Source organism: Vibrio sp. ZF57 (assembly GCF_001691235.1).
GTDB lineage: Bacteria > Pseudomonadota > Gammaproteobacteria > Enterobacterales > Vibrionaceae > Vibrio > Vibrio crassostreae_C.
In genome coordinates this window covers 57,672-107,053 of the sequence record NZ_MAKD01000137.1, presented here as the reverse complement: position 1 = coordinate 107,053, position 49,382 = coordinate 57,672, and the positions used below count along the sequence as shown (strand labels likewise).

Genomic DNA, 49,382 nt, shown 5'->3' with positions numbered 1-49,382 from the left:
CCCGCCGCAACGTCAACGGCTGGCTTAGGCTTTACCACTTGTGGCTGTGGTGCTTTTTCGACGACTTTTTCCACAACTTTTGGCGGCTGCTTTTCTGTTGGCGCAGGCTCTAGCTTGGCAACCTCTTTTGATACTTCAACCTTTTCAGCTGGCTTTACGATCTCAACTTCTGGCTCTGGTCGTTTAACCTCAATACCATGTTTGGCACGCATTTCGTCATACAGCTTGGTTTGCGCCGCAATACGTTCCTGAGCTTTTGCCAGTAGTGCCATTTTCTTGTTATGAGCACGCTGGTAAATGAAAGAGTCTGGAATACCAGTATCAGATAAAATCAATCGCTCGGCTTGCACATCCAACTCATTCATCTGGCTTTGCGTCTGCTGGATAACGAAGTTTTTCTCTTCTTGCTCTTTCTCCAAAGAGTAAAGCACCGCGTGGTCTTCTGCTTTTAGCTCCGCTAGCTCAACGTTTTGACCAGCAACCTCAACCGGAATGTTTTTAACAAGCGCTTTGATCTCTTCTGGGCTGCTATCTTCATCCACCAATACAGATACTGTTGCAGTATTGGTTTCGTAATCGACTGAAGTTTTCACCTGATCGTCTTGAGAGTAATCCACCTGCTTGGTTTGAGATGAAACCTCACCCTCACCCCATGTCTTGATTAGATCGGTTCTTCGCTCATCGAGGTTGTTAGTATATTCATCACGCCAAGCTTCGTACTCATCCAGATAAGCATTAACGTAAGCATGAAACTCTTTGATCTTGTCTTCTTGAGACTGGCTTGCTTTGGCAACAGCATTGTTTAGCTGCTGCTTTTGTTCTTCTGACACAGCAAATGCCTGAGAACTAATAGCTGCCGAAATAACTGCAGCTAACACGGTCTTATTGATCATTTTGTACATAGTTCACTCCCAGAGTGTATAGAGACAAAAGGCCACTCAACTGGCGGCCTTTTTCACTAATACTAATCGCGGTTCCGTTCGCGGTTATTTTTTCAATGCGTCGAACGCCGCCGCAAGGTCTGCTGCCGCTTTCTCATTGTTGAATTGGTCCCACAAAGCAGAATCTTCACCACCAACTTCATCAATTACTTTGTTCATATTCGCATCGTATGCAGCTTGGTCCATACCGACTAGAACGTACAGGCCACCCGTTGGGCTTGCTTGGCTTACGATAATGCGGCTGTTAGTAAGCGTTTTATTCACGACTGTCTTAGTGATGTTCTCGAATGTCTCTTGAACATCTTCAGTCACTAGCGTTACACCCTCTGCTGCCGATGTAGAAATCACACCTTCAGTAGCCGCTTGGAATAGGTTGCTCACGTCAGTTTCAAACTCAGCTGCAAGGTTTACACGAGCATCATTGACTGCAACTTTTCGCATAACGCTCATACCAGCTGCACTCTTCTTGGAGTAGCCTTTTGCCGCTGCAGCGATATCGCTTGGTATCACGTCACAAATCCAACCAGGCGCAGATACGGTAGGTGCATCTGGGAAAGTACATGGAGCGAAGTTTTGCGCTTCCTTAACCGTCGCGTTGTTGCTCTGACAGCCAGCTAGAACTGCTACTAGTGAAGTTGCAATAAGTAGTTTTTTCATTTTTTAATTACCTGACTATTTAAGCGTGCATTCTATATCTGCCCAGTGACAGCCTTCTGGCACCATTTTGCCTAAAGAGCCTTTTTGAACTTTAAGAGCTGTTTCTTCGTCAATCGACACCCAAGAATAATTTGGTGTCACTGCGTTGTGTTCATTGTTTACAACATGGCCGGTACCAATAGGGAATATTTCCGTATCGCCTTCCATTGACTTCATTGCTTTTGAAAACAATACCTCAGCCCCTGGTGTGACCTTTTTATTCTTACCCATATTTAACTTCACCATGCTGCCGTGTTGGCACTGACGAAGCTCGGATACATGAGCACTTGCTGCCAACATTTGCTTTAAGTCATAGGTATGTTCAACCGCTTCCATAGCCGCTTTGCTAGCTAGGCTTTGATATTGTCCAATTGTGATTGGACAATCAGAACTGCGCTCTTCTACTGTAATTTGCTCATCACCTTCCATTTCAAAGCGTTTAAGCAATGTCATACTTGGGACTGAAACCACTTTCGTGACTGCTTTAACATCAACCTCGAATCTACATTCAGCTGGGTAATATTTCACTTCACCATCATCCTTAGTTTTCTTACGAGCTTCTTTGTACTTGTAAGTAAGGTCTGATGCCGTTATTTCAGTAATGATTGCAATATCTGCTACCGACGCTCCTTTGGTGTTGTATCGGCCACTTTGCTCGGCGAACATTAGCTCTTTCTTAAGCTTATTAGCTAAAGTACGATCGACCAATTCTGCACCGGAGCTGGAAATCTGACTTTCAAGCTCATTTCGCATTGAAGAAATCAGCTTTGTTCGCGCTTCATCTTGAAAAGAAATATCTGGCGAAAGTACGATAACTTTAACGTCTTCTGTTGATGGGATAGTTACGTCAGCTTGCTCAATTTCGACGCGAGTATCAGGTGTGCAAACCTCTACAGGCGTACTCGAACAACCAGTCAAGATAGTAAGTACCGCACTAGCCATTAACGTTTTCTTTAACATATATTCTCTCCCGAATATGTTTATTTTATTTTTCTAGGACTAGAGGTTCGCTATTTAATTAAGCCCAGCGCAGTCCAAATCCCTTTCTCTTTTATTTGCTCATCAAAGTGGCGAGCAGCCCCTTCGTCGGCATATTTGTAGCTAGTTACAGAATTTCCTGTAGAGATAATTTCACTACGTGACACTGTTTTAGATTTCTTATTTATAATTTTGACATTAGAGACCAAGGTTGAAATATACGCGTCTCCGACTTTGTTTCTTCGACGCTCAGAATCCACTTTCAACACATGAGTTTGGTTTTTGTTCTTTGAAGTTGAGGTCGCGATATTGAACTCTGATAACTGGTTCCCCAGCAGTTCAATTGCTTTTCTTGACTCTCTATCTGAAGAGAGACGGATGTTAATTTGGCTGCTTAGTTTTTGGTGTATAATAGTCAGCAGTTCGATTGCGCTGATGTCAGCTTTATAACTAGGCTTCAGAGATGAAAGCATTGCGATACGCACAGAAGCATCGTGTTCAGTTTGATAAACACTGCGATTGTCTAACCACCAAAGTAATTTATCTTCGTGAGAAAGCGCATCAAGTTCGATTTGAGATTTACGGTTTAGATCTTTTATTTCGCGAATCAACTGTTGAGTCACGAGTGACTTTTTCACTCTTACTTCGACAAACGCACCAAGATCATTCTCTTCCATTTGTACATATTCGATACCATTTAAGGTCAAGGATTCAGTCTTAGTATTAACTTTGTTATCAACTAGACTATTTGAAAAACCCTTACCATTGGTTTCTCGAACGGTGTCTCTCATGTAAAAAGACGACTCGACTTGAGTCCATAACTTTTCGTTGATGTTGTTTACAGCAATTTTTTTAGCATGAGACAGAGTTAGCGCTTGAGAAACTGCATAAATGTACTCGTCACTGTCTACTTTAGGCTTTAGATACCATTCAGGTTTTGTAGATTGACAGCCAGAAAGAACAAGCAACGCGAATAGCGCTATGAAAAAGCGAACTATTTTTTTATTTGAAGACATTTGGAACCAACATCGAAAAAGTTTGTCGCAATCTTATATCCTCAAAATTAAACATTCAAACGACCAAATTTATAGTTTGATTCATTTTTGAGCCAAATATATTTATTTTCTATTGATCTCACACATCAAATTCATACAAAACCTCCGTTAATTAACAAAAAAGACAATACAAAGCCTTGATTTTTAGGCAATTAATGTAAATTATAAATTACACAATAACTCTTTATTTTCCATTGATAAAAACGTGAACAAAGTCTTAAAAAAACCGAATTTCGGTTCAAAAAATACACATAACTTTGATTAAAAAAGTGATATTCATTCAATAAAAGTGAGATACTGATCTCAATGACAAATTTGATATTAACAGCAGATTTTAGTCTCTACCCTAAATAAAGATACCAGACAGACACTCGAAAAAATGAAATTCCGTTAATCACAACAATGTTAATAAATCACTATCGCGCGGGATTTACAGAAATGAGCTGTCTATTTCTCATGCCAATACTGATAAAAATGAAAATAAGGTCTAATTAAATGGATATCAGAAATATAGGCCATTAGCGGATAAATAAAGATGGGAAGTAGATCTTGTGGGAAGATAAATTATTTTTAGTTTCTATTTAAATCGAACCAAGAAACCAAATAAAACACCAACAGACAATGAATCCTTATTAAAAATAACCTTCATAGACAGAAAGTACAGATACCACCTTAAGGGTAGTTTCACTTTTATCTATGAAGGGTTTGAGCATGTCTTTCTGACTATTTTAGCGCGAGTAACTTGTCCGTAAACTCGGCAAAACCATATCCGCCAGGTTGAGTCATCACAACGACTGGATGGTGTTCAAGGCGTTGCCAATAGTGCTGAATGTTAGATACCCCAACGCTATTTGATAAGGCTTCAAACATATATTGGTCGTTCATCGAGTCACCGACATAGCAACTACGCTCAAGTATCTCTTGGTCAGATAACCCCTTCTCTTTAAGAAAAGCGGTCGATGTCGCTTTCTTAGAGTGCTCACCATACCAAGCATTGATGTGAATAGAGCTTGCTGTCGCATGTGCACCTAACGCGTGAATCTTAGAGACTATCTCTTCGATAATGGCATCGTCGACTTTAGGACGGTTTTGACCGATATCGATTGCCACCTCACACAGGCGGTAAGACTGATCCAGCGTTAAACTGAGCTCTGGGTAATCGCCCAAAATAGCCAATACTTGTTCTTTCAGCTTACTCTGATTGGCACTGACTTCTGGCAAAGGGATATCAGAGCGCAATGTCAGATAACCGTTTTTCTTTTCCATAATGAACGCGCCGTTCTCGCCGAGAACCGCATCAACAGGCCACAACTGAGCAATGTGATCACACCACCCTGCACATGCGCCCGTTACCGCAACTACTTTTTTCCCTGAATCACGTAGCTTGCTTAACGCAATCAAGGTTTCAGGAGGCAATTGACCTTGCCACGTTAAGGTGTCATCCACATCGGTTAACACCCAATCTATCTTTTTCCAATTTTGGTTCAATTCATTCGATACCGAATTCATTTCTACACCTCTAAACAATCAATCACTAAACAGTGTTAAAGCAAATTCGGTAAAAACATCACTAAGCTTTCAGAGAAAGTCAGCAACATCAGAACCGTAAGTAGTGCTAGCAACAACGGAGCCACTTCTCTTACGAAGTCGACAATACGAACTTTTAAAATCGAGCAAACCGTAAACATCATCGAACCAAATGGCGGAGTCACACCACCAATCATGATATTCACAATCACAATAATGCCGAAGTGAACCGGGTTAACGCCTAGGTTAAGCACAGCTGGCAATAGTAATGGCGTGAGTATGATCATCGCAGCACCGCCTTCGATGAACATGCCAACCACTAACAGCAGTACGTTAATCAACAACAGCAAGACGAGCTTGTTGTCGGTAAGTTCAATCAACGCAGACGCAACATTGTGTGGGATCTGCTCTAGCGTCATGTAGTAACCAAAGACCATGGCACCGATAATGATGAACATGACACTACTGGTGCCTTGCACTGTTTCACGCATGATCAGCGGGATATGGCGGAAGCCCAGTTGACGATAGACAAAGATGCCAATAATCGCGCAGAGTAATACAGCAATCGCACCCGCTTCAGTAGGCGTGAACAAGCCAAAACGCATGCCTAAAATAATGCCAAATGGGATCAACAGTGCCGGAATCGCTTTCAGGAAATAATGAAAGCGCTCTTTGGCAGAAGCTGGCTCAGAACGCGACGGTTTGTAACGACGTTTGCGAGCGATGAACGCGATCGTCACCATCAGCGACAGCGCCATCAAAAATGCCGGAACGTAACCCGCAATAAACATTTGATGGACCGACACATTCGCTAATAAAGCAAAGATGATTAGGTTGATACCCGGTGGAATCACAGGGCTGATACTTGATGAAGCAGCTGTTACAGCGGCCGTGAATGGTAAGTCGTAACCACGCTTGGTCATCTCAGGAGCAAGAATCTTAGACTGCATCGCCGCATCCGCATTGGCAGATCCAGAGATACCGCCCATCAGAGTACTCAATGCTACATTCACTTGAGCAAGGCCACCGGTTTTGTGACCAATCATAGAATCAGCAAAGGCAAGTAAGCTCTTACTGATCCCCGCATAGTTCATCACCGAACCCACCATGATAAAGAACGGAATAGCCAACAACGGAAAAGACTCAGCAGAGCTAATAAAGCGCTGCATAACCAAGCTCACCGGAATAGAGTCATTGATAAAAAGAAAGTAAACCATCGCTGATGCGATCAGAGAAAACGCGATGGGGATATTCAATAGAAATAGAACGAACAGAATAAGGATTGGAAGATAGCTTTCCATAAATCGTACCTACTTAGAAGAGCGCTTTAGAGAAGCGACATCGCTCGCGATAAATCGAACGGTGTGGATCGCCATCAATGAGAAACAAAGCAACAACACGCCATTGATAACAAAATATGATACGCCCATGACTGGCGTTACCTTGTTAGATAACATGAGATATTGATAACTCAGAACTGCCATTAAGAGGTTCAGAGCCAGTAGGAAAACGGAAACACATAGCCTAAATGGGATTTTTGCTTTTTCTGGCAACATGGCAACCACCACGTCCACACCCATGTGAAGCTTGTGTTTGTAACAGGAGCTAATCCCTAAGTAGACAGCCCAAATGAAGCAAATAACCGACAACTCTTCGCTCCACGGGACAACAAAGCCAAATCCATAACGCAGGACGACGTTAACGATAACAACCAAAACGGTGATCGATATAGCGATAGAAGCGAGGATTTCTTCAATATTTTTCAATAAAAACAAAAGACTTCTCCAGCGAAATACCGAATACAACGTGGGTATTTCAGGAATAAAACGGCCTAAGAATAGTTAGGCCGTAATCATTAACTAATTAATTGACGTATGCAGGATTACTGTGCAGCTCGGATCGTTTCTAGCTCTTTCATGATCGTCGCGTGTATACCTTCACTCCAGCTTGGGAACTGGTTGTACACATCTGCCGTCAACTGGTTGAACTCTTCAGAATTCACTTCATTGAAGGTAACGCCTAGCTCTTCAAGTTTCTGAGTGTATTCAACATCCAATTTAACTAGCTCAGCAGTGTTAGATTCAGCGCCAGCCTCTAGCTCTTCGTTGATGATCTGTTGTTGCTCTGGCGTAAATTTGTCCCAAAGCGTTGGTGAAATGTAGATACCCACTGTGCCAAGGAAGTGCTTAGTCAAAGACATGTTCTTAGCCACTTCGTAGATCTTGGTTGAGTACATTGTCAGGATAGAACCTTCAAGACCGTCAACAACGCCTTGTTGAACACCTGCATAGGTCTCAGGGAATGGAAGAGAAGCTGGAGCTGCGCCCATTGCTGAAAGTGTGCTAATGAACAGCTGACTTTGTGGAACACGAATACGCATGCCTTTCATGTCATCAGAGTTAACGATCTCTTTATTGGTGATCATGTGGCGGAATCCAAACATGTAGTCTGCATTCAGTACTTTGATGCCTTTCTCTTCCGCTTTAGTCTTAAGGCCAGCGACGAAATCAGTGTCCATCATCGCTAAGTATTCATTGTAGGTGTTGTACAGCATTGGACCTGCAAGTGCAGCAAAGTCAGGCACGTAATCACCTAGATAAGTCAAATCCTCTACGGCAATCCAGTTGGCACCGTTAACCACTTGTTCCAAGTTATCTTTGTAAACAGGCAATTGGCCACCAGGGAAAACTTTAATGTTTACCGAGCCATCGGTTCTTTCTCGAATTTTGTCGGTCGCTTTGATTAGCTCTTGTGTAAGCAGCTCATTTTGAGTGAACACAAGGCTCATGTTGATCTTGATCGGCTCGTCTTTAGCTTCAGAACCAGCCTTGTCAGCTTCACCACAACCAACAAGCAGCGTTGCCGCCATAATTACTGTACCTAATAGCTTTTTCATTTTTTATCACCTTTATGTGGCTATCGTTTTCTAAATATAGAGGGGGTTATTAAGTTTTCGTAGAGTATGTGAGTGAATTATTACATTCATATGAACATTAATCTTACCGACTTGAACATTGTGAGTATAAGGTCTCACTATTGTATAAACTCTGTACAACACCTTTTAGCTAGCTCTCATTTAAAATAAGTAGATATAGCGGATAGATAATAAATCTGTAATAAAGTAGAGCTACTGTTTCCTGAGTTTTCAAATGAACATCGAGATTGAATTATGATCACAGGCCACCGCGGTGCCGCGTCTTTAGCACCTGAAAATACGTTAGTGAGTATTGAACAAGCAGCGAAAGCTGGTGCTAAATGGATTGAAATTGATACCCAGTTGAGCGCTGATGGCATCCCTATGCTTTTTCATGACAAGACAGTCAATCGTTGTACTAACGGAACGGGCAATATCGCCGATTTAAACTTAACCACACTCAAGACCTTAGATGCTGGCAGTTGGTTTGGTAGCGAATTCGCGGGGACAACGATTCCTACTTTGAGTGAAGCGTTCGACAAATGCCTAGAACTTGATGTAACTCTGAACCTTGAGATCAAAATTTACGACGATAAGGCTATTCAGCCTCTAGTTGAAACAGTGATCGCACTGATTGAGCAAAAGCAGTTCCCTATTGAAAAACTGCTCATCTCAAGCTTCAAAAAAGAGGCGCTAAGTCTTTGCCAACAGATGATGCCAGAGGTTAAACGTGGTTTTATCTGCGAAGTGTGGAACGATTTCAGCCTAGAATCCCTTCAATCACTTGATCTTTACAGCATTCATATCGATCACCGCATTCTTGATGAGAAAATAGCAAAAGCAATCAAAGCTTCAGGCGCGGTTCTGAAAATATGGACACTGAACGATCCTCAATTGGCGGCTAAATATTTCAACCTTGGTGTCGATAACATCATCACCGACGTACCAAACCAATTTTAGTGAGCTTCTATGGAACTGAACCATCGTCAGAAAGAAATACTCGCAACGCTTAAGGCTAATCAAGATATACAGATCGACCACTTAGCCGAGCTTTTTTCTGTTACCACTCAAACCATTCGTCGTGATGTAAACCACCTGTGCGAGCAAGGCCTAGCACGAAGAGTGCACGGAGGCGTTAGCTTACCCACAACGCTCACCAACACGAGCTACCGATTCCGTGCTGGTGTTGAGTCAGAGACAAAGGACAGTATTGCGATGGCGGTTGCCGACGCGATACCTGAAGGTTCAACCGTCATGATGGGCATTGGTACGACCGTCACTCGAATTGCGCAGTATTTGTTGGCAAAGCCCGCGTTACGAGTGATCACCAATAACCTACAAGTGGCCCGTATCTTAGAAGCAAACGAGCAAATTGAAGTGTATTTGGCCGGTGGTTTGTTCAGACGAGAACACCAAGACATGGTGGGCAGTAGCGTGGTCCACTTCTTTTCCGATTTTGAAGCTGACATTGGCATCTGTGGGTGTGGCTCAGTAACAGACAGTCATTTCGCTATGGAACATGAGCAAGTTGAGGCTGACCTATCCAAATCAATCATAAAGAACAGCCGTGAAAGCTGGCTTGTCGCGGATGCCAGTAAATGGGGACGCTTTGCCGCTCTAAAGGTAGCGTCACTGAATGACTTTGACCGCATATACACCAATAGCAGCCAATTACCTTCGGAGCTAAACATACACTTAGTAGAAGAGAATGCTCATACTTGAATACAACAAAGCCTAGCATCACAGCTAGGCTTTTTTTGCTTAAGACAATTGCTCTTAATTAGCGCTACAGACCAACAAAGAAACTGATCACCAATGCGTTGATCAAATCAACAAAGAAACCACATACTAATGGCACCACAATGAATGCTTGTGGGCTTGCGCCATATCGATGAGTTACTGCCGTCATGTTCACAATTGCTGTTGCGGTCGAGCCTAGAGTGATACCACCGAAGCCTGAACATATCACCACAGAATCGTAGTTTCTTCCCATCAAGTAATAAACGACAAACACAGTAAACAACAGGGAAAGCAAGATCTGGATACTCATGACAACAGAGATATAGCCAAACAGTCCATCGAGATCCCAGATACGCAACCCCATCAATGCCATGGTCAAGAACATGCCTAAACAAATATCAGAGATCATCGCTAAGCCTTTGCGGCCTTGAGCGATTTTCTCTTGTGTACGACGTTTCTTAAACAGTGCGCGACCAACGTTTCCGATTAGGATACCTGCGATCAAACAGCTAACGAATAACGGCAGTTTTAGGCCCATCGAGTCGATAACTTCACTCAAGCTGTAACCCAGCATTAGTGTTAAGTTAAGAATCAACCACGCCCACAGAACGCCGTAGTGGCTAAGCTCTGTTTTTGTTTCACTCTCTTGGAATGCACCAACCGTAACCTCTTCTTCATTAGAAGGGCTTACTTTGTGTTTATTGAGCAGGTAGTTCGCAATCGGACCACCAATCACACACGCTGCAATTAAACCAACCGTGTTTGAAGCGACACCAAGTTCGAGCGCGTTAGCAATACCAAACTCTTCCACAAACATTGGCGCCCAAGCTAACGTTGTGCCTACGCCGCCTATCAAGCTAACAGACCCAGATAGCAAGCCTGCTTTCGCATCCATTCCAAAGCCAGAAGCGACTGCCATTCCGACTACGTTTTGCAACACGATAAAAATGGCAGCAAGACACAGTAGGATGAACAACGGTCGCCCGCCTTTAATCAGTGTTTTAATATCCGCTTGGAGCCCGATGCCAGCAAAAAAGTAGAGAAGCAAAAAGTCTCTGACATCTAGGCTAAAAGTGATTTGGATTTCAAAAATATAGTAAAGCGCCGCTACGGTCGCTGCGCAGACAAAGCCACCAATCACAGGCTCTGGCAGTGAATACTTTCTTAATACTTCAGATCGCTCGATCAAACCTTTACCGATAAACAGTAATGAAATCGCGATCGTAAAAGAGAGCATTGGAGAAACTAGGGTTTCTGTCATGAGGTTATGGATTCCTAATAGTTAGATTATTCATAATATTGCGTACTATTAATAATCTAGGTTCACGCCAAAAAATCAAGCGATTGTCTATGATAAAAACACCTAATATGGTTAATTCTGCGACGGTATTAATAGAGATTATAACTATAAAGCAATGATTAAAGGAACGGATATTAGGGAGGTATACAGATGAGGTGGGATATAGAGGCTCTAAAACGAGAAAACCCCAGCATTTCTGCTAGGGTTTTGAATAGTGGTGGAAGGATGGGGATTTGAACCCCAGATACGCTATAAACGTATACTCGCTTTCCAGGCGAGCGCCTTAAGCCACTCAGCCATCCTTCCACAAATTGTGTGTTGAGCATGTCACTCAACGAGGCGCTACTTTATTGATTCTGCTTGCTTTGGTCAAGGGGCATTCTCAAAAAAAGTGCCTTTTTCGGTTTGTTCGATTACAAATTAACTCATTAGATCAAAAACAAACCAAATTTCATTCTTTCGCTGCACTTACGCTTGTTGCTTTTCTTAAGCTTGTTGATAGTAGCCAGGAACTCGAAACCATTTACGACACATATCGAGGAAGTAGCCGTAAAGTACGCCCATACCGCACGAGATAACTGCATTACTGGTGACAGCCGTAACGATCTGGTCGCCTGAAGCACCCACTGCCAACAAAATACCCGCATACACTGGAGACTGGAATAACACGTATGCCATCAAATCAGACAAGTTTTTCATCAATGAGCTTTCTGAAAGTTTTGCACCATTGCGTAAGAACCAATCACGAAAAACGCCATAAGGCCAAGCGATAGCAATGTTTACAGGAATAGATAACGTTCGAGAAGCAAGAGATTGCTCAAACGTCATACCAGAAATAAACACTTCTACGATCATGCCAGAAATAAAACAGAAAACGACCATAGCAAATGTATCCGCAGCTGCGTTTCGAATACAAAATGGACCACGAGACTTCATTGACGACAAACCTAAAATATATCACTGCTTAATTAGTGATTTAGTAACATATAAACAAGGCACATTTGCACCTCACCAGATAATGTCGCTATTAAATCACAAGATTAGTAGTCATACACTCCAAATTAAAAATCAAGTTGTAAATTAACAACCAAAAACCACTTTAAAAGCAGTCACTTTCACCAAAAAATCCAACCAAGGTCAAATATTGGACAGTTCGTCATTTACTAACCGTAATTAAACAACATTTAAGCCATAGGTAGATTTACAGTAATGATATTAATGACATCTTGTGTAGGTGGTGATCCTAAAGCAACCTGCTCTAACGCTTTATCGACTTGTTCAGTAAGTTCCGCGTTGTTCATAGCTTCAACGTGGACACGTAGGCTCTCTAGTGCAAATTGAATCAGTTCTAGGTTGTTGTCTTCTAGCGCCACATACAACGTCACTAACAGCTCTTCAGTGTTATCTTTGTTGCGAAGATCAGGTTTAGGCAGTGACTCGCTTTTACTTTTCGAATCGTGTGGTTTTACGTCTTGGCTTTCGAGCTCATCCGCTTTTACTTCATGGTATTGATAAAGCTTATTTGAATAGCGGAACAAGGCATCATCCAGTTCACGCTCGTCAATCGGCTTAGCAATAATATAATCCACACCTGCCCCCAACATACGCTCACGAGTCTCTTTAAAGACATCAGCCGTACAACCAAACACCAATACCGATGACACATCGCCTATCAAAGCACGAATAGCAGTGGTTGATTCAACGCCATCCATCACAGGCATATGGTTATCCATGAGCACCAAATCAAAGCGCTCAGCAACCACGGCTTGTATCGCAAGTTCACCGTTTTCGACGCTCTTACAGGTAAAGCCTTTACTGCTCATGAAGGCTTCAATGATCACCGTATTCGTTCGGTTGTCCTCGACGATCAGTACCTTTAAGCCAGAGTAGTCCAACTTCTTATGTGGCAAACTCTCGATTTCTCCTGGCTGACATGGCTGAATCTTCAAGCGAACATCAAAACTCGTGCCTATCCCTTCTTCACTGGTGACGGTAATACTGCCATCCATCAACTGGGCAATTTTCTTCACAATCGCGAGGCCAAGGCCAGTACCGCCAAAACGCCTTGTGGTCGAAGACTCCGCTTGTTCAAACGGTTTAAAAATACGCTTCTGAGCTTCTTTAGAAATACCAATTCCGGTATCACGAACTCGAATGCTCAGATAGGTGTCACTCCCCTCTACAACTTCTTTCAGGTACACCTCAACAAAGCCTCTGGAGGTGAACTTCACCGCGTTGTTCAATAGATTAAACAAAATTTGGCGAAGGCGAGCTTTATCTGAGAAGTACCAACGACCCGAAGTCACCTCAGAGTACACTTTGAATTGAAGCCCTTTCTCGGAAGACAATGTGTAGTAAACACTGTTAATACTGCCGATGATCGAATCAAGCGGGAAACGCGTTTCATCAAGATCCAACCTGCCCTGCTCGATCTTCGAGAAGTCTAAGATCTCGTTGAGTAGAGTCATCATATGATCGCCGGACTCATACAAGCTCTTAAGATGCTTCTCTTGTTCAGAATTTAGAGGCGTTTTTAATAGGATTTGAGCGGTACCCAATACCCCATTCATCGGAGTGCGAATTTCATGTGACAAGGTCGCAAGGAAAGCGGTTTTTGCATTGGTGGATGCTTGAGCTTTAACCTTTTCCGCTTCGAGATAAATGGTCTTTTCGTTGAAGGTTTTAATCAAATGGCCGATTTCGTCATTACTCGGGTAATCCACATCAATGATTTCGCCGGCTTTCGAGCTATCAACCTGTGCTGCAATCCTTGTGATTGGACTAATCAAATAACGGTTCAATAAGTAATACCCCGCCATGACACAAAGTAGCAATAGCGGAACAATACCGCCTTCAATGCTCATCACCTGACGAAACACTTCGTCTTCTACTCGTGATTTGGAGTTCACCACATCCACTTGCCAGCCGAAATCACCAAATTGATTGCTACTGATGTAAATGCCTTCAACGAGATTAAAGTTATGCGAAACCAACACTTGGTTAAGCTTATCTCTGAGCGTAATGCCAAGGTTGTATTCTTCGGCGTGGTTCTTGATAAAACCAAGCAGCTCTTCGAGCGAGAGATCCACCGTGGCAACACCGGCAAAAGTACCGTCGTAATAATAAGGGGAAGACGCCGTAATCATTCGAACGTGTGTGTATGGGTCGATATACACATCGCTCCAAGAGATCGTTCCTTGTTTTTTGTTGACGACAGAGGTGTACCAATACTCTTCTTGATAAGGGGCATTTTTGGGGTTGTTGTAAGAATATATCTGATCGATTCTTCCATCGTCGGCTTTATTAAAAAAGTAACTGTTGAGAAGCTTTTTAGAATCGAGCGCATAAGGTTCAGGCCAAATACCGGCACTGACAATTGTATCGTCGCTCGCCGCCAACATGGACTTAAATAGCGGAATAACATCATCACCGTTACGATGCGCTTGAACAAACCCAACGAGACTGTCTACGAAGCCTCGAGAACTACTGAGTGGCTCTGTAATCAATGCGGATAACAGTTGCGTACGCAAGTCGAGGTTTTGTTGTAATTTGGCGCGCACAGGGGATTCTACGACGTAATACGTCACACTACCGACAATGGCAATAAACATCGCAAGGTATAATCCAAGCGCTACCATGCTTTTTTTCTTTAAAGACGACCGTATCTGCATAATTCTTTTATTGTTTTCTTTTCTGTTAAACCTAGTGTTTATCATCCATGACATCAAGCCTTTTTAGATTGAAGCTTGATTGGCACAAGTTCATTGGTACTATAAGCGCAAATATGTTCCCTTTTACGGTACCTCACTTTGACTTTACAAGATATTCTTGCGCTTCCAGAGTTGGAAGGAAAGCTAATCACAGAACACAAAACAATGGGCTTTGTCACTGCAATGGCAGCGGCACCGAATGTGTTAACCCCGCATGAGTGGCTACCGTTCTTATGGGGTGGCGAAGAAGTCGCACCTTTTACGGATGGTGAACAGCTAGAAAGCTACATTGAAGTTATCATCGAGCTTTGGAATAAAACCCGCCCAGAACTGATTGAAGGGACTTGGGTTTGGCCTGAAGCTTGTCAATTAGACGAAGAAGAAGTGGTGAACACTGCCGCTCGTGATTTTTGTGAAGGCTTGCTTCAAGGCTGGCAGATTGCTCGCGACGATTGGGAAACACTAATGCCTGAAGAGAGCGAAGATAACGCACTCGTTGGCGGTGTCCTGCTGTCACTGAGCATGCTTTACGATCCAGAAACGTCAATTGCTACGCTTGCAGAGCAAGGCATCGAAGGCCTAGAGCAGTTCGAAGAGATCTTTAACGCTGTTCCTGTGATGCTTTGCGGACTAACGCAGCGTGGCATTGCACTGGCTGAAGCTCAATAACAGTTAGCTTTATACAAGCCAAAAGGCCTCATTATGAGGCCTTTTTTAGTTTTCAGACGAAATAAAATAGTCGCTTTAGAAGCCTTTCCAATCGAAGTCATCAATTCGCTCATCAGCAATATAAAACAGCTTAGTGCCACTGCTGACCACTTGATCTAACTCTGGGTTGAGTTCAATACCGCTCCCCGTATCAATGGCGATCAGAGTTGCTTGATACTTCTCTTTAAACACTGAGAAAATAGGCGCGACGGTGACAGACTCAGCGTCTTCAGGGAAATACGTTGAATACTGTGTCATGCCTCTTGTTGAGCTCAATAATTCTTGGTGAAGCGCACTGGAACCTGGGTCTACCGCAGCCTTTGCTAGCATCTCAGCACCCACCGCTGGAATACATTCTGAGTTAGGGCAATGCTTGTGTAACAAATCGCTCAGCGCTTCATCTTTAAAGTAAACAAGAAGGTGCGCTTTAGGGTTTCGGTTGGCACAGTAAAGCGCCGCAGATAACGTAATGTCGTCTTCTGGGTTATCAATCAGGATGCAACTTGCAGACTCAATGCCCGTTTTCTCCATCTCTTTGCCATCGGTGTAGCTGTTTACTTTGACGAAATTGATTTCACCGGGTAACGGGTTCTCGATATCTGAACGCGTACATAGCACGATTGGTCGTTTACCCGTTTCTTCGTGTTGTAGCATGCGGATGAGATGAATGGTTCTTTGCTCATTCCACCCCAACATCAAAATGTGGTTGTCCACTCTAACTCTCCTTTTTCCTAGCAAGCCCGCTCGCCAATATTCAACACCTTCTGTCGCCACTTTACCGAGCAACGCGGCAAAAAGGCTCAACCCGCCTGGAATCACAAATAGAATAACGATCCACTGCCCCGCTACCGTGGTCGGTGATAAATCACCATAACCAACCGTAGAAGCCGTCACCACCAAGTAGTAAGCGAATACGGTAACCGAACTGGTTAAATCTGTTTCACCCGCCAAATACAGCATCGACCACGATAAAGCGATGTAGCCAAGAAAAGTGAACAGTAAGTTTTTGCCATTCAAAACAAAGATGTTTGCTTTGATCCAGCGTTTGAGTTGTAACCAGATTATCATTCGAGCCTCTAATCTTTTCCTCTTACTTACATGCTAGAAAAAATACGCGATATCAACAAGATGTATCATCAGAAAAAGATACATGACCACAAGATTGATATTGGCGGCCTATACGCAGATGCAAAAAAACCAGCACTATTGGCTGGTTTTTTTATTGGTTAGATAAAAGAACGACTTACGCGTTACCTTTTACCTGCACATTTAACTGCTCTGCAAAATCTAGCATGCGGTTCAATGGAATAAGAGACTTCACGCGTAATTCGTCAGAAACGAAGATTTCGTGTTGCTCACCACCATTCTCAAGCGCGTTTTCAATCGCTTCAAGGCCGTTCATTGCCATCCAAGGACAGTGTGCGCAGCTACGACACGTTGCACCAGCACCCGCTGTCGGCGCTTCAATCAGCTCTTTTTCAGGAACCAATTGCTGCATCTTGAAGAAGATGCCTTTGTCTGTCGCAACAATCATCTGTGGATGAGGCAGCTCTTTTGCTTTCTTGATCAGTTGGCTTGTTGAGCCTACAGCATCAGCCAGTTCAACCACGCTTGCTGGTGATTCTGGGTGAACCAAGATAGCCGCTTCTGGGTATACCGATTTCATTTTCTTCAAAGCATCAGCTGAGAACTCATCATGAACGATACACTCACCTTGCCAAAGCAACATGTCAGCGCCAGTTTGATTTGCGATGTAAGAACCTAGGTGACGGTCTGGCCCCCAAATAATGGATTTGCCTTCAGCGTCTAGGCTTTCAACGATTTCTAAAGCGATGCTCGACGTAACTACCCAGTCTGCACGAGCTTTAACAGCTGCAGAGGTGTTCGCGTATACAACCACAGTGTGGTCAGGGTGAGCATCACAAAATTCTGTAAATTTGTCAGCTGGGCAGCCAAGATCAAGCGAACATTCAGCTTCAAGTGTTGGCATTAAAATGCGTTTTTCAGGAGTAAGAATCTTTGCAGACTCACCCATGAAACGAACACCAGCGATGATCAAAGTGCTTGCTGAGTGACGGTTACCGAACTTAGCCATCTCTAATGAATCGCCAACGAAACCACCAGTTTCTTCTGCCAGAGCCTGAATTTCAGGATCGGTGTAGTAGTGTGCAATTAGAACTGCATCTTTTTCTTGAAGTAGTTTTTTGATGTTTGCGATGTGGGCCTGTTTCTGAGCGTCGCTCAATGGAACTGGCTTAGGCGGAAACGGGTAAACTGTATCGATTTTATCTAGTATATGACTCATTGCTCTTGCTCTACGCAACTTCTTCCGAGAATCCGAGTATTCTACACAGGACAGCGATTGGGATCAAAAAGGATTGGTTGCAAGCGGTGACTAGCTAATGCTTAAAACGCATAAACAAGGCGATGTGTTGTCATCACTAGCAAGAGAAGTAAACACTAAACGGAAGTGAACAGGTATAAAAAAGAGGCGCCTAAGCACCCCTATTTTGGTTATAAGTGGGTTTTGGCCACTTTAGCCGAAGCACTGTTTGGGTGCTCGGTTACGACTTGTTGGTAATATTTCTTAGCTTGCGTCGCGTTGTTGTTGCGCGCTGCTATGTCACCAAGCTTAACCAGTGCATCTGCTCGCTTATTTGAGTCTTTGTAAGATACAACAGCGGCAAAACTTTTCACGGCTTCTTTATCTTGCTTCTTAGCAAAATAAAGCTGACCTAACCAGTAATGAGAATTAGGCGTGAAGGTAGAATCTGGGAAGTCTTTTTGAAACTTTTGGAATGCAGCGATAGCACCCGTGTAGTCTCGTTGCTTTAGAATCATATCTACAGCATTTTGATAAGCAGTTTGCTCATCCACATCAGTACTGAACGTACCAGAAGCGTCTTTAGAGCCTTCGCTCGCCGCCACTGCTACCGTTGCTGTTCCTGCTGCTTTCACCTCGCCTCTTACGCGATCCAGTTCAATGAACAGTTCACGCTGACGCTCTAGCATTTGCTTCATATCGTAGCTGTTTCGTTCCAGCTCACCACGAAGTTCACTGATCTCCAGTGCCATGTCGTCGATTTGCTGTTGCATTTGAAGCTGAACGAGATTGCGATTTTGAAGCAGGCGCTCTAAACGCTCAATATCTGATTCGTTAGATGCTGATCGAGAGGAAGATGATGAATTGGTTGCGGTGCTATTGAGATCGGATACTGGAGCTGGTGCAGCGAACGCGGTGTTCGCTGCACTTGCCAGTAACGAAAGCAAAATGACTCGCTTTGTGTTACTGAACATGAGGCAATTCCTCAATTATATAGTCTACTAAAATTAGTAAACTAGTACTGCGCGACGGTTTTTAGCGTACACATCTTCAGATTGACCTAGAAGAAGTGGCTTCTCTTCACCGTAGCTTACGATAGAGATTTGGTCAGCTTGAACACCTAGAGCTTGTAGGTATTTCGCTACAGCTTGTGCACGACGCTCGCCAAGTGCGATGTTGTACTCAGGAGTACCGCGCTCATCAGCGTGACCTTCGATAGTAACGTTCATGTCAACGTTCTTAACTAGGTATGCTGCGTGAGCTGCTAGCATTTCTTCGTAATCGCCAGCGATAGTAGAGTTATCGAATGCGAAGTAGATTGTTTGAGTTTCACGTAGCGCTTGCTCTTTAAGCTCTTGCTCAGACAGTTGACCGCTAGCGTCAATTGGCGTTACAACAGTTGTGTCTACATTGCCTTCTGAACCTGAAGTTGTTTGGTTGCTTTCAGTACCAGATGTTGCAGATGTTGCTTCATCAGTTGAGCTACATGCCGTTACTGCCATCACTGGTAGTGCAATCATCAAGCCTTTAAGAACTTTGTTAAGTTGCATCTTTTTTTCCTTACGTTATCAAACTTAGTTTCTACAGCGACTAAGAGTGCTATAGATAGTTAAATGCCACAATAGTTAACACTATCAATAGCTAAAAGAATATGTAATTTTCCCTAGAGGAACGGTGACCATGCAGGCGCTCTTACGCGTCCGTTAGTTGCCGGTAATCTAGCTTTAAAACGTCCATCGATAGAAACCATCGATAGTACATTTGTTTTGTTGTAAATAGAGCTATAGATAACCATACCTCCATTCGGTGCAATACTTGGAGACTCATCTAACAATGTTTTTGTTAGTACCTGAACCGCACCGGTTTCCAAATCTTGCTTAGCCAAGTTAAAACCTGAGTTGCTGCGATTCACCATGATCATGAATCGACCATCAGGAGTGATCTGGCCACCTAAGTTTTGGCTACCTTGCCAAGTAATACGAGAAGTCGAATTATTGGACAAATTTACATTATAAATCTGTGGTTTACCACCACGATCCGATGTGAAAATAAGAGACTTGCCATCTGGGTGCCAGAATGGTTCAGTATTATTCGAACGGCCGCGGGTAATTTGAGTCAGCTTACGGCTAGCAAGGTCAAGTGTGTACACCTGAAGGCTGCCCGTTTTCGACAATACCAATGCCAATGTTTTACCATCTGGCGAGAATCTTGGCGCACCATTGTGACGAGGGTATGACGTCACTTTCTCACGTTCACCCGTGTAAATATTCATGATGAATATTTCAGCTTGGCCATTCTGGAAGCTCACATAAGCTAGCTTTTTGCCGTCTGGTGACCATGCTGGAGACATGAGAGGCTGCTTAGAACGAAGTACTAAACGCTCGTTAAAGCCATCGTAGTCAGCAACACGAAGTTGATACGGGTACTTGTCTTTATCGTTCACTACCACGTAAGAGATACGAGTTAAGAACGCGCCTTTCTCACCAGTTAGCTCTTCATACACTAGGTCTGAGATACGGTGTGCGTACTCTCTCAAGCGATTACCAGGAACCGTAGCCTTCTTATTGAATAGAACGTGATCTTTAGAAAGCACTAATTGGCCTTCATCACTCAGCGCACGACTTTGTCCTTTGGTCAGTTGACCACGAACAATATCGATCAATTGGTAATTCACCACATACTGCCCTTCGGCATTTTTAGTGATACTACCGGTAAGCAATGAGTCAACACCTAGGTTAGTCCAAGCATCAAAGTTAACCTCAGTTTCGCTGTAAGGCGTTTGAGGCATTTTGCTTGTCGCAACTGGGCTGAATTTACCACTGCGCTGTAAGTCAGAAGCGATAACCGCTGATACATCGTGTGGCAATGGCTCTGAGCCTTCCCAACGGAAAGGTACAATAGCGATAGGTCTTGCAGAGTTAATACCGTCTGTAATAACCAGCTCCAGCGCTGCATGTGCAAACTGGCTGCTTGTAGCTATTAAGAAAACAAAACTCAGTAATAGTTTCTTTAACACAAGTTCGTCCTTTTACTCTGGTGATACAGTTAAGTTAATGTCTTTCAGTGAGTTCACAATGTCTGGGTCTTTAGGCAACGGGTAAGATTGTACTTGTGCCACCGCACGCTTGGTTGCTGCACATAAACGGCTATCGCCATCTAAGATACTCAAACTACCCAATATCGCGTTAGAGCCCGTTGGAATCAGCTTAAGGTTCACTCGACATGAGCGTCCTCGATAGCTGTCTTCTAACAACAGGTTCTGTTGAATCAGTTGGGTATAGATAGCCCCGTAACGTTGCGCTTCATCAGTGATAAATTGTTGTCTTGCTGAAGAGTTTTGAGTCGCTTCAGTTTCAAGCCCAGCAAAGATATCGTTCAATGCGGCTTCTTGTTGTTTACGCTCTTTTTCTGCTTTTGCTGCAGCTTCTTTTGCCTTACGGGCTTTCTCTGCTGCGGCTGCCGCTTCTTTCTCTTTCGCTATGCGTTGCTTTTCCGCGAGTTCAGCGGCTTCTTTCTCTTTACGAGCTTTGTCTGCTGCCTCTTTCGCTGCTTTTTCTTTTGCCACGCGTTCTTGTTCAGCTTTTGCGATTGCCGCTTCTTTGGCTTTACGCTCGTTCTCGGCTTTCACTAACGCAGCTTCTTTTAGCTTACGGTCAGCTTCGGCTTTAGCGGCTTTCTTTTGCTCTTGCTGTAAACGCGCTTCTTCAGCTTTGCGTTGTTTCTCTTTCTCAACTCGACGCTTTTCAGCTTCACGAGTTGCTTTAGCTTCTTTCGCTTGCTGTTCTTTTAGCTTGCGAATATTTTCTTCTTCAGCTTTACGATTCTTTTCAAGTCGTTCGCTTTCACGTCTTAGTTTGTCAAGACGCTCTTGCTCTTTCTTGCTTGCCGCTTCTCTTTGTTGACGAATCTGTTGAGCTTGCTGGCGAACCAACTGAGGATCAATCACCACAGCTTGAACCATCTGCCCTGTAGGCTTTGGCTCTGACATCGTGAAATCCGCCCCCCAAATGAGCGCAACGAATAAAATGACGTGCAGCCCAAGAGAAATAAGAAGCGGTGATCTGAAATTATTGGATTTTTTATTATTCGCTTTCATGAATGCTACGGAGCTATTCCCTTATATCCGTTAAAAGGCCAACCTTTGGCACACCTGCACGGCTTAATTCATCAAGTAATAAAACCACTTCAGCGTATGGCGTTGCGGCATCACCACCAACCGCCACTGGAGAGTTTGGCTTCAGAGACAACTCGGCTTTCACACGGACGATAATATCTTCCATTGATAAGCCACGCTGTACTTCTTCGTCATTCACGCTCAAGCCAAGTTCACCGTCTTTGTTCACTTCAACGATGATGAAACTTGCATTGTCGTCACCCAGTAGGTCTTGTGCCGATTTAGCCGTTGAAGCCTGAGGCAATTCAACGTCAACGCCTTGAGTAACAAACGGCGAAGTCACCATAAAAATGATCAGCAAAACAAGCATAACGTCGATGTAAGGTACAACGTTAATCTCTGCTGTCATTTTGCGTTTTTTAGGTTGGTATCCAGCCATCTATTATTCCCTGCCAGCCATCGCTTGACGGTGAAGAATACTGTGAAACTCTTCAGAGAAAGTCGCGTAGTTGTGTTCTAGCTTGCCTACTCGGCTGCTGAAGCGGTTGTACGCCATTACCGCTGGAATCGCAGCGAATAGACCCATTGCTGTTGCGATCAGTGCTTCTGCAATACCAGGAGCAACCATTGCGAGCGTCGCTTGCTTCACTTCACCTAATGCGATGAATGAGTGCATGATGCCCCAAACCGTACCAAATAGGCCGATGTATGGGCTGATAGAGCCAACGGTCGCCAAGAAAGGTAAGTTAGTTTCTAGTTCATCAACCTCACGAGCAACGGCAACGCGCATCGCACGGCCAGTGCCTTCCATAATGAAGTCAGGTGATGTTGCATTCGATTTACGAAGGCGAGCGAACTCAGTAAAGCCTGCGTAGAAAATTTCTTCAGTACCAGAAAGCTCGTCTTTGCGTTTGTTGCTCTCTTGGTACAGTTTTGCAAGATCAACGCCTGACCAAAATTTGTCTTCAAACACTTCTGTTTGTTTAGAAGCTTGAGATAACACTTTACTTCTTTTTATGATCATCGCCCAAGAAACAACAGACATGCCCATAAGAGTCAGCATGACCATCTTAACTAGTAAACTAGCTTCTAAAATTAGGCCTAAGATTGAGATTTCAGCAGTCACTATTCGTTAGCTCCGTGAGAATAAATGTTGGCATTGCTTTGGGTTTCATTTTTTGATTATCGATACATGCTACCTTAACCATTGCTTTACACAATGCCTTGCCATCAGGATTTACGATCTCTTGACAGAAGACCAAGGTAGCTCGCTTCAACTCGTAAATATTTGTAATGACTTGTAAAGAATCATCAAGACGCGCGCCTTGAATAAAATCAATGTCCATATGTCGGACTACAAAACCGATGTTTTGTTCTAACAATACTTGCTGAGAAACGCCAATTGAGCGCAACATCTCAGTTCGAGCGCGTTCGAAAAACTTAAGATAGTTTGAATGGTATACAACGCCACCCGCATCGGTGTCTTCGTAATACACAGTCACTGGCCACGTAAATAGCTTAGATAATCCCTGCAATTTGCTACCACAATCCAAAACGATAAAGATCTCACTATAACCTAACTCCTTATCATTAATAGTATATCGCTGTGAATTTTTTGATTTGAGAGACGAAAAAAAAGGCCATCTGTATAAGATGACCTCTTTTTGGCTAAAAACCCAACAAGTATAAAGGCTCACGTTGTTATGAACCTAAATCCTTTGCCTTTTATAGAAGGCGCAGCACCGTTAGGTAGAGCAAAATTGTGAGTGAAACATATGGGCTAAACAGTAGCTGCCACATCCAAGCTCTTGGCTTAAATCCGATACCGTAAACCATGCTTGAGCATACTGCCCAAATAAACATTGGTCCGATGATCGCGTTAAAGCCACCGATGCTTGTCGCATACGCTTCAGGATCCCACATCACTAAACCCACATGCATGAAACCCAATACTAGGGCTAAGGCTCTAAGCAGAGTCTTATCCATTGGTTGATGCAGCTTAGCGATTTGCTCTGCGAGATTACTCACTGTCTTTGTCCATCATTTCTGAATGCTCTAGCCATAGAGCATTGATGATGCCGAATGCACATGCTAGAAGTACACCCAAAATCCATGCGAAATACCACATAAAATTTCTCCTAAGTTATTTCACTTCTAGCTTAGTAAGCTGAAACGTCGTTATCTTCGATGTGTTTCTTATCTAGACGACCGAACATTTTGTAGTATGTCCAAGTTGTGTAGCCAAGAATCACAGGAACCATTACCGCCGCAACGACAGTCATAAGACCAAGCGTTAGCTCACTCGCTGTTGAATCCCACATAGTCAAGCTTTGGTTAGGGTTCAGGCTTGATGGCATTACGAATGGGAACATTGCAAAACCAGCCGTTAGAATAACACCAGCGTTCGATAGGCTTGAGAACAAGAATGCGAAACCACCACGCTCAAAGCGAGATGCAATCACAGCAAGCAGTGGCATTGCTACACCAAGGATCGGCGCAGCCCACATTGCTGGATAAGTTTCGAAGTTTGTCATCCAAGCACCCACTTGAAGTGATACTTCTTTGTTTAGTGGGTTTGAGTCAGCAAACGTATCGATAGTGCTCGTAATTACATAGCCTTCGATAGATTGAACCCAGAAACCACCAATAACGAATAGAGCAATAGCAATTAGGCCAGTGATCTGAGCAACGTTACGAGCACGAGCGTGCAGCGCTTCTGTTGTCTTCATTTGAAGCCATGTTGCACCTTGCATCACGAACAACATCAGAGCCAACACACCACAAAGCAATGCAAATGGGTTAAGCAGAGCGAAGAACGTACCATGGTACTTAGACATCATAAATTCGTTCAGTTCAAATGGAACACCTTGTAGTAGGTTACCAAATGCCACACCGAAAATGATTGGTGGTACTGCGCCACTAAAGCAAAGTGCATAGTCCCAAGTTTTGCGCCATTTTGGATCTTCGATCTTAGAGCGGTAGTCAAGTGCAAGTGGACGTAACCAAAGCGCTGCTAACGTCGCGTACATTGCGAAGTAGAAGCCAGAAAACGACGTTGCGTAAACCAGTGGCCATGCAGCAAACAATGCACCACCCGCAGTGATAAGCCAAACTTGGTTACCATCCCAGTGAGGGGCAATCGTGTTTAGCATAATACGACGTTCAGTGTCGCTCTTACCGATAACAGGTGACAGAGCGGCAACACCCATATCAAAGCCATCAGTTACGGCGAAACCAACCAGTAGAACACCGATCAATACCCACCAAATAAGTCGTAAGCTTTCGTAATCAAACATAATATTCCCTCACTTATACTTCAACTGAACGGCTAACTTTGTCTTCAACAGAGTTATCGTTTTGTTCGAAGTGGTAACGGCCTGTCTTCAAGCTACTTGGACCTTTACGTGCGAATTTCAGCATTAGGTAAACTTCAGCAATCAAGAACACTGTGTAAAGTGCCAGGATAGCGAATAGAGAAGTCCAAAGCTGTTCAATAGTCAGTGCTGATGCAGCAACGTTAACCGGTAGGATTTCACCAACCGCCCATGGTTGACGACCAAACTCAGCAACGAACCAACCTGCTTCAATCGCAATCCAAGGAAGTGGGATTGAGAATAGCGCAGCTTTAAGTACCCATGGTTTCTGTTCGATTTTCTGACGACACGTTTGAACAAACGCAGCACCGAATACAAACAGCATGATGAAGCCACAAGCAACCATCAGACGGAATGACCAGAATAGAGGCCAAACTGTTGGGATAGAATCATCCGCAGCCATTTGGATTTGGTCTTCAGTTGCATCAACAACGTCGTCTGTGTAGCGCTTAAGAAGCAAGCCGTAACCTAGGTCACCTTTCACTTCGTCGAACGCAGCCATGTTTTCTTCAGACTTATCGCCTGCACGTAGCTTTTCAAGCAGCTCGTACGCGTACATACCAGTACGGATACGATCAACGTGGTCATCACGTAGGTCACGTAGGCCCGTTACTTCAGTATCAAGCGAACGCGTTGCGATGATACCCATTACGTAAGGAATTTTAATTGCGTAGTCAGTATTCATTGTCTCTTGGTTTGGAATACCAAAAACAGTAAATGCGGCTGGTGCTTCTTCAGTGTGCCATTCCGCTTCTACAGCAGCGAGCTTCACTTTTTGAACTTCACCAAGCTCGTAACCAGATTCATCACCTAGTACGATTACTGACAAGATCGCCGCCATACCGAAAGATGCTGCAATCGCAAAAGAACGACGAGCAAAGGCAAGGTCACGACCTTTAAGAATGTAGTATGAGCTGATACCAAGGATGAACATTGCACCCGTAGTGTAACCAGACGCTACTGTGTGTACGAATTTAACCTGCGCTACTGGGTTTAGGACAACTTCAGCGAAGCTCACCATTTCCATACGCATGGTTTCAAAGTTAAATTCCGCACCCACTGGGTTTTGCATCCAGCCGTTCGCTACCAAGATCCAAAGCGCTGAGAAGTTAGAGCCAAGAGCTACTAACCACGTTACCGCTAAGTGCTGACGCTTCGACAATCTGTCCCAACCGAAGAAGAAAAGACCAACAAAAGTAGACTCTAGGAAGAATGCAACAAGCGCTTCGATAGCCAGCGGAGCACCAAAGATGTCGCCAACATAGTGAGAATAGTAAGACCAGTTAGTACCGAACTGGAACTCCATGGTTAAGCCTGTCGCTACACCAAGAGCAAAGTTAATACCAAACAATTTACCCCAGAACTTAGTCATGTCCTTGTAAATTTGCTTGCCAGTCATTACATAAACTGACTCCATAATGGCAAGTAGAAATGCCATACCTAAAGTCAGTGGAACAAATAGGAAGTGATACATCGCTGTAAATGCAAATTGCAATCGCGACAGATCAACAACATCAATCATGGTAACTCCTTTGTGTCGGCTGAATGACACTTGTGTGATTATTCACCGCAAAAATCCATGTTAAAACAATTTGTGTAATTGTTATTACAAATTGAAATTTGTAGCAAAAACGTACCGTTATAGTTAGATTATTGTTAAGCATGAGCTAATATAGCTGGCGCTAATATTACTGGTAAAATCAGTATGTTTCAAAAGGTTTATAGGAGAACCTTGCGTTGATTTGTATCAATTTTATTCGAGCAAATTAGAGTTATTTTTGTACAATCATGATTAAAATCACACCAATTTAGCCTCTGTTAATAACAGCGCATGATATCTGTGACAAAAGCTCAGCACCACTTCAACATACGAATTACAACTACCTATAAAGTATTAACAAAAAATATGACAACTTATTTCATTTTTTGCTAGCTAAATCAAACCTGCAATCAAAGTTTTCATTTTTGACAGAGGCTATTCAGCCTTTTTATCGAATCGCTCAAAGAGTTGTTATTCAATAAAAAGCAAAAAATCCCAGCGCTTATGCAACTGGGATCTTTGAAAATGAATAATTTAACGATTAGACGGTTTATCTATTCCAAAGTGTAAATACGCTCTGTCGGTCGCGATTCGACCTCTTGGCGTTCTTTGTAAGTAACCTTGCTGAATCAAGTAAGGTTCCAACACATCTTCAATGGTGTCTCTCTCTTCACCAATCGCAGCTGCCATGTTGTCGATACCAACCGGACCACCACCAAACTTCTCCATTATCGCAAGCAGAAGCTTTCTATCCATGTAGTCAAAGCCTTTGGCGTCAACGTCCAGCATGTTGAGTGCTTTATCTGCAACGTCTGGGCAAATATGTCCATCGCCTTTCACTTCCGCATAGTCACGAACACGACGTAGTAGACGGTTAGCAATACGTGGCGTACCACGAGCTCGGCGAGCAACTTCTAGCGCCCCTTCGGACTCCATAGAAAGACCAAGGCAATCTGCACTGCGCTGAACGATGTTTTGTAGATCTTCAACCTTGTAGTACTCAAGACGCTGAGTAATACCAAAACGGTCACGTAACGGCGATGTCAGTGAGCCAGCACGAGTGGTTGCGCCAATCAAAGTAAAAGGAGGAAGGTCAATCTTGATAGAGCGTGCCGCTGGGCCTTCACCAATCATGATATCTAATTGGTAGTCTTCCATTGCAGGGTACAACACCTCTTCAACCACAGGGCTTAAACGGTGAATCTCATCAATGAACAGGACATCATTTTCTTCGAGATTGGTCAGTAACGCCGCTAGGTCGCCTGCTTTTTCTAGAACAGGGCCTGAAGTCGTACGAATGTTGACATCCATCTCATTGGCAACAATGTTCGCCAACGTGGTTTTACCCAAGCCTGGAGGGCCAAATATCAACAGATGGTCGAGCGCCTCGTTACGCAGTTGTGCCGCTTTGATGAAAATCTCCATCTGGCCACGAACGTGATCCTGACCTTGATAGTCAGCCAGTGCTTTAGGGCGTATTGCACGATCAATGACATCTTCATCTTTGAATACTGGGTTATCCGGTGCAATAAGGCGATCGGCTTCAATCATAAATTCTGCTATTCCTAACTATGCTCTTGTTGACTCTGCGCTTCTTGACTCTGTGTAAAGGCAAAGTGAATGAGTCTATTTTGTCGAACAAGTATATTGGGTATTAAACCATCGATTTCAGAGCTTCGCGAATCAACTGTTCGCTGGTCATGCCATCTTTAGCCACTTGAGAAACCACCTTGGAAGCTTGAGTCGGCTTGTAGCCTAATGCAAGTAGCGCACTTACCGCTTCTTCTTCCGCGTCGTGAACGGTTGGCATAGAATCAATCGGAGCTGCATCTGTCGCTGGAGTAAACAAGTCACCCGCGCCCCACCCTTTCAGGCGGTCTTTCATTTCAACAACCAGACGTTCAGCGGTTTTCTTACCCACACCCGGAAGTTTAACCAGCGTCGAGATGTCTTCACGTTCAACACTTTGAACAAACTGGCTAGCCGTCATGCCTGAAAGAATGCCAAGGCCTAGCTTAGGGCCCACACCGTTCGCTTTGATCACTTCACGGAACAGCGCACGCTCTTTAACCGTGTTAAAACCATAAAGTAGCTGCGCATCTTCACGTACAACAAAGTGCGTGTAGATGATTGCCTCTTCGCCCACGTTTGGTAATTCGTAAAAACAGCTCATTGGCATTTGAACTTCATAGCCAACGCCACTCACTTCGATTAGTAATTCTGGTGGCTGTTTTTCTATTAATGTACCGCGTAGACGTCCGATCACAATTCACTCTCTTGATGGAATATAATTTGAGGGACAGAATATAAAAGAACTGGATGCTTATCCAGTTCTTTGTGTTTATTAGGATGATTTATTTAAGCTTGCTTAGCTTAAGAAACCGAATGATTCTGTCTTCAGAAACGCCATAGCCTATGGTTATCGGTAACGCCCTTTTCTTGCACCTGTTGCTTTACCCGCAAGCGCTATCAAAGTTTTATTGGTGTTGGCGTGAGTGATCGCTACGCCTAGAGCATCGGCAGCATCGGCCTGTGGTTTAGCGGGTAACTTAAGCATGCTCATCACCATGTTCTGAACCATAGACTTGTCCGCACCACCATTACCCGTCACCGCTTGCTTAATTAAACGAGCCGCGTATTCATGAACAGGCAAATCCGCATTTACAGCCGCTACGATCGCGCTGCCCCTAGCTTGCCCAAGCTTAAGCGCTGAGTCTGCATTCTTAGCCATGAAGACCTGCTCTATCGCAAACACATCCGGTTGGAACTGAGTAATAATTTCGCTCACACCTGCATAGATCTGCTTGAGTCGACCCGGCAACTCTTTTTCTGAGGTGCGAATGCAACCACTCCCTAAGTAATATAGGTGGCGGCCATTTTGACGAATAACACCGTAACCGGTAATGCGTGAGCCAGGGTCAATCCCTAAGATAATAGACATAACTTCAAATACTGATTATTTATACATGCTTTATGAGCTTAGTATATCGAACGCAAAAAAAAATGCCCGTCAAATTAACGGGCATTTTATTGTTCTACTACAAAATTTAGCTCTATCGAAAACTCAAAGCTTCAGTAGAAAGTTAGGCTAATCGCTTGATTAGTCTTCTTTCTTCGCTAGTTTAACTGCGATTGCTAGCTCTTCCAGTGATGCTGGGTTCGCTAGGCTTGGCGCGTCTGTCAGTAGACATGCTGCAGCTGTTGTTTTCGGAAATGCGATAACGTCACGGATGTTCTCAGTACCACAAAGCAGCATTGCTAGACGGTCAAGACCGAATGCTAGACCAGCGTGCGGTGGCGTGCCGTACTTAAGCGCTTCAAGTAGGAAGCCGAACTTCTCTTGTTGCTCTTGTGCTTCGATACCTAGGATACCAAATACCGCTGTTTGCATTTCTGCGTTGTGGATACGTACAGAACCGCCGCCTACTTCGTAGCCGTTGATTACCATGTCGTATGCATCAGAATTTGCTGCTGCTGGGTTCGCTTTTAGCTCTTCCGCGTTCACACCTAGTGGTGATGTGAATGGGTGGTGCATTGCGTGTAGGTTACCTTCGCCGTCTTCTTCGAACATTGGGAAGTCAACAACCCACAGTGGAGCCCATGCAGATGTGTCTGTTAGCTCTAGATCCGTACCTAGTTTAAGACGAAGTGCGCCCATTGCTTCAGCAACGATGCCCGCTTTGTCTGCGCCGAACAGAATGATATCGCCAGATTCAGCTTGAGTACGATCTAGAATACCGTTGATTACGTCTTCGCTTAGGAATTTAGCAACTGGAGATTGAATACCTTCCATGCCTGCAGCACGGTCGTTAACCTTCATCCAAGCTAGGCCTTTCGCGCCGTAGATGTTTACGTGTTCAGCGTAGCCGTCGATTTGCTTACGAGTTAGCTTAGCACCACCTGGAACACGGATAACTGCTACGCGACCTTTTTCGTCGTTAGCTGGGCCAGAGAATACCTTGAATTCAACATCTTTAACCAAGTCAGCAACGTCCACTAGCTCTAGTGGGTTACGTAGATCTGGCTTATCAGAACCGAAACGACGAATCGCTTCAGAGAAAGGCATTACTGGGAATTGACCTAGTTCAACATCTAGAAGTTCTTTCCACATATCGTGAACAAGCTTCTCAGTCACGTTACGTACTTCTTGAGAAGTCATGAAAGATGTTTCGATATCGATTTGAGTAAATTCAGGCTGACGGTCAGCACGTAAATCTTCATCACGGAAACATTTAACGATTTGGTAGTAACGGTCAAAACCAGACATCATCAGCAGTTGCTTGAAAAGCTGAGGAGATTGAGGAAGTGCGTAGAAGCTACCTTTGTGAACACGGCTTGGTACTAGGTAGTCACGAGCACCTTCTGGTGTCGCTTTCGTTAGTACTGGCGTTTCGATGTCTAGGAATAAGTTCTCATCTAGGAAACGACGAACGAAGCTAGAAGCACGTGCACGAAGCTTAATACGGTCGCTCATTTCTGGACGACGAAGATCGATGTAACGGTACTTAAGACGCTGCTCTTCAGAGTTCGTTTGGTTGAAGTCTAGTGGAAGCGCTTCTGAACGGTTAATGATCTCTAGACCCGTCGCGTAAAGTTCTACTTCACCAGTAGCCATGTCTTTATTTACTTGGCTGTCCGGACGAACTCGTACTTCACCAGTAAACTTGATACAGAATTCATTACGCAGTTGGTTAGCGATCGGGAAGATATCTTTCATATCTGGATCGACAACAACCTGAACGATGCCTTCACGATCACGCATATCAATAAAGATAAGACCGCCTAAATCACGGCGACGGTTTACCCAGCCGCACAATTCTACAGTTTGTCCCGCCAGGGACTTGTTCAGGTTACCACAGTAATGGGTACGCATAATGAATTTCCCAATCTCTTAATTATTTACTAATTTCCAAGCTGTCAGTGGTCATTCCACACAACAGAGCAAAGGAACATTTATACGCGGAAACTCGCTTAAAATCGACCTTCCACATTCGAATTTATTGTGTTTTATCTGGCTTTGCTGCTTTTTAGCCCATCAAGTGCGCAAAGATTCATCAAAACCGAAAAATTGCGATAATTATATCTCGAAAGTACCTTAATCAGCAAAACTCTCGTAAAGTAGATTTTCGTTTCAACCCAAAAACTTTTTGTAATGACTGATGGCGTGATGGATAACGGTGTAATAGATGGATAATCGTGTAATAACAACAGAAACTTTACCTCTAAGACTTGGATTAACTATGTGGTCTCATTCTGAGTGGCAAAGTCAGTTCTACGGTAAAGGCACCAAGCCTGCCGAACGCTTGGAAAAATACACCCAAGTTTTCCATACCGTTGAGGGCAACACCACCTTTTACGCTACGCCAAGTATGTCTACCGTTCACAATTGGAAAGCCGCCAGTCACGATGATTTCAAGTTCACCTTCAAATTGCCCAAATTCATCACCCACCAGCAACAACTGAGACACTGCCAAGCCGAACTCAAAGAGTTCTTGATGACGATGTCGCCGCTGCATGACCGTATTGGTCAATGGACGATTCAGCTGCCGCACAGTTTTGAGCCCAGCATGCTGCCTGCCCTACAAAAGTTTTGCACCTTATTCCCAAAAGATATGCAGCTTGGCGTCGAAGTTCGACACTTAGGTTTCTTTGATAAGGGCGATGCGGAAAAACGCTTCAACCAATGGCTGGTTGAGGAAGGCATCAATCGCATCATTATGGACAGCCGCCCCGTTTTCTCTGCGCCACCCACCACAGAAGCGGTGATCGATGCGCATCAGAAAAAACCGCGTGTTCCTGTTCATGCAATTGCTACCGCCAATAACCCGATGATTCGATTTATTGGTCACCCAGACCAAGAACCTAATATTGAGTTTTTTAAGCCTTGGTTTGCCAAAATCCCAAACTGGCTTAATGAAGGCAAGCAGCCCTATTTAATGATCCACACCCCAGACAATAACCACGCACCTGAACTTGCGATTGCTATTTATAAGAGGCTACAAAAGCAAGTCTCTGAAAATACATCATTATTACTGCCCGAACTGGCTCAGTTTCCAGCTCAAAAAGGCAATCACCAAATCTCGATGTTTTAACCTCTCACTTGTAAGTAGCTTCGAACCTTGAGCTAAATCTCAGTTTTCGTGACAGTGGCGTTTTTTTTACGTAAAATACGCCCCCTTTTATTTGGTACGAATTTTGTGCCAATTACGCTGACTGTCGAGAGAAAATGCTATGAGCAACACAGACAATATCTTTTCCGCTCCTATTGATAAAATTGGAGACTTCACCTTTGATGCAAGGGTTGCTGAAGTATTTCCGGATATGATTCAACGTTCGGTGCCTGGCTATAGCAATATCATCTCTGCAATCGGCATGCTGGCTGAGCGCTTTGTAAAGCCACACTCAAATATTTACGACCTTGGCTGCTCGCTTGGTGCTGCGACACTTTCTATGCGTCGTCACATTCAGCAAGAAGGCTGCACGATTTTCGCGATCGATAATTCAGAAGCCATGGTTGAGCGCTGCAAATTGCACGTTAATGCTTACCGCAGTGACACACCGGTAGAAGTGATTGAAGCCGACATCCGTGAAGTGGAAATCAAAGACGCTTCTGTTGTGGTGCTTAACTTTACGCTGCAATTTCTTTCTCCAGACGATCGATACGCTCTGCTTGAGAAAATTCATGCTGGCTTGCGCCCAGGCGGGATCTTAATCCTGTCAGAAAAATACGTATTCGAAGATGAAAGCTCAAATGAACTGCTTATCGACCTGCACCATGATTTCAAACGTGCTAACGGGTACAGCGAGCTAGAAGTAAGTCAGAAACGTAGCGCAATTGAAAACGTGATGCGCCCGGATTCGATCCCTGTTCACAGAGAGCGATTTGATAAGATTGGCTTCTCAAGCAGCGAAGTCTGGTTCCAATGTTTCAACTTTGGTTCAATGTTCGCGATAAAGTAAACATTTTAGATTACGTAACCGTCGCGACACCGTTAGCACGTACTAAAATGTCATCCTCAAGAGCGAGGAACAAACGAATTGGGGATCTCTTATCAAACACGATAAACGAGATTCCCTAGCATGTTTGTCCACACTCTTAATGGAGTGACAAATTTAATTTCTACACCACCAACTCAGTGAAAACCTATGTTTAATTTTGCCAATTTTTATCAACTTATTGCCCAAGATACTCGCCTTCAGCCGTGGCTAAATGTTCTTCCTCAACAGCTGACGGATTGGCAAAATGCAGAGCACGGTGACTTCGACCGCTGGTTACGTGCATTGAACAAGATTCCACAAGGTGTGCCTGACCAAGTTGATCTGAAAAACTCAGTGACCATTGGCAGCTCTACACCGTTCCACACGGGTGAACTTAAAAAGTTAGAAAGCTTGCTAAAGACTTTCCACCCTTGGAGAAAAGGTCCTTACACGGTTCACGACATTCATATCGATACAGAATGGCGCAGTGACTGGAAATGGGATCGTGTGCTTCCACATATCTCACCACTTAAAAACCGTTCTGTGCTCGATGTAGGTTGTGGCAATGGTTACCACATGTGGCGCATGCTTGGCGAAGGCGCTCGTCTTACAGTAGGTATCGACCCTTCTCACCTTTTCTTGGTTCAGTTTGAAGCGATCCGTAAGTTGATGGGCGATGACCAACGTGCGCACCTTTTACCTCTAGGTATTGAACAACTACCAAAACTGGAAGCGTACGACACTGTATTCAGCATGGGCGTGCTATACCACCGTCGCTCTCCGCTTGATCACTTGATTCAACTGAAAGACCAATTGGTGTCTGGCGGTGAATTAGTGCTTGAAACCTTAGTGATTGAAGGCGATGAAAATGCAGTTCTGGTTCCTGTTGACCGTTACGCGCAGATGAGAAACGTGTACTTCTTCCCCTCTGCTCGAGCTCTGAAACGCTGGCTTGAACAGGTCGGCTTTGAAGACGTGCGCATCGTGGATGAGAATGTCACGACAATCGGCGAGCAACGCACGACAGAATGGATGACACACAACTCTCTACCAGATTACTTAGACCCGAATGATCCAAGTAAAACGGTTGAAGGTCACCCAGCACCAAGACGTGCCATTCTTGTGGCGACCAAGCCATAAATGTGATGCCCGAAAGCCATTATTTAGCCGATAACAGAGTAATGGCTTTTTGGTGGCTACAGCGCCACCTTTTGCTTCGCTGTGAGCTTTCACAAAAATGCGCGCAAATTGAACAAAAATTGACTTATGCTTAATAAGTGAGCTATTTAAAATTACAATAATTGGCGTAGCGCTCACATTGCGATTCAATATGACCAGACTCTTACAATAGGATGCTTCACGCATCCTTTTTTGTGGGCTAAACTTCTAAATAGTCTGAACTATTCTCTAATTTCCAAAGGTTTTTTTATGTTTAAGCGATTATCGCCTATTGTGGCGGTTGGTTTGCTCTCTGGTTGTACCCTTACTAACGGTGCTGCCTACCACCAAGAAACTCTCGATGCTATTGCCCGCTCAGAGACAAACATCGCAAATAAGGTTCAAAATCTTGAACTACAAGTCAGTAATCAAAGTGATTACATTGAAAGCTTAGAAGACGAAATCATCACCCTTTCAAATCAGTTAGATGTTCATCTAACAAGCATGGAACACAAAGTCATTGAAGAGCTAGAGGAAGAAGAACCCGTGGCAGTTGCAGCGGCTCCTATCGCTCCTACCTCACAACCGACTATCCTTGGCGGAATCGAAAAAGTGTCTATCGACTCAATCAAACAAAGCTTTGATGCGCGAGTGGATACCGGCGCAACAACCTCTTCTTTGAATGCCGTCGATATTAAAGAATTCGAACGAAATGGTAAGAACTGGGTTAAGTTCCACCTAGAAGACCAAGGACAAGCGGCAGAAGACCAAAAATGGATTGAAGCGCCTGTTGTACGTTATGTGAAAATCCGCCAATCAACGAATGATCAGACAGAACGTCGAGCTGTGATTGAATTATGGGTTAAAGTTGGAAAAATCCATGAAAAAGCGCAATTTACATTGGCGGATCGCTCTCAAATGAGTCACCCTGTATTACTAGGGCGCGAATTTATCAAAGACATAGCGCTAGTAGATGTAAGTAAAAAGTACGTACAAACGGAAGTTAAATAACAATAGTAGGGTAAGCTATGACGTCAAGAATTCCATTTTATATCTCTATATTCCTGCTTATCGTGGCAGGCATAACACTGAGTATGTTCAGACATACGACCTACGGTGTACCTTGGACTCCAGGGGAAACCAGGCAGGTTTGGGACGTTGAAGCTCGTATTGAGTTCAACGCAGTAGGCAAAGAAGCAAAAGTTTCCTTAGCGGCTCCTCATACTCAGTCTAACTACACACTTATCGGCGAATCGGCTTCATCACCAGGTTACGGTATTTCTTACTTAAATACTGAGTCAGGTCGTCGTGCAGAGTGGTCTATTCGTTACGCAGATGGCCCTCAAACCATCTACTACAAGACACAATTCCTAGTCGACAACCAAGCTAAAGTGAACGACACACCACCAGAAGGTGAAGTGGTTCAACCAAGCTTCGACGGCCCGGAAGAAGCGGCGTCTCTAGCTCTTATTGACAGAGCAACAAAGCGTTCTGCAGACAATCTAACGTTCACTCGTGAGCTCATCAAAACACTTAATGATCCAGACAGTCAAAACTCTGCGCTGATTCTGAACAACATGACCAAAGTGGAAGCGACACACAAGCTACTTTCAGCAGCGAAAATACACAACAAAGTGGTTGGTGTTATCGAGCTAGAAGATGGCCGTCGTCGTCAATCAATTCAGAACATGATTCAGATTTGGGATAACGATGAGTGGATCCTATTCTCTCCTGAATCAAGCGAACAACAAGTCCAACCAAACCTACTCATCTGGGACGAATCAAACGTTTCTCTACTGGATGTTGTTGGCGGTCAGAACAGTAAAGTTCACTTCTCTATGATTGCTCAAGAGGTTTCACCAACGGAAGCAACCAATAGTAAAGTCTCTGCTGATCAACTGTTAAACCTTTCAATTCACAGCCTACCGTTAGAAGAGCAAGCGATGTTTAAAACCATCATGCTGATTCCTATCGGTGCTCTGATTGTTGTGTTCCTACGTGTCATCATCGGCCTGAAAACGTCTGGTACCTTCATGCCAGTACTGATTGCGGTAGCCTTTGTACAAACACAACTGGTAACGGGTATTGTTGGCTTCCTGCTTATTGTAGGTACGGGTCTGATTATTCGAAGTTACTTGTCCAAACTCAACTTGCTCTTGGTAGCCAGGATATCCGCCGTAATCATCACGGTAATCATGATTATCTCTGTGTTTACTGTAGTCGCGTTTAAAGTGGGTCTGACTGAAGGTCTATCTATTACGTTCTTCCCTATGATTATCCTATCTTGGACTATCGAACGTATGTCTATCCTATGGGAAGAAGAAGGCGCGAAAGAAGTAATGCTGCAAGGTGGTGGTTCTCTATTCACTGCGGTTCTTGTTTACTTAGGCATGACTAACCCGTTCATTCAGCACTTAACGTTTAACTTTATTGGTTTACAACTTGTTATTCTAGCGACCATCTTGCTACTAGGTAACTACACAGGATACCGTCTAACCGAGCTTCGTCGCTTTAAACCGCTAGCGGAGGACTAAGTTATGTTTGATCAGTTTACTTCACCGTTTAGGTTGAAAGACAAAGGCATAATGGGAATGAACAAGCGTAACCATAGTTATATTGGTCGCTACAATGATCGTTCCAAGTATCCACTCGTTGATGACAAGCTTAAGACGAAGATCATTGCTGAACAGGCTGGTGCTACTGTACCAAAACTGATTGGCGTGATTGGTCATCAAGCTGAAGTAAAAACAATCCACAAGATGGTAAAAGAGTGGCCGGGTTTCGTAATCAAGCCAGCTCAAGGCAGTGGTGGTAAAGGTATCCTTGTTGTGACTTCTCACAAGGACGGCGTTTACACCAAGCCATCGGGTTCGACTATCAATGAAGAAGACGTAGAGCGCCACATCAGTAACGCTCTCGCGGGTCTTTTCTCACTCGGTGGTAAGAACGATGTTGCTGTAGTTGAAAACCTCATCAAGTTTGACGAGTGTTTTGACGGCTTCAGTTACGAGGGTGTACCAGATGTACGAATCATTGTATTCAAGGGCTACCCTGTAATGGCGATGATGCGTCTATCGACTTCGGCTTCTGATGGTAAAGCTAACTTGCACCAAGGTGCTGTGGGCGTAGGTATTTGTATCGCTACGGGTAAAGCCGTTCGTGCGGTTCAATTTGACCACCCAGTGACTCACCACCCAGATACGGGTAAAGAGTTGGCGCTACTACAAGTACCCCATTGGGAAAAGCTGCTGACACTTGCATCAAGTGCTTGGGAAATGACAGGCCTTGGTTACATGGGTACGGACATGGTTTTAGACCAAGAAGAAGGCCCGATGGTACTGGAGCTAAACGCTCGCCCTGGATTAGCAATACAGATTGCAAACGGCGCAGGTTTATTACCTCGCTTGCATCATATTGAAAACCTGGGCACACCGGCTGAATACCCAAAACCAGCAGAGCGCGTTGCCTACGCTGCTAAGCAATTTGGTGTTCACGGTAGCGAAATTGTTCAAAACTAAGCTCATCTAAATTAAAGCGAAACGACTCAGTTATTGATACTGAATCTAGCTCGATAAAAAGGCCGCATAACTCTGAGAGTTACGCGGCTTTTTAATGCCAGCCGTCTTCACCGAGCTAATATGATTAAGCCTATGTTACTTCACTCTCAGGCTCACGAATAGGATCAATACGCACAGCCGCCACCTTAAATTCAGGGATCTTCGCGTGTGGATCAGTCGCTGTGGTAGTCAAACGGTTAACTGGTGATTCAACAAAATGGAATGGAATAAATACCACACCCTTTTGCATTCGTTTAGTCACAAAGGCCGCGATTTCGATTTCACCACGACGTGTTGAGACCTTAAGCATCTGACCATTCGAGATACCTAGCGCTTCAGCATCATGAACACTCACCATGGCACGCGGCCCTGCTAAGTTATCCAACCCTTTTGTTTTACGTGTCATGGTTCCGGTGTGGAACTGTTCTAGAATACGGCCTGTCGTTAATACTAACGGGTATTCCGCATCCGGTAGCTCAGCAGCGTATCTAAACGGAATCGCCTCCATTTGACCACGCCCACGCGTAAATTGGGTCTGGTGCATGATACGTGTGCCATCAGGGTTGTTCTTATTACTTGGCCATTGCACGCCGTTCACCGTAATGTTCTCCCAACGTAAACCACCATACTGTGGCGTGACACGCGCTATCTCATTGGTGATATCAGCAACCGAGTCATATTCCCAATTGCCGCCCATCGCATTAGCCAACATTTGGATAATCACCCAATCTTCTTTCGCTTCACCTGGAGGCAATACCGCCGGGTTAATACGCTGAACACGACGCTCGGTATTAGTAAAATGACCAGACTTCTCAGCAAACGAGCAAGACGGTAGCACCACATCGGCATATTGAGCGGTTTCGGTTAAGAAAATATCTTGAACCACGAGGAAATCTAACGCTTCAAGACCTTCAATCACATGCGCTTGGTTCGGGTCACTCAGCACTGGGTTCTCGCCCATTACGTACAGACCACGAACATCTCGATGACACGCTCCATCAATAATTTCGGTCAACGTTAAGCCTGTTTCAGCCGGTAGGTCAGAAACACCCCACTCCATCGCGAATTTTTGACGAACCATTGGGTTGTACACTTTCTGATAACCCGGAAGGTTATTTGGCAATGCGCCCATGTCACACGCACCCTGAACATTGGATTGACCACGTAATGGGTTGATACCGCCGCCTTCAATTCCGATATTGCCACACAAGAGCTGTAGGTTAGCGATTGATCGAACGTTATCGTGACCAGTGGTATGTTGCGTAATGCCCATCGAGTAGTACACCGCTGTACGCTCTGCAGTACCAATCAATCGCGCCATTGCGAAGATGTCTTCCGCTTTAACGCCAGTTACCAGCTCCACTTTGTCTAGTGAATAACTTGGTGACATTACCTCTTGAAGCAAGGTATCAAAGCCATCCACACGGTCTTCGATATACTCTTGGTCGTACCAACCGTGTTTGATGATTTGCTGCATCACACCATTGATCAACATTACATCAGTACCCGGTCGGTGCGCTAAATAAAGTTCAGCATGGTCAGCAATATCGATTCGTTTTGGATCGGCAACGATCAATCTCGCTCCACCATGTCTCACAGCTTGCTTGATATGCGAGCCAATAATTGGGTGTGCTGACGTGGTGTCGGAGCCAATAATAAAGATCACATCTGAGTGCTTGATGCTTGGAATATCATTGGTCATCGCCCCGCTACCTAGCGAAGCCTCTAAACCAGTAACAGTAGATGCGTGACAAAGGCGCGCACAGTGATCGACGTTATTGGTACCGAGTTCACGACGTATGAATTTTTGGAAGGCATAGTTATCTTCATTGGTGGTTTTCGCCGACGAGAACCCCGCTAAAGCGTTACTGCCAAAGCCTTGCTTAATCGCAGTAAACTTCTCGGCAATAAGCTTAACTGCCTCATCCCAACTTGCAGGTTGCAACCAGCCATCTTTACGAATTAATGGTGTGGTTAAACGCGCATCGCTGCCCACAAAATCGAAGCCAAATCGTCCCTTAACACACAACATGCCTTCATTAACCGGAGAGTCTCCGCCTTCGATATAGCGAATTTTGTTTTTCTGCTCATCGATATGCATGGTTAACTTACAACCCACACCGCAATAAGTGCAGATGGTATCGACTTTCTTGAGTACGTCTGTGTCTCCCTGCTTTCTGTCGCGAGCATCGACCATTGCACCGGTTGGACACGCCTGAATACACGATCCGCATTGAACGCAGTTTGAGTCGCCCATTAAGGTCTTGTCCGCCCCAAAGTTAGGACGACATTCTGGTCTTGATGCAGGTTTGCCATCCGATTGGTTCATGAAGCTTAGAACGCCATGAACATTCTGTTCTCGACACGCTTGGATACACTGGCCACAACTAATACAGCGGTTAGCGTCAAAGATAATGAACTCAGAACTGTCATCGACCGAAAATTTTTGTCTTGTTAACCCGACCTTCGCTTCTTCAGCACGAATCGCCTGCCAACTCTCATTCGAAGCCACATCGATTTTGTATTCAGGATGGGTTTGCGTTGCTTTGTATTCAGTCGAGTAGTCTCGTAGGTCGCAATCTGTATTAGCTTGGCAGCCACACTCTAAACATCTTGCAGCTTCAGCGATTGCATCGGCATTATCAAACCCTGTTTCTACTTCATCGAAGCTTTGTTCACGCTGTTCGGGCGTTAGCTCAGGCATGATCTTGCGCGCCATGCGTTGTATAGATTTGTATTGCTCAGGATCCACCGCTTTGAGCTGTTTGTGCTTTCTTGAGTTAAACGGTTTAGCCGGAATATTTTCCATATCACCATGGAAGAAGCGATCGATCGCTTGTGCAGCAATACGCCCATCCCCAACCGCTTCGACTGCAGTTGCAGGGCCGCGTCGGAAATCACCAATACTGAAAATATTTCCGGTTCCGGTATGCATGGTTTGTGGATCAGCATCTGCGGTATTCCAACGAGTAAGAGGAATATCAATTGCTTCATTGTCCATAAAACTCAGATCAGGCTTTTGTGACACGGCAGCAATAACCGTATCAAACGCTTCAACAAAGAACTCGCCCGTTGGTTTAGGGCTGCGACGACCTGAAGCATCAGCCGGACCCAAAGCCATACGCTCTAATCGTATTTCTGATACATGACCATTTTCATCGGCTATGTTTGCTGCCGGGTTGGTTAAGAAATGGAACTTCACACCTTCATGCTCAGCTTCTTCGATTTCGTAATCTTCTGCAGGCATCTCATCTCGAGTACGACGATAAATCAGCGTAGTATCCGCGCCATCACGCACCGCTGTTCGAGCGCAGTCAATCGCGGTATTACCGCCACCAATTACTGCGACCTTTTTACCTGTGACATACTGCTGATCGGTCACGTAATCTTTCAGATAATCGACACCCAAATAACAACCGCCGAGTTCACTACCCGGGTAATTCATTTCAACCGCTTGTGATGCGCCAACGGCTAAACAAACCGCATCAAAATCGTTACTTAAATCAGACAGTGTAAAATCAACACCGAGTTTTTTACCGCACTCAACCACCATTCCGTTGCGACACATCAACTCGATTTCTTTATCTAGAATCGACTTAGGTAAGCGATATTCAGGGATACCGTAACGCAGCCAACCACCCGCTTTGGGCATCGACTCATAGACACTGACTTCATAGCCTTCGTTAGATAGGTAATAACCCGCCGTAAGCCCACCGGGGCCACTACCAACAATAGCAATGCTCTTGCCTTTATTTGGTTTCTTCGCTGGCATGTAGCTCTCTTGAGCCGCTAGATCCGCATCGGCAGCGTGTCGTTTGAGTTGGCGAATCGCAATGGATTCATCGACCAAGTTACGACGACATTCGGTTTCACAGAAAGCAGGACACACACGACCAATTGAAAGCGGCATTGGCAATGTCTTTTTGATCACTTCAATCGCTTTAATGTGATCATTTTGAGCAATATGGTGCAGGTAAGATTGGATGTCGACCCCAGCAGGACAGGCTGTTTGGCATGGCGCCTCACAGTCAGCGTAGTGATCGGTCATGATGCGATTCAACGCTTCTTGTCGATGATTCGTTAACTGTTTTGACTGAGTGGTAATATTCAGCCCATTAGACACTTCAAGCTCACAAGAGCGAGTAACACCAACGCCATCAACTTCCACAACACACAAATCACACGGCACTTTATCCGCTGTTTTATTCAAACCACATAAAGATGGGATTTCCAAACCACATGTTTTTGCCGCTTCAAGAACGGTTTGTCCTTGCTCGACGATTCGATATTTCCCATCAATAACGATTTGAATCATACCTAAGTCCTACCTTTACCTTTCGCACACGCGAGTTATCAACAATTAAAATTTAAGTAATACAATATTATTAATATTATTAAATCTATGTCATTACCATACATTATTTGTGGTTTTGTGCGTGTGACCTCAAACAAGTTCCATTGATAATAACCACAAGGTATGAGTGGTCTTATCAGTATCGATAAAAGAATTAGGCGAGAGGAGTTCAGTTGAGGAAATTAGATTCAAGATACAAAAAAGCCCCTATTGATTAGGGGCTTTGTACAAATATCATTGAGTCGCTTTCGAGCTTATAACTCAGTTATCAAGCTTATTGCTCGGCTATCAAGGTTATTGCTCAGCTTCTTCAATAAGCTCTTGAACTGGGGATGCCGGTTTGTTTTGAGCAAAACCGCGCAGGCCAACAACATGTACGTGCTCGTGGTCTTTGAAGACCTTACGAACCAGTTTGTAGGTTGTACCTTTCTCTGGGCTAATGTTTTCAGGTGCTGCAATCAGAAGTTGCATACCCAAACGGTCACACAGTTCAAACAGCGTAGAGATCGACTTAGAATCCAAACGTGCTGCTTCATCAAGGAACAACAAACGACATGGAACGATGTCTTTACTGCGAAGTCGACGAGATTCCTCTTCCCAGCTCTGAATAACCATCAATAGGATTGACTGACCCGTACCGATCGCCTCACCCGTAGACAATGCGCCCGATTCAGCTTGTAACCAACCATCTGAACCACGGTTAACTTCAACACTCAGCTCTAGGTAGTTACGGTAATCCAGTAGCTCTTCACCAAGAACCTGTGGAGAACGTTGACCCATATCGATATGCGGGTTCACTCGTTGGAACAACTTCGCCATCGCTTCTGAGAAGGTAAAGCGCGTTGATTCAAACAAGTCTTTATGCTGCTCTTGTTGAGTCGCTAGACCTGATAGCAAGATCTCGTGGCTTTCACGGATCTTAACGTTCAAACGAACGCCCTTAACCTGACCAAAGTAAATGTTCGACAGACCTTGGTTGAGCATACGAATACGGTTCTGCTCGCGCTGAATCGTTTTCTTGATGATGCTTGCTACGGACTCAGAGCTGATTGCCAGGCGATTTTCACGCTGCGTCAACTCTTCTGTTAGTCGAGCTAGCTCCACTTCCATCTCTTCGATTGCTTCAACCGGATCATCCGTGTGAATAATATCTTGGCGAATACGCTCACGAAGGTGTTGGTAAACCGCAATGTAGAACAGAACTTTACGCTCTGGATGCGCGTTGTCTTCAGATAAACGCAGCGAATCACGCAGGTCGTCATTGTCGGCTACCGCCAGACGTAGCGCACCCAGTGATTTATCCGACATAGAGCGAAGCTCGCCTGCCGTTAGATAAGCCAGTTCACGTTTATGCAGACGACGTTCAACATCATTCTCACGCGCTAAACGAAGTACTGAACACCAACCCGCTTTCGCTGCAACAACGAAAGTACGAAGCTCGGTGTACTCTTTTTGAACTTTCTTAAGACGCTTAGCCAGTGCTTTCATCTCAAGTTCAGTTGACGTAATCGTACGCTCGTATTCACTCTTACGGCTGCGAGATGTGTGCAGACGCTCTTGAAGCTCGTCACGACGACGTACAGCACGCTCTTCAGCGCCTTCGTCAGCGTTTACGCCGAACTCTTGTAGCTCTTGTTTGAACTCTTGAACCGTTTCTTGCTTCGCTTGATGTGAGCTCTTCAGTGCCGCCAATACTTGGTTGTATTGGTTCATCTGTTCGCGAGCTTGCTTCAAGCCATCGCGGCCTTTGGTTCTTGCTTGTTCAGCTTGAACCAACTTCGCTTTCAGTTGCTCGCTCAGTTCACTGCTCTTATTAAGCAAATCAACAGAATCCGCGTAAGCAAAGTAATGACGACGCTCAATCAGATCAGACAGTGCGAACACTTTGCCTTTTAGCGTTTGTAGCGCGTTGTCTGCTTGACGGTACTCTGCTTCCAAAGCTTCGAATTGCTCTGGGTCAGCGTCTAGTGCAGATACGAACTGTTCTAGAGAAGTAAGCGCCTTGCCGTGCGTATTCAAGTAAGATTTCGCTTCACTTAAACGCTCTAGTTGCGCTTCTAATTCAGCTAAACGCTCAGCCAATGTTTCGTCTTCTAAAATACGAACCATTGGTGCTAATTTATCTAGCGCACCAAGTGCCTGCTTGCTTTGTAGAAGCTGACTGCGTTGCTGCTGCTCTTTAGAGTTAAGCTCAGCCAGAGAACGAACAATTTGATTACGCTTATCACGAATCGCAGCAAGTGCTTGCTCTGGGTCTGCGTTAAACGCAACGTGCAGGTGCTTCGCAACAAAGCTGTTGAATGCTTGGTATAGGCGATTCAGTTTTTGAGAGTCAAACGCTGCCTTCGCGTGGTTTTCAACCACAACGTCACGCTCTTCGCGCAATTTCTCTAGACGTTGTTCACGAGCCGCACGGCCAAACAGTGGGATCTCAGGGAAACGAGAGTAACGCATTTGGCGATCGTTCAGCTGAACACACACTGCGCCTTCAAGCTCATCGGCATTGAATGAACTGTCATCAAACGCGTCGACATCGCCTTCTAGGATGTAAAGGTCTTCTGGACAATCATCAAGATCCACCAGCTTCTCTTTAATACCATCAAGATCAGAAACCACAATTGCGTGACGAGCCGGGCCGTACATCGCACTGAAGTACGGCGCATCACCAATAGTGATATCATCGTAGATCTCAGAAAGCAGCACGCCACCAAGCGTATCCGCTAGGCCTTTGAGGCGAGGATCGTTAGAACCACCTGGAGACGCTAAACGCTCAATTTCGTGCTCAAGTTCAGCTCGGCGCGTAGCCAACTGATCTTTTGCTACCGCTTGAGATTTCTCATCTTCAAGCACTTGTTGCATTTGAGTCATCACCGCTTGGCTATCTTCTAGCTCAGCGTCGGTTTGATCTCTTAATGCTTCAAGCGCATCGTTTGCCGTGATCCATGCTGGAGCAATAGACTCAAGTTTTTGAATCTCTTGATCGTGGTTTTGTTGTACACGACGTTGCTCACTCTTCGCTTCACGCAGCTCTTCTTGAGCGTACTCAAGAGACTCGATCTGCATAGCATGACGTTCACGTTCTTCATCGAAAACCGCTTCGTCAGTCAGTGAGATGTTGTGTTGCTTTTGGTATTCAGTCGCTAGCTCTTTTGCTTGACGCTGCTGAGCCACATCACGAGCCATATCGCGGTGCTGAGCACGCCACTGCTGTTCATTTTCAACAACGTGTTTTGCGTTACGGCCTTTTTCTAAAGCTTGCTTAGCGCTTTGAGACGCTTCTTTACGCTCAACGTCACCCACAATACTTTTAACAAGAGCGAGCGCTTTGTCGAACTGCGCAGAAGCAGCAGAAGACATGTCTAGTTTATGCTTCGTCGACAGCAGCGTTTGAGTGCTTGATTCTTCTTGTGCTTTTAGCTCAGAAACCAGAGTTAGTGCGCTTTCTGCCGTAATAGACTCATCACCAAGTAGCTGCTTAGTTTTCTCTAATGCTTGAACCGCTTGCTGGTATTGAAGTGCACGAGTCTGCTGAACATCCAATGCTTGTTGGTAATCAGCAAGCTGAGTTTTCAGGCTATCCACTTCTTCTTCAGTGATGGTTGCCTGCTCTTCAGCAAGAAGTACTCGTTCTTGAGCTTCTTCAACCACCATAATCTGCTCTTCTAGACGCTCATTCAGCTCTTCTAGATCTTCGCTGTAGCGAGCAATTTTTTCTTGCTGACGAAGTGCAGTTTGAACCAACTGAAGATGATCCGATGCCGCTTGGTAATCTTGCTCTAGTGCCGATTCTTGATCGACAAGTAGTTCTAGTTCTTCTTGAACGCGATTCAACAAATTGTTTTGATCAAGCAAGGTTTCACGAGAACCGAACAGTTCACCACGGAACTTCATGGTTTGATCTAACTTGTTACGACGATCGTTTGCATGGCGCATGTAGTCCGCAGCCACGTAGTTCGTAGATTCAGTGATCAAGTGCTTGAACAGGTCACGATCCGACTGAGTCGTCTTGATCGCTTCTAGCGTCATGCGGTTTTCACGTAGTGCTGATTCCATGTCTTGGAATGCTTTCTTCACACCACCGTTTTGCGGTAGAAGGTAATCACGCAGAGAGCGCGTAATTGCACTTGAGATACCACCGTAAAGTGATGCTTCAATTAAGCGGTAGAACTTAGAACGGTCGCTGCTGTTACGCAGTTTCTTCGGTACCACACCGTATTCAAACATTTGCGAGTGGTAATCAACAATCGAAGAGAAGGCCTTAAAATGCGTGCCTTCGTATTGTGCAACCGCCGCTTTCACGTCGTTCAACTGACATACGCGAGCGTGGCTGTCTGAAATGTTCTGAATCAACACATCCGTTGGTTTCACATGGCTTGGAAGGCCTTGGATAACGAACGGTTTAATGTCGACTTTCTTATCACGACCCGCGACTTGCTGCAGTTTTACTGCAAACAATAGACGCTGATTACGAGAGTTCACAACATCTAGTGCGGCATAACATGCGCCTGGCTGAAGCTTACCGTAAAGGCCTTTATCACGAGATGACTGTGAGCTACCCGCTTCCGTTGTGTTACGGAAATGCAGAAGGCTTTGGTCAGGGATCAGTGCTGTGATGAATGCCGCCATTGTGGTCGACTTACCCGCACCGTTACCGCCAGAAAGCGTTGTAACCAATCCATCAATATCAAAAGTACGCGCAAAGAAGCCGTTCCAGTTGACCATGGTTAATGATTGATACTTACCTCTTTCAATCATGCTTCACCTTCTACTTTTGTTTGTTCGCCAGCATTTGACTCAAGGTCAAAGTCAGCTTGATCGTTAAAAATGTCTTGTTGACCGTTTTCGTCTACGTCTGCATCTACTTCTGATGTGGCTTCCGCTTGTTCTTCATTCAACAAGCTACCTTGGTTAGGCTCTTGGGTATGCACCACAGCTTCACCATCACGGATAAGACGTAACTGCGCTTCTTTCATATCATCGCCAACACGAACGTCAGCGCCAAAACGGAATACCGCTTCGCTGATACGGAACTTGCCGGTTTCACCAATCGCAATCAACATACCGATACGGCGTAAGCGACGTAGAGAAGTACGTACTTTTTCGAACAGCTTTTCTTTATCTAGGTCAGAACCAGACGCACGGTTGGTTGCTAGCTTCATGAGTTTTTTCTCATCCGCTAACGACATCAACTCATCAAACAGTTCTTGGTTGGTGAAGATACCTTCATGAGCAAGACGTTCTGGGCTTAGGTATAAGAAACACAACACCTTTCCAACCAACATGTCGAGCTCAGACAACACACTACGACCAATCAGAGACGTAGAACGCGGACGCAGGTAATAGAAACCTTCCGGCGCTTTTACCAATTCCGTATTGTAGCGTTGATAGAAATGCTGAAGCTCAACTTCAAAATCAGACAGCAACGCGTGGTTATCTAGGTCTTCTGTTGAAACATGCTTACCTGAACGCAGCATGCTATCTAGCGCAGGGAACAGTGGGTTCGCTATCGCTTTTACCAGTTTCTCTGGCATGTAATCATCAGTACTTGTTAATGACATTTGCTTGTACCTTTGCACCGAAATCGTTAATTGCCTGCCAATCTGGCTGAATAGCCTGATAGTCAGACTCTGAGTAACCTAAGCGCACGGCTTGGTCGACAACAATTCTGGCTAAATCAAAATGGTGTGTGCGAGGGTGTGCAGCGAGGTAATCGCGTAACACAAGGCCAAGATCAATTGGCGCGCCTTGCTGTTTGTGAGCTTTTAACATCTCTGCAATTCGATCTGAAAGCAGGTCATTTACTTGCTCAAATTCTTCGTACTCTACGTCGATTGGTGCTTGTCCCATCACTTCGTCATCACGAAGCACGAGCGCTTCATCACGAAGATCCGTCAGCTTCTCAGCATCGGCGTAGGTCAATAACCAAGGCGCATCAAAGTAGTCAGTGACTGACTGACGCAAGCGCTGGCTAAAGGCGCGGTTTTTATCCATATCAATCGCGGTACGGATGAACTTGTGAACATGGCGGTCGTAGCCGATCCATAAATCGATGGCTTGTTGGCCCCAACTGGTGATTCGGTCTAGCTTCATCTGCAAGCCGAACAGGGTTTCGCCAACGAACTCGAGTTCATCGTCACCGTAAACAATTTCTTGAATATCGAGGATCTGTGTTTGCAGTTCATCCCCCGCCGCTTGCAAGGTGTCTTGCAATTCTTTTAGTGTGGACGAGGTTTCTGAAAGCAAGGTTTCACAGTTGTTAATCGCCTCTCGCCAATCCTTGTTTAAAAGGTCGGCAATTTGCTGTTTAACGGTTTGCTGCTGCTCATCCATAACACGTTGGTTAAGATCAATCTGATCGAAAATTTCACCAACAGAATACTTGAGCACGCCGTAAACATTCTTTCTCCAATGTCCT

At 44.6% G+C, this 49,382-nt stretch carries 40 protein-coding genes, 1 tRNA gene and 1 pseudogene (1 of these 42 only partly in view); 9 read left to right on the top strand and 33 right to left on the bottom strand.

Translation table 11 applies throughout. The annotated features are described in order from the left end of the window. The 8 genes and pseudogenes from A6D97_RS22265 to A6D97_RS20340 form a co-directional block, all read right to left on the bottom strand. Nucleotides 1–902, bottom strand: a pseudogene (locus A6D97_RS22265) (murein transglycosylase); the annotation flags it as partial. 84 nt (nucleotides 903–986) lie between these two features. Beyond that, complete coding sequence (locus A6D97_RS20370) at nucleotides 987–1,598, bottom strand: lipoprotein (RefSeq protein WP_017072104.1); 612 nt, start codon at nucleotides 1,596–1,598, stop codon at nucleotides 987–989. A gap of 15 nt (nucleotides 1,599–1,613) precedes the next feature. Continuing rightward, nucleotides 1,614–2,597, bottom strand: a complete 984-nt coding sequence (locus A6D97_RS20365; protein ID WP_029236521.1) for a hypothetical protein — start codon at nucleotides 2,595–2,597, stop codon at nucleotides 1,614–1,616. Between the two features lie 50 nt (nucleotides 2,598–2,647). Further along, nucleotides 2,648–3,631, bottom strand: a complete 984-nt coding sequence (locus A6D97_RS20360) for an LPP20 family lipoprotein (protein WP_065585140.1) — start codon at nucleotides 3,629–3,631, stop codon at nucleotides 2,648–2,650. A 762-nt stretch (nucleotides 3,632–4,393) separates the two neighbouring features. Then, a complete protein-coding gene (locus A6D97_RS20355) occupies nucleotides 4,394–5,179 on the bottom strand; it encodes an HAD-IIB family hydrolase (RefSeq protein ID WP_017062047.1) in 786 nt (261 codons plus the stop codon). Nucleotides 5,180–5,214: 35 nt separating this feature from the next. Then, entirely contained in the window at nucleotides 5,215–6,498 is a 1,284-nt protein-coding gene (locus tag A6D97_RS20350; protein WP_065585139.1) for a TRAP transporter large permease, read from the bottom strand. A 9-nt stretch (nucleotides 6,499–6,507) separates the two neighbouring features. Next, the gene (locus A6D97_RS20345) at nucleotides 6,508–6,972 is read right to left on the bottom strand and encodes a TRAP transporter small permease (protein WP_065585138.1); all 465 of its coding nucleotides are present in this window, start codon (nucleotides 6,970–6,972) and stop codon (nucleotides 6,508–6,510) included. Nucleotides 6,973–7,079: 107 nt separating this feature from the next. Further along, a complete protein-coding gene (locus tag A6D97_RS20340; RefSeq protein WP_065585137.1) occupies nucleotides 7,080–8,093 on the bottom strand; it encodes a C4-dicarboxylate TRAP transporter substrate-binding protein in 1,014 nt (337 codons plus the stop codon). 273 nt (nucleotides 8,094–8,366) lie between these two features. On the opposite strand from A6D97_RS20340, the gene A6D97_RS20335 reads away from it, so the two are divergent. Further along, nucleotides 8,367–9,071, top strand: a complete 705-nt coding sequence (locus A6D97_RS20335) for a glycerophosphodiester phosphodiesterase family protein (protein WP_065585136.1) — start codon at nucleotides 8,367–8,369, stop codon at nucleotides 9,069–9,071. A gap of 9 nt (nucleotides 9,072–9,080) precedes the next feature. Then, complete coding sequence (locus tag A6D97_RS20330; RefSeq protein ID WP_052879051.1) at nucleotides 9,081–9,833, top strand: DeoR/GlpR family DNA-binding transcription regulator; 753 nt, start codon at nucleotides 9,081–9,083, stop codon at nucleotides 9,831–9,833. A gap of 64 nt (nucleotides 9,834–9,897) precedes the next feature. Here A6D97_RS20330 and gltS read toward each other — a convergent pair whose 3' ends face one another. From gltS to A6D97_RS20310, 4 genes are all read right to left on the bottom strand, one after another. Then, a complete protein-coding gene (gene gltS, locus A6D97_RS20325) occupies nucleotides 9,898–11,112 on the bottom strand; it encodes a sodium/glutamate symporter (RefSeq protein WP_017062061.1) in 1,215 nt (404 codons plus the stop codon). A gap of 254 nt (nucleotides 11,113–11,366) precedes the next feature. Next, nucleotides 11,367–11,457 (bottom strand) — tRNA-Ser (locus A6D97_RS20320). A 180-nt stretch (nucleotides 11,458–11,637) separates the two neighbouring features. Continuing rightward, nucleotides 11,638–12,087 carry an L-alanine exporter AlaE gene (locus tag A6D97_RS20315; RefSeq protein ID WP_017062062.1) on the bottom strand — a complete coding sequence of 150 codons (450 nt, stop codon included), beginning with the start codon at nucleotides 12,085–12,087 and terminating at the stop codon, nucleotides 11,638–11,640. Between the two features lie 248 nt (nucleotides 12,088–12,335). Continuing rightward, nucleotides 12,336–14,789: a hybrid sensor histidine kinase/response regulator gene (locus A6D97_RS20310; RefSeq protein ID WP_065585135.1), complete on the bottom strand. Its 2,454-nt coding sequence runs from the start codon at nucleotides 14,787–14,789 to the stop codon at nucleotides 12,336–12,338. 171 nt (nucleotides 14,790–14,960) lie between these two features. Between A6D97_RS20310 and A6D97_RS20305 the strand changes: the two genes are divergently transcribed. Continuing rightward, nucleotides 14,961–15,530: a UPF0149 family protein gene (locus tag A6D97_RS20305; protein ID WP_065585134.1), complete on the top strand. Its 570-nt coding sequence runs from the start codon at nucleotides 14,961–14,963 to the stop codon at nucleotides 15,528–15,530. 75 nt (nucleotides 15,531–15,605) lie between these two features. On the opposite strand, the gene A6D97_RS20300 is transcribed toward A6D97_RS20305, so the two are convergent. The 17 genes from A6D97_RS20300 to aspS all read right to left on the bottom strand — a co-directional run bounded on the left by A6D97_RS20300 (nucleotide 15,606) and on the right by aspS (nucleotide 31,793). Beyond that, the gene (locus tag A6D97_RS20300; protein WP_017063519.1) at nucleotides 15,606–16,637 is read right to left on the bottom strand and encodes a potassium channel family protein; all 1,032 of its coding nucleotides are present in this window, start codon (nucleotides 16,635–16,637) and stop codon (nucleotides 15,606–15,608) included. A gap of 175 nt (nucleotides 16,638–16,812) precedes the next feature. After that, nucleotides 16,813–17,874, bottom strand: a complete 1,062-nt coding sequence (gene nadA / locus A6D97_RS20295; protein ID WP_065585133.1) for a quinolinate synthase NadA — start codon at nucleotides 17,872–17,874, stop codon at nucleotides 16,813–16,815. A 209-nt stretch (nucleotides 17,875–18,083) separates the two neighbouring features. Beyond that, nucleotides 18,084–18,866 carry a tol-pal system protein YbgF gene (gene ybgF, locus A6D97_RS20290; RefSeq protein ID WP_017072257.1) on the bottom strand — a complete coding sequence of 261 codons (783 nt, stop codon included), beginning with the start codon at nucleotides 18,864–18,866 and terminating at the stop codon, nucleotides 18,084–18,086. A gap of 33 nt (nucleotides 18,867–18,899) precedes the next feature. Then, a complete protein-coding gene (gene pal, locus A6D97_RS20285; RefSeq protein ID WP_065585132.1) occupies nucleotides 18,900–19,442 on the bottom strand; it encodes a peptidoglycan-associated lipoprotein Pal in 543 nt (180 codons plus the stop codon). Nucleotides 19,443–19,555: 113 nt separating this feature from the next. Next, entirely contained in the window at nucleotides 19,556–20,908 is a 1,353-nt protein-coding gene (gene tolB, locus A6D97_RS20280) for a Tol-Pal system beta propeller repeat protein TolB (RefSeq protein WP_017062070.1), read from the bottom strand. Between the two features lie 12 nt (nucleotides 20,909–20,920). Continuing rightward, entirely contained in the window at nucleotides 20,921–21,988 is a 1,068-nt protein-coding gene (gene tolA / locus A6D97_RS20275; RefSeq protein WP_017062071.1) for a cell envelope integrity protein TolA, read from the bottom strand. A gap of 13 nt (nucleotides 21,989–22,001) precedes the next feature. Continuing rightward, nucleotides 22,002–22,445, bottom strand: a complete 444-nt coding sequence (tolR, locus tag A6D97_RS20270) for a protein TolR (RefSeq protein WP_017062072.1) — start codon at nucleotides 22,443–22,445, stop codon at nucleotides 22,002–22,004. 3 nt (nucleotides 22,446–22,448) lie between these two features. Continuing rightward, nucleotides 22,449–23,132 (bottom strand): protein TolQ, encoded by a 684-nt coding sequence (gene tolQ, locus A6D97_RS20265; RefSeq protein WP_017062073.1) that lies wholly within the window; start codon nucleotides 23,130–23,132, stop codon nucleotides 22,449–22,451. Continuing rightward, nucleotides 23,122–23,559 carry a tol-pal system-associated acyl-CoA thioesterase gene (gene ybgC, locus A6D97_RS20260; protein WP_017062074.1) on the bottom strand — a complete coding sequence of 146 codons (438 nt, stop codon included), beginning with the start codon at nucleotides 23,557–23,559 and terminating at the stop codon, nucleotides 23,122–23,124. The genes tolQ and ybgC overlap by 11 nt, the downstream gene beginning before the upstream one ends. A gap of 172 nt (nucleotides 23,560–23,731) precedes the next feature. After that, nucleotides 23,732–24,034 (bottom strand): cyd operon protein YbgE, encoded by a 303-nt coding sequence (gene ybgE, locus A6D97_RS20255; protein WP_017062075.1) that lies wholly within the window; start codon nucleotides 24,032–24,034, stop codon nucleotides 23,732–23,734. After that, nucleotides 24,027–24,134 carry a cytochrome bd-I oxidase subunit CydX gene (cydX, locus tag A6D97_RS20250; protein ID WP_000270284.1) on the bottom strand — a complete coding sequence of 36 codons (108 nt, stop codon included), beginning with the start codon at nucleotides 24,132–24,134 and terminating at the stop codon, nucleotides 24,027–24,029. The genes ybgE and cydX overlap by 8 nt, the downstream gene beginning before the upstream one ends. Nucleotides 24,135–24,165: 31 nt before the next feature. Beyond that, nucleotides 24,166–25,302 carry a cytochrome d ubiquinol oxidase subunit II gene (gene cydB / locus A6D97_RS20245; protein WP_017067531.1) on the bottom strand — a complete coding sequence of 379 codons (1,137 nt, stop codon included), beginning with the start codon at nucleotides 25,300–25,302 and terminating at the stop codon, nucleotides 24,166–24,168. Nucleotides 25,303–25,315: 13 nt separating this feature from the next. Next, nucleotides 25,316–26,902 (bottom strand): cytochrome ubiquinol oxidase subunit I, encoded by a 1,587-nt coding sequence (gene cydA, locus A6D97_RS20240; protein WP_017062077.1) that lies wholly within the window; start codon nucleotides 26,900–26,902, stop codon nucleotides 25,316–25,318. Nucleotides 26,903–27,454: 552 nt separating this feature from the next. After that, nucleotides 27,455–28,471: a Holliday junction branch migration DNA helicase RuvB gene (gene ruvB, locus A6D97_RS20235; protein ID WP_065585131.1), complete on the bottom strand. Its 1,017-nt coding sequence runs from the start codon at nucleotides 28,469–28,471 to the stop codon at nucleotides 27,455–27,457. Nucleotides 28,472–28,574: 103 nt separating this feature from the next. Next, on the bottom strand, nucleotides 28,575–29,186 hold the full coding sequence (gene ruvA, locus A6D97_RS20230) for a Holliday junction branch migration protein RuvA (RefSeq protein ID WP_017062079.1): 612 nt from the start codon (nucleotides 29,184–29,186) through the stop codon (nucleotides 28,575–28,577). A 153-nt stretch (nucleotides 29,187–29,339) separates the two neighbouring features. Continuing rightward, nucleotides 29,340–29,861 (bottom strand): crossover junction endodeoxyribonuclease RuvC, encoded by a 522-nt coding sequence (gene ruvC / locus A6D97_RS20225; protein ID WP_008219936.1) that lies wholly within the window; start codon nucleotides 29,859–29,861, stop codon nucleotides 29,340–29,342. 159 nt (nucleotides 29,862–30,020) lie between these two features. Then, nucleotides 30,021–31,793: an aspartate--tRNA ligase gene (gene aspS, locus A6D97_RS20220; protein WP_065585130.1), complete on the bottom strand. Its 1,773-nt coding sequence runs from the start codon at nucleotides 31,791–31,793 to the stop codon at nucleotides 30,021–30,023. 313 nt (nucleotides 31,794–32,106) lie between these two features. Between aspS and A6D97_RS20215 the strand changes: the two genes are divergently transcribed. The 6 genes from A6D97_RS20215 to A6D97_RS20190 all read left to right on the top strand — a co-directional run bounded on the left by A6D97_RS20215 (nucleotide 32,107) and on the right by A6D97_RS20190 (nucleotide 38,574). Further along, nucleotides 32,107–33,012, top strand: coding sequence for a DUF72 domain-containing protein (locus A6D97_RS20215; RefSeq protein WP_029235140.1), 906 nt, complete (start codon nucleotides 32,107–32,109; stop codon nucleotides 33,010–33,012). Nucleotides 33,013–33,151: 139 nt separating this feature from the next. Continuing rightward, complete coding sequence (cmoA, locus tag A6D97_RS20210; protein ID WP_017062083.1) at nucleotides 33,152–33,880, top strand: carboxy-S-adenosyl-L-methionine synthase CmoA; 729 nt, start codon at nucleotides 33,152–33,154, stop codon at nucleotides 33,878–33,880. 186 nt (nucleotides 33,881–34,066) lie between these two features. Beyond that, entirely contained in the window at nucleotides 34,067–35,038 is a 972-nt protein-coding gene (gene cmoB / locus A6D97_RS20205) for a tRNA 5-methoxyuridine(34)/uridine 5-oxyacetic acid(34) synthase CmoB (protein WP_009846365.1), read from the top strand. A 288-nt stretch (nucleotides 35,039–35,326) separates the two neighbouring features. Continuing rightward, nucleotides 35,327–36,067: an ATP-dependent zinc protease gene (locus A6D97_RS20200; RefSeq protein WP_065585129.1), complete on the top strand. Its 741-nt coding sequence runs from the start codon at nucleotides 35,327–35,329 to the stop codon at nucleotides 36,065–36,067. Nucleotides 36,068–36,084: 17 nt separating this feature from the next. Next, nucleotides 36,085–37,590, top strand: coding sequence for an inactive transglutaminase family protein (locus A6D97_RS20195; RefSeq protein ID WP_065585128.1), 1,506 nt, complete (start codon nucleotides 36,085–36,087; stop codon nucleotides 37,588–37,590). Nucleotides 37,591–37,593: 3 nt separating this feature from the next. Continuing rightward, a complete protein-coding gene (locus A6D97_RS20190) occupies nucleotides 37,594–38,574 on the top strand; it encodes an alpha-L-glutamate ligase-like protein (protein ID WP_029235672.1) in 981 nt (326 codons plus the stop codon). Nucleotides 38,575–38,704: 130 nt separating this feature from the next. Here A6D97_RS20190 and fdhF read toward each other — a convergent pair whose 3' ends face one another. The 4 genes from fdhF to mukF all read right to left on the bottom strand — a co-directional run. Then, the gene (fdhF, locus tag A6D97_RS20185) at nucleotides 38,705–42,928 is read right to left on the bottom strand and encodes a formate dehydrogenase subunit alpha (protein WP_065585127.1); all 4,224 of its coding nucleotides are present in this window, start codon (nucleotides 42,926–42,928) and stop codon (nucleotides 38,705–38,707) included. Between the two features lie 333 nt (nucleotides 42,929–43,261). After that, nucleotides 43,262–47,722 (bottom strand): chromosome partition protein MukB, encoded by a 4,461-nt coding sequence (gene mukB / locus A6D97_RS20180; RefSeq protein ID WP_065585126.1) that lies wholly within the window; start codon nucleotides 47,720–47,722, stop codon nucleotides 43,262–43,264. Next, a complete protein-coding gene (gene mukE / locus A6D97_RS20175; RefSeq protein WP_017067527.1) occupies nucleotides 47,719–48,525 on the bottom strand; it encodes a chromosome partition protein MukE in 807 nt (268 codons plus the stop codon). The genes mukB and mukE overlap by 4 nt, the downstream gene beginning before the upstream one ends. Next, on the bottom strand, nucleotides 48,506–49,382 hold the 3' portion of the coding sequence (gene mukF, locus A6D97_RS20170) for a chromosome partition protein MukF (protein WP_017055049.1). The gene runs 461 nt beyond the window's last position; 877 of the gene's 1,338 nt are visible here — the last part of the coding sequence; its start codon lies off the right edge, out of view; the stop codon is at nucleotides 48,506–48,508. Before mukF ends, mukE begins: the two co-directional genes overlap by 20 nt.

Bases quoted from the DNA above. Each gene is read 5' to 3' on its own strand.
- A6D97_RS20370 (WP_017072104.1), bottom strand. From the start codon at position 1,598: ATGAAAAAACTACTTATTGCAACTTCACTAGTAGCAGTTCTAGCTGGC.
- A6D97_RS20365 (WP_029236521.1), bottom strand. From the start codon at position 2,597: ATGTTAAAGAAAACGTTAATGGCTAGTGCGGTACTTACTATCTTGACT.
- A6D97_RS20360 (WP_065585140.1), bottom strand. From the start codon at position 3,631: ATGTCTTCAAATAAAAAAATAGTTCGCTTTTTCATAGCGCTATTCGCG.
- A6D97_RS20355 (WP_017062047.1), bottom strand. From the start codon at position 5,179: ATGAATTCGGTATCGAATGAATTGAACCAAAATTGGAAAAAGATAGAT.
- A6D97_RS20350 (WP_065585139.1), bottom strand. From the start codon at position 6,498: ATGGAAAGCTATCTTCCAATCCTTATTCTGTTCGTTCTATTTCTATTG.
- A6D97_RS20340 (WP_065585137.1), bottom strand. From the start codon at position 8,093: ATGAAAAAGCTATTAGGTACAGTAATTATGGCGGCAACGCTGCTTGTT.
- A6D97_RS20335 (WP_065585136.1), top strand. From the start codon at position 8,367: ATGATCACAGGCCACCGCGGTGCCGCGTCTTTAGCACCTGAAAATACG.
- A6D97_RS20330 (WP_052879051.1), top strand. From the start codon at position 9,081: ATGGAACTGAACCATCGTCAGAAAGAAATACTCGCAACGCTTAAGGCT.
- gltS (WP_017062061.1), bottom strand. From the start codon at position 11,112: ATGACAGAAACCCTAGTTTCTCCAATGCTCTCTTTTACGATCGCGATT.
- A6D97_RS20315 (WP_017062062.1), bottom strand. From the start codon at position 12,087: ATGAAGTCTCGTGGTCCATTTTGTATTCGAAACGCAGCTGCGGATACA.
- A6D97_RS20310 (WP_065585135.1), bottom strand. From the start codon at position 14,789: ATGGTAGCGCTTGGATTATACCTTGCGATGTTTATTGCCATTGTCGGT.
- A6D97_RS20300 (WP_017063519.1), bottom strand. From the start codon at position 16,637: ATGATAATCTGGTTACAACTCAAACGCTGGATCAAAGCAAACATCTTT.
- nadA (WP_065585133.1), bottom strand. From the start codon at position 17,874: ATGAGTCATATACTAGATAAAATCGATACAGTTTACCCGTTTCCGCCT.
- ybgF (WP_017072257.1), bottom strand. From the start codon at position 18,866: ATGTTCAGTAACACAAAGCGAGTCATTTTGCTTTCGTTACTGGCAAGT.
- pal (WP_065585132.1), bottom strand. From the start codon at position 19,442: ATGCAACTTAACAAAGTTCTTAAAGGCTTGATGATTGCACTACCAGTG.
- tolA (WP_017062071.1), bottom strand. From the start codon at position 21,988: ATGAAAGCGAATAATAAAAAATCCAATAATTTCAGATCACCGCTTCTT.
- tolR (WP_017062072.1), bottom strand. From the start codon at position 22,445: ATGGCTGGATACCAACCTAAAAAACGCAAAATGACAGCAGAGATTAAC.
- cydX (WP_000270284.1), bottom strand. From the start codon at position 24,134: ATGTGGTATTTCGCATGGATTTTGGGTGTACTTCTAGCATGTGCATTC.
- cydB (WP_017067531.1), bottom strand. From the start codon at position 25,302: ATGTTTGATTACGAAAGCTTACGACTTATTTGGTGGGTATTGATCGGT.
- cydA (WP_017062077.1), bottom strand. From the start codon at position 26,902: ATGATTGATGTTGTTGATCTGTCGCGATTGCAATTTGCATTTACAGCG.
- ruvB (WP_065585131.1), bottom strand. From the start codon at position 28,471: ATGATTGAAGCCGATCGCCTTATTGCACCGGATAACCCAGTATTCAAA.
- ruvC (WP_008219936.1), bottom strand. From the start codon at position 29,861: ATGTCTATTATCTTAGGGATTGACCCTGGCTCACGCATTACCGGTTAC.
- aspS (WP_065585130.1), bottom strand. From the start codon at position 31,793: ATGCGTACCCATTACTGTGGTAACCTGAACAAGTCCCTGGCGGGACAA.
- A6D97_RS20215 (WP_029235140.1), top strand. From the start codon at position 32,107: ATGGATAATCGTGTAATAACAACAGAAACTTTACCTCTAAGACTTGGA.
- cmoA (WP_017062083.1), top strand. From the start codon at position 33,152: ATGAGCAACACAGACAATATCTTTTCCGCTCCTATTGATAAAATTGGA.
- cmoB (WP_009846365.1), top strand. From the start codon at position 34,067: ATGTTTAATTTTGCCAATTTTTATCAACTTATTGCCCAAGATACTCGC.
- A6D97_RS20200 (WP_065585129.1), top strand. From the start codon at position 35,327: ATGTTTAAGCGATTATCGCCTATTGTGGCGGTTGGTTTGCTCTCTGGT.
- A6D97_RS20195 (WP_065585128.1), top strand. From the start codon at position 36,085: ATGACGTCAAGAATTCCATTTTATATCTCTATATTCCTGCTTATCGTG.
- A6D97_RS20190 (WP_029235672.1), top strand. From the start codon at position 37,594: ATGTTTGATCAGTTTACTTCACCGTTTAGGTTGAAAGACAAAGGCATA.
- fdhF (WP_065585127.1), bottom strand. From the start codon at position 42,928: ATGATTCAAATCGTTATTGATGGGAAATATCGAATCGTCGAGCAAGGA.
- mukB (WP_065585126.1), bottom strand. From the start codon at position 47,722: ATGATTGAAAGAGGTAAGTATCAATCATTAACCATGGTCAACTGGAAC.
- mukE (WP_017067527.1), bottom strand. From the start codon at position 48,525: ATGTCATTAACAAGTACTGATGATTACATGCCAGAGAAACTGGTAAAA.